The sequence below is a fragment of the Alteromonas sp. I10 genome (assembly GCF_003201515.1).
GTDB classification, from domain to species: domain Bacteria; phylum Pseudomonadota; class Gammaproteobacteria; order Enterobacterales; family Alteromonadaceae; genus Alteromonas; species Alteromonas macleodii.
Genome location: NZ_QJJN01000001.1, coordinates 46,772 through 104,442 on the forward strand (window position 1 = coordinate 46,772; position 57,671 = coordinate 104,442).

Annotated in this window: 41 protein-coding genes (1 of these 41 cut by a window edge); 33 read left to right on the plus strand and 8 right to left on the minus strand. The window is 45.9% G+C overall.

Annotated elements, in window-relative coordinates; all coding sequences use genetic code 11:
- The coding region (locus tag BZA03_RS00175) for an Ig-like domain-containing protein (RefSeq protein ID WP_110287669.1) at positions 1-15,306 on the minus strand (15,306 nt) is incomplete at its 3' end.
- Positions 15,307-15,553: 247 nt separating this feature from the next.
- On the opposite strand from BZA03_RS00175, the gene BZA03_RS00180 reads away from it, so the two are divergent.
- The 4 genes from BZA03_RS00180 (at position 15,554) to BZA03_RS00195 (ending at position 21,637) form a co-directional block, all read left to right on the plus strand.
- The gene (locus BZA03_RS00180) at positions 15,554-17,500 is read left to right on the plus strand and encodes a TolC family outer membrane protein (protein ID WP_075176121.1); all 1,947 of its coding nucleotides are present in this window, start codon (positions 15,554-15,556) and stop codon (positions 17,498-17,500) included.
- Positions 17,501-17,576: 76 nt separating this feature from the next.
- On the plus strand, positions 17,577-19,676 hold the full coding sequence (locus tag BZA03_RS00185) for a type I secretion system permease/ATPase (protein ID WP_110287670.1): 2,100 nt from the start codon (positions 17,577-17,579) through the stop codon (positions 19,674-19,676).
- Entirely contained in the window at positions 19,673-21,040 is a 1,368-nt protein-coding gene (locus BZA03_RS00190) for an HlyD family type I secretion periplasmic adaptor subunit (protein ID WP_039224798.1), read from the plus strand. Before BZA03_RS00185 ends, BZA03_RS00190 begins: the two co-directional genes overlap by 4 nt.
- Positions 21,041-21,637, plus strand: a complete 597-nt coding sequence (locus BZA03_RS00195; protein ID WP_110287671.1) for a response regulator transcription factor — start codon at positions 21,041-21,043, stop codon at positions 21,635-21,637. It begins immediately after the preceding gene.
- On the opposite strand, the gene BZA03_RS00200 is transcribed toward BZA03_RS00195, so the two are convergent.
- The 3 genes from BZA03_RS00200 to BZA03_RS00210 all read right to left on the minus strand — a co-directional run bounded on the left by BZA03_RS00200 (position 21,612) and on the right by BZA03_RS00210 (position 25,569).
- On the minus strand, positions 21,612-23,546 hold the full coding sequence (locus BZA03_RS00200; protein WP_110287672.1) for a LapD/MoxY N-terminal periplasmic domain-containing protein: 1,935 nt from the start codon (positions 23,544-23,546) through the stop codon (positions 21,612-21,614). The genes BZA03_RS00195 and BZA03_RS00200 overlap by 26 nt on opposite strands.
- A 6-nt stretch (positions 23,547-23,552) precedes the next feature.
- Positions 23,553-24,167 carry a transglutaminase-like cysteine peptidase gene (locus BZA03_RS00205; protein ID WP_258364559.1) on the minus strand — a complete coding sequence of 205 codons (615 nt, stop codon included), beginning with the start codon at positions 24,165-24,167 and terminating at the stop codon, positions 23,553-23,555.
- Between the two features lie 220 nt (positions 24,168-24,387).
- Entirely contained in the window at positions 24,388-25,569 is a 1,182-nt protein-coding gene (locus tag BZA03_RS00210) for a flagellar assembly protein T N-terminal domain-containing protein (RefSeq protein ID WP_110287674.1), read from the minus strand.
- Between the two features lie 300 nt (positions 25,570-25,869).
- Here BZA03_RS00210 and BZA03_RS00215 point away from each other — a divergent pair, with 300 nt between their 5' ends.
- The gene (locus BZA03_RS00215; RefSeq protein ID WP_014948587.1) at positions 25,870-26,355 is read left to right on the plus strand and encodes an LPP20 family lipoprotein; all 486 of its coding nucleotides are present in this window, start codon (positions 25,870-25,872) and stop codon (positions 26,353-26,355) included.
- 145 nt (positions 26,356-26,500) lie between these two features.
- Here BZA03_RS00215 and flgN read toward each other — a convergent pair whose 3' ends face one another.
- The 3 genes from flgN to flgA form a co-directional block, all read right to left on the minus strand.
- Complete coding sequence (gene flgN, locus BZA03_RS00220) at positions 26,501-26,932, minus strand: flagellar export chaperone FlgN (protein WP_110287675.1); 432 nt, start codon at positions 26,930-26,932, stop codon at positions 26,501-26,503.
- A 39-nt stretch (positions 26,933-26,971) separates the two neighbouring features.
- Complete coding sequence (gene flgM / locus BZA03_RS00225; protein ID WP_014948589.1) at positions 26,972-27,301, minus strand: flagellar biosynthesis anti-sigma factor FlgM; 330 nt, start codon at positions 27,299-27,301, stop codon at positions 26,972-26,974.
- Positions 27,302-27,403: 102 nt separating this feature from the next.
- Positions 27,404-28,120, minus strand: a complete 717-nt coding sequence (gene flgA / locus BZA03_RS00230) for a flagellar basal body P-ring formation chaperone FlgA (RefSeq protein WP_014948590.1) — start codon at positions 28,118-28,120, stop codon at positions 27,404-27,406.
- Positions 28,121-28,397: 277 nt separating this feature from the next.
- Between flgA and BZA03_RS00235 the strand changes: the two genes are divergently transcribed.
- The 13 genes from BZA03_RS00235 (at position 28,398) to flgL (ending at position 41,284) form a co-directional block, all read left to right on the plus strand.
- Positions 28,398-29,327, plus strand: a complete 930-nt coding sequence (locus BZA03_RS00235) for a chemotaxis protein CheV (RefSeq protein WP_014948591.1) — start codon at positions 28,398-28,400, stop codon at positions 29,325-29,327.
- Positions 29,328-29,342: 15 nt separating this feature from the next.
- Positions 29,343-30,173, plus strand: coding sequence for a protein-glutamate O-methyltransferase CheR (locus tag BZA03_RS00240; protein WP_014975874.1), 831 nt, complete (start codon positions 29,343-29,345; stop codon positions 30,171-30,173).
- Between the two features lie 202 nt (positions 30,174-30,375).
- Positions 30,376-30,810 (plus strand): flagellar basal body rod protein FlgB, encoded by a 435-nt coding sequence (gene flgB, locus BZA03_RS00245; RefSeq protein ID WP_014948594.1) that lies wholly within the window; start codon positions 30,376-30,378, stop codon positions 30,808-30,810.
- 2 nt (positions 30,811-30,812) lie between these two features.
- Positions 30,813-31,235 (plus strand): flagellar basal body rod protein FlgC, encoded by a 423-nt coding sequence (flgC, locus tag BZA03_RS00250; RefSeq protein WP_012517627.1) that lies wholly within the window; start codon positions 30,813-30,815, stop codon positions 31,233-31,235.
- 31 nt (positions 31,236-31,266) lie between these two features.
- Entirely contained in the window at positions 31,267-31,953 is a 687-nt protein-coding gene (gene flgD, locus BZA03_RS00255; RefSeq protein WP_012517628.1) for a flagellar hook assembly protein FlgD, read from the plus strand.
- Positions 31,954-31,967: 14 nt separating this feature from the next.
- Entirely contained in the window at positions 31,968-33,353 is a 1,386-nt protein-coding gene (flgE, locus tag BZA03_RS00260; RefSeq protein WP_110287676.1) for a flagellar hook protein FlgE, read from the plus strand.
- A 224-nt stretch (positions 33,354-33,577) separates the two neighbouring features.
- On the plus strand, positions 33,578-34,321 hold the full coding sequence (locus tag BZA03_RS00265; RefSeq protein ID WP_012517630.1) for a flagellar basal body rod protein FlgF: 744 nt from the start codon (positions 33,578-33,580) through the stop codon (positions 34,319-34,321).
- Positions 34,322-34,367: 46 nt separating this feature from the next.
- Entirely contained in the window at positions 34,368-35,156 is a 789-nt protein-coding gene (gene flgG, locus BZA03_RS00270; RefSeq protein ID WP_014948598.1) for a flagellar basal-body rod protein FlgG, read from the plus strand.
- A gap of 11 nt (positions 35,157-35,167) precedes the next feature.
- Positions 35,168-35,848, plus strand: a complete 681-nt coding sequence (gene flgH, locus BZA03_RS00275; protein ID WP_014948599.1) for a flagellar basal body L-ring protein FlgH — start codon at positions 35,168-35,170, stop codon at positions 35,846-35,848.
- A gap of 22 nt (positions 35,849-35,870) precedes the next feature.
- Positions 35,871-36,983 (plus strand): flagellar basal body P-ring protein FlgI, encoded by a 1,113-nt coding sequence (locus BZA03_RS00280; protein WP_110287677.1) that lies wholly within the window; start codon positions 35,871-35,873, stop codon positions 36,981-36,983.
- Between the two features lie 60 nt (positions 36,984-37,043).
- Positions 37,044-37,994 carry a flagellar assembly peptidoglycan hydrolase FlgJ gene (gene flgJ / locus BZA03_RS00285; protein ID WP_110287678.1) on the plus strand — a complete coding sequence of 317 codons (951 nt, stop codon included), beginning with the start codon at positions 37,044-37,046 and terminating at the stop codon, positions 37,992-37,994.
- 16 nt (positions 37,995-38,010) lie between these two features.
- Positions 38,011-40,053 (plus strand): flagellar hook-associated protein FlgK, encoded by a 2,043-nt coding sequence (gene flgK / locus BZA03_RS00290; protein ID WP_110287679.1) that lies wholly within the window; start codon positions 38,011-38,013, stop codon positions 40,051-40,053.
- 7 nt (positions 40,054-40,060) lie between these two features.
- Positions 40,061-41,284, plus strand: a complete 1,224-nt coding sequence (gene flgL, locus BZA03_RS00295) for a flagellar hook-associated protein FlgL (RefSeq protein WP_110287680.1) — start codon at positions 40,061-40,063, stop codon at positions 41,282-41,284.
- A gap of 6 nt (positions 41,285-41,290) precedes the next feature.
- Here flgL and BZA03_RS00300 read toward each other — a convergent pair whose 3' ends face one another.
- Positions 41,291-42,265 carry a hypothetical protein gene (locus BZA03_RS00300; protein WP_014975881.1) on the minus strand — a complete coding sequence of 325 codons (975 nt, stop codon included), beginning with the start codon at positions 42,263-42,265 and terminating at the stop codon, positions 41,291-41,293.
- Between the two features lie 239 nt (positions 42,266-42,504).
- On the opposite strand from BZA03_RS00300, the gene BZA03_RS00305 reads away from it, so the two are divergent.
- The 15 genes from BZA03_RS00305 to pseI all read left to right on the plus strand — a co-directional run.
- Positions 42,505-43,350: a flagellin gene (locus BZA03_RS00305; RefSeq protein WP_039224827.1), complete on the plus strand. Its 846-nt coding sequence runs from the start codon at positions 42,505-42,507 to the stop codon at positions 43,348-43,350.
- 706 nt (positions 43,351-44,056) lie between these two features.
- A complete protein-coding gene (locus BZA03_RS00310; RefSeq protein WP_014975883.1) occupies positions 44,057-44,905 on the plus strand; it encodes a flagellin in 849 nt (282 codons plus the stop codon).
- A 797-nt stretch (positions 44,906-45,702) separates the two neighbouring features.
- Complete coding sequence (locus BZA03_RS00315) at positions 45,703-46,542, plus strand: flagellin (protein ID WP_014975884.1); 840 nt, start codon at positions 45,703-45,705, stop codon at positions 46,540-46,542.
- 88 nt (positions 46,543-46,630) lie between these two features.
- Positions 46,631-47,131: a flagellar protein FlaG gene (locus tag BZA03_RS00320; protein ID WP_014975885.1), complete on the plus strand. Its 501-nt coding sequence runs from the start codon at positions 46,631-46,633 to the stop codon at positions 47,129-47,131.
- Between the two features lie 11 nt (positions 47,132-47,142).
- Entirely contained in the window at positions 47,143-48,573 is a 1,431-nt protein-coding gene (fliD, locus tag BZA03_RS00325) for a flagellar filament capping protein FliD (RefSeq protein ID WP_014975886.1), read from the plus strand.
- Positions 48,574-48,594: 21 nt separating this feature from the next.
- Positions 48,595-49,023 (plus strand): flagellar export chaperone FliS, encoded by a 429-nt coding sequence (fliS, locus tag BZA03_RS00330; protein WP_014975887.1) that lies wholly within the window; start codon positions 48,595-48,597, stop codon positions 49,021-49,023.
- Positions 49,020-49,337, plus strand: coding sequence for a hypothetical protein (locus tag BZA03_RS00335; protein WP_110287681.1), 318 nt, complete (start codon positions 49,020-49,022; stop codon positions 49,335-49,337). Before fliS ends, BZA03_RS00335 begins: the two co-directional genes overlap by 4 nt.
- Positions 49,337-52,699: a 6-hydroxymethylpterin diphosphokinase MptE-like protein gene (locus tag BZA03_RS00340; protein WP_110287682.1), complete on the plus strand. Its 3,363-nt coding sequence runs from the start codon at positions 49,337-49,339 to the stop codon at positions 52,697-52,699. The genes BZA03_RS00335 and BZA03_RS00340 overlap by 1 nt, the downstream gene beginning before the upstream one ends.
- 78 nt (positions 52,700-52,777) lie before the next feature.
- Positions 52,778-53,473, plus strand: coding sequence for a pseudaminic acid cytidylyltransferase (pseF, locus tag BZA03_RS00345; RefSeq protein ID WP_075176133.1), 696 nt, complete (start codon positions 52,778-52,780; stop codon positions 53,471-53,473).
- Between the two features lie 2 nt (positions 53,474-53,475).
- A complete protein-coding gene (gene pseG / locus BZA03_RS00350) occupies positions 53,476-54,597 on the plus strand; it encodes a UDP-2,4-diacetamido-2,4,6-trideoxy-beta-L-altropyranose hydrolase (protein ID WP_110287683.1) in 1,122 nt (373 codons plus the stop codon).
- A gap of 9 nt (positions 54,598-54,606) precedes the next feature.
- A complete protein-coding gene (locus BZA03_RS00355) occupies positions 54,607-55,251 on the plus strand; it encodes an acetyltransferase (RefSeq protein ID WP_039224837.1) in 645 nt (214 codons plus the stop codon).
- The gene (locus BZA03_RS00360; protein WP_014975893.1) at positions 55,251-55,841 is read left to right on the plus strand and encodes a hypothetical protein; all 591 of its coding nucleotides are present in this window, start codon (positions 55,251-55,253) and stop codon (positions 55,839-55,841) included. The genes BZA03_RS00355 and BZA03_RS00360 overlap by 1 nt, the downstream gene beginning before the upstream one ends.
- Before the next feature lies 1 nt (position 55,842).
- Positions 55,843-56,781, plus strand: coding sequence for a ketoacyl-ACP synthase III (locus BZA03_RS00365; RefSeq protein WP_014975894.1), 939 nt, complete (start codon positions 55,843-55,845; stop codon positions 56,779-56,781).
- Entirely contained in the window at positions 56,771-56,998 is a 228-nt protein-coding gene (locus BZA03_RS00370) for an acyl carrier protein (RefSeq protein WP_014975895.1), read from the plus strand. The genes BZA03_RS00365 and BZA03_RS00370 overlap by 11 nt, the downstream gene beginning before the upstream one ends.
- A gap of 3 nt (positions 56,999-57,001) precedes the next feature.
- A protein-coding gene (pseI, locus tag BZA03_RS00375; RefSeq protein WP_014975896.1) for a pseudaminic acid synthase crosses the window boundary here: on the plus strand, positions 57,002-57,671 show its 5' portion. The gene runs 356 nt beyond the window's last position; only the first 670 of its 1,026 coding nucleotides appear in the window; the start codon lies at positions 57,002-57,004; its stop codon lies off the right edge, out of view.

The following is a 57,671-nucleotide window of genomic DNA, read 5'->3' on the forward strand; positions in this document are numbered from 1 at the left end:
TGCTAGCACAGCAACTGCGTTGTCAGCCAGTGTCCAGGTGCCATCACCATTGTTGGTAGCGGTGTAATCATTGCCGTCAATGGTTACCACCACAACTGCATTCGGGTCGTTCACCGTACCGGTAAGCTCTGGCGTGGTGTCGTTGGTGGTTAGATCGTTAATCGCAACCGTAGGCGCGGTGACATCAATTATTACCGTACCTGTATTGGTAACAGTATTACCCGCGGCGTCTGTTGCGCTTACCGATGTTGGGTAGCTGCCTTCTGCTAGCGTAGCAACTGCGTTATCAGCCAGTGTCCATGTGCCGTCACCGTTATTGGTAGCGGTATAGTCGTTGCCGTCAATGGTCACCACCACAACCGCATTGGGGTCGTTCACCGTACCAGTTAGCTCAGGCGTGGTGTCGTTGGTGGTTAGATCGTTTATTGTAACGGTAGGTGCGGTTGTATCAATTATCACTGTACCTGTGTTGGTGACAGTATTACCCGCGGCGTCCGTTGCAGTAACAGATGTTGGGTAACTGCCTTCTGCTAGCGCAGCAACTGCATTGTCAGCCAATGTCCAGGTGCCATCACCATTGTTGGTAGCGGTGTAATCATTACCGTCAATGGTCACCACCACAACCGCATTCGGGTCGTTCACCGTACCGGTAAGCTCAGGCGTTGTGTCGTTGGTGGTCAGATCGTTTATTGCAACGGTAGGTGCGGTAGTATCAATTACCACTGTTCCTGTATTGGTGACAGTGTTGCCCGCGGCGTCTGTTGCGCTTACCGATGTTGGGTAGCTGCCTTCTGCTAGCGTAGCCACTACGTTATCAGCTAACGTCCAAGTGCCGTCACCATTGTTGGTAGCGGTGTAATCGTTGCCGTCAATGGTCACCACCACAACCGCATTGGTGTCGTTCACCGTACCAGTTAGCTCAGGCGTGGTGTCGTTGGTGGTTAGATCGTTTATTGCAACGGTAGGTGCGGTTGTATCAATTATCACTGTACCTGTGTTGGTGACAGTATTACCCGCGGCGTCCGTTGCAGTAACAGATGTTGGGTAACTGCCTTCTGCTAGCGTGGCGACTACGTCATCAGCCAGTGTCCAGGTGCCATCACCATTGTTGGTAGCGGTGTAATCATTACCGTCAATGGTCACCACCACAACCGCATTCGGGTCGTTCACCGTACCGGTAAGCTCAGGCGTTGTGTCGTTGGTGGTCAGATCGTTTATTGCAACGGTGGGTGCGGTAGTATCAATTACCACTGTACCTGTATTGGTGACAGTGTTGCCCGCGGCGTCTGTTGCAGTAACAGATGTTGGGTAACTGCCTTCTGCTAGCACAGCAACTGCGTTGTCAGCCAGTGTCCAGGTGCCATCACCATTGTTGGTAGCGCTGTAATCATTGCCGTCAATGGTTACCACCACAACTGCATTCGGATCGTTCACCGTACCGGTAAGCTCAGGCGTGGTGTCGTTGGTAGTAAGATCGTTTATTGCAACGGTAGGCGCGGTGGTATCAATTACTACAGTACCAGTGTCGGTATCGGTATTACCCGCATCGTCAGTTGCAGTAACAGATGTTGGGTAACTACCTTCAGCGAGTGTAGAGACTACGTCATCGGCCAGCGTCCACGTACCGTCACCGTTATTGGTAGCGGTGTAGTCGTTGCCGTCAATGGTGACTACTACAGTAGCCGTTGGGTCATCAACCGTACCCGTTAGCGCAGGCGTAGTGTCGTTGGTCGTTACATCATTGATGGTTACGACAGGTGCCACGGCATCTACCGTGTCAGATGCAGGCCCACTGGTGTTACCCGCTTCATCGGTAGCCGTTGCCGTTACTACAACTCCATCTGCTAATGGTGTATCTGGCGTTACGCTCCAATTGCCGTCACCATCAGCGATGACGGTGAAATCTGGCGTGCCGTCTCCGTCTACATCCACATTTACCGTAGCGCCCGCTTCGGCTGTGCCGGTAATTTCAGTGCCGTTGCCCGCTTCAACGGTAGGCGCAGTTGGTGCTGTGGTATCAATAACCACTGTACCAGTATTCGTACCCACATTACCTTCTGGGTCGGTTGCAGTAACCGTTGCGGTATAGCTACCTTCAGCAAGTGCCGCTACCGCATCGTCAGCCAGTGTCCAGGTGCCATCACCGTTATTGGTGGCGGTATAGTCGGCACCGTTGATGGTAACAACCACCGTGGCTGTTGGGTCGTCAACCGAACCAGTAAGTGCCGGCGTTGTATCGTTCGTTGTTAAATCGTTAAAGGCAACCACTGGCGCAGCCGCGTCAACCGTGTCTGAGGCTGGGTTGCTAATGTTACCCGCTGCGTCAGTTGCCGTTACGGTCACAATTACGCCATCGGCAAGCGGTGTATCAGGCGTAATGCTCCAATTACCGTCGCCATCAGCGATGACGGTGAAATCGGGCGTGCCGTCGCCATCCACGTCTACATTTACGGTTGCGCCTGCTTCAGCGGTACCGGTAATTTCAGTGCCGTTGCCCGCATCCACAGTAGGTATGGCAGGTGGTGTAGTATCAATCACTACGGTTCCTGAATTTGAACCCACATTGCCATCGGCATCCGTGGCAGTAACGGTAGCGGTATAGCTACCATCTGCAAGTGTAGCCACTGCATCGTCAGCCAGGGTCCAACTTCCATCGCCATTGTTAGTTGCGGTGTAGTCCACGCCATCAATGGTCACTACTACGATAGCGCTTGGATCGTCAACTGTACCGGTTAGCTCTGGTGTAGCGTCATTAGTGGTTAAGTCATTGATTGCAACGACTGGCGCAACAGCATCTACTGTATCTGACGCTGGTGCACTGACATTGCCAGCTTCATCAACCGCTGTTGCCGTAACGACCACGCCATCGGCCAGTGGTGTAGTGGGGGTTACTGACCAATTTCCATCGCCATCAGCGATGACGGTGAAGTCTGGCGTGCCGTCGCCATCCACGTCCACATTTACGGTTGCGCCTGCTTCGGCAGTACCCGTAATTTCAGTGCCGTTGCCTGCATCGACGGTAGGCGCTGCTGGAGCAGTGATATCAATCACCACAGTCCCAGAGTTAGTTCCAGTGTTACCGTCGGCATCAGTAGCAGTAACCGTAGCGGTATAGCTACCTTCAGCCAGCGCGGCAACGATATCGTCAGCCAGTGTCCAACTGCCATCACCATTGTTTATAGCGGTATAGTCTGTATCGTTAATGGTAATGACCACGATGGCGGTTGGATCGTCTACCGAACCGGTAAGTGCAGGCGTGGTGTCATTAGTCGTTAGGTCGTCAAAGGCAACGATTGGCGCAACAGCGTCTACGGTATCAGAAGCCGGGCTACTCGTATTGCCAGCTTCATCGGTTGCTGTTGCAGTGACAACCACGCCATCCGCTAGCGGTGTTGTGGGTGTTACTGACCAGTTACCATCGCCATCAGCAATCACTGTGAAATCAGGTGTGCCATCACCGTCAACGTCTACGTTTACGACAGCGCCTGCTTCGGCTGTGCCGGTAATTTCGGTACCGTTGCCTGCATCAACAGTAGGCGCAGCTGGCGCAGTAGTATCGATAACACCGCCATTTTCGTTTGCGGTTGCCGTATTACCCGCGCCATCTGTTGCACTTGCGGTGACCGAATAATTACCTTCAGATAAGGCCGCTGGCACATCTACAGAGAAGGTGCCATTAGCTTGAACAATGGCGCCAAATGTTTGGGTGTTTCCTGCACTATCGGTAACGCTGATGGATACGGTGCTGCCTGGCGCAATATCTGTAGTACCGGAAATGGTCGGTGTGGTGTCGTTTCCTGTACCAAGCGCGTCCAAGGTTAGGTTTGGCACGGCTGTATTGATATTTCCGCTGGTAGTATCAGACGCTGAATTTCCAGCAGCATCAGTGGCGGTAGCAGTAACATTGAAGTTTCCGTCTGCCATTGCATTGGGCACGTCGGCGCTGAAATTACCAAGGCTATCGACAATAGCCGTAAATGTCTGTTCAGCTCCCGCGCTGTCGGTGACGGTTATGGTCACTGAACTACCTGGGCTTAAATCGGTGCTACCCGTGATCGTTGGCGTGGTATCGTTACCTGTGCCTTGTGCATCTAAATTGATCGTCGGCGCGGTAGTGTCTACGCTACCGTTTGTTTCAGTGGCAGTTGTCTCATTACCTGCAGGGTCTTGGGCAACGGCGGTAACGGTATACCCTCCTTCAGCCATAGGGCTTGGCACATCGACCGAGAAACTGCCGTCTCCCTGAACGGTTGCATCGAAGGTTTGGCTTACACCTGCATTATCCGTCACAGTAATCGTTACCGTAGCACCTGCAGGCAGGTCAGTATTCCCTGATATTGTAGGCGTTGTGTCACTGTCTGGGGCTAGTGTATCTAACGATAGAGTAGGGGCTGTCGTATCAATAACGCCTGTATTGTCTACGACGGTAGTGCTATTACCCGCTTCATCACTTGCCGTGGCTTCAACACTGTATGCACCTTCTGCCAAAGGCGCAGGCACATCCACTGTAAAGTTTCCATTTACATCAACCGTAGCTGTGAGGGTTTGAACATTTCCGGCGCTGTCAGTTACCACAAGCGTAACTTCACTACCCTGCGCAAGGTTTGTGCTACCAGATAGGGTAGGCGTTGTGTCATTGCCTTCCTCAAGTGGCGTTAAGGTTAGTGATGGTGCTGTAGTATCTATACTTCCAGCATCACTGGCTGTTGCTGTATTACCTGCCTCATCACTGATGGTAGCGCTTACCGTGAAGTCGCCTTCAGCTAAATCCGTACCTGGGGAGATAGAGAAAGAACCATCGGCCTGTACCACTGCGCTTAAGGTCTGGGTCGCACCAGCGCTATCCGTTACCAAAATAGTGACCACAGCGCCCGCAGGTTCATCGGTTGTACCGGTAATGAGTGGCGTCGCGTCGTTAGTGGTATCGGCAACATCTATAGTAAGTGTAGGTACTAGAGTATCAACTACGCCTGCTTCGTTATCGGTTGTACTGTTGTTTGCTTCATCGGTGGCGGTTGCTGAAACAGTGAAGTTTCCTTCAGCCATCGCCGCTGGTACATCGGCAGAGAATACGCCGCCCGCGCCAACCAATGCAGAGAACACCTGTGTATTACCCGCACTATCAACAACCGTTATTTGCACTGTAGAACCTTGCGGTAAATCTACAGTACCGCTTATGGTTGGGGTTGAGTCGCTAACTGTACCTGGCTCGTCCAGCGTAATAACAGGTGAAATTGTGTCGATTAGGCCGGTTTCAGCGTCGGACGCTGTATTGCCAGCTTCATCAACGACCGTTGCCTGAACTGTGTAGCTACCCTCAGCCAAAGTGGTGGGTACGTCTACGCTAAAAGAGCCGTCGCTTTGTACGGTTGCTGATAAGGTTTGTATATTGCCAGCGTTATCGGTGACGGTAATTGAAACCGTGCTTCCGGCTGGCTGGTCTGTCGTTCCGCTAATGGTTGGTGTTGCATCATTGCCTACACCCGGATCTGCCACATCAATAGCCGGTGATGTGGTATCTACTACACCGCCAGTTTCAGAGTCAGAGCCTGTATTTCCGGCTCCGTCAGTCACCTCTGCGACAACTGTGTAGCTACCTTCGGCCAAATCTGACGGTACGCTTGCGCTGAAGGTGCCATCTCCTTGTACTGTTGCAGTAAAGGTTTGAACTGCTCCAGCACTATCTGTCACTGTTAAAGTGACGGTAGCACCAGCTGGCGCGTTAGTTGTACCTGAAATAAGAGGCGTAGCGTCGTTTGTCTGGCCAAGGGCATCTAGGGTAATGTCCGGGGCGCTTGCATTAATATTGCCGCTATCTGACACTGTCGTGCTATTGCCCGCAGCATCGCTTGCACTGGCTGTTACATCGTAATCGCCATCAACAAGCGCGCTGGGTACTTCAACTGAGAAAGTGCCATCCGCGTTTACCGTGGCGGTAAGGTTCTGTACATTACCGCCTGCATCGGTGACAACCAGTGTAATTGTTGCTCCCTCTGGCAAGTCGGTAGTACCGCTTAAAATTGGCGTTGCGTCATTGCCGCTGGCCACTGGATCTAAGTTGATAACAGGTGGGGTGGTGTCAACTGTACCGTTGTTATCAACCGCTGTGTTTTGATTACCTGCATCATCAGTCGCCGTCACTTCTACGGTGTAATCGCCTTCAGCAAGGTCAACCGGCACATCAGCGCTAAAGCTACCGTTCCCTTGAACGGTAGCAGTGAAAGTTTGCGTATTGCCCTGGCTGTCAGTCACGCTAATGCTTACAGTGTTGCCCGCAGCCAAGTCGGTGGTTCCCGATATAGTCGGTGTGGCATCGTTAGTTAGGCCTTGTGCATCTAACGCTACGGTGGGGGCTGCTGTATCTATGACGCCGTTATTATCTATTGCCGTTGCTGAATTACCCGCATCGTCAGTCGCAGTGACTGTCACGCTGAAACTGCCCTCGGCTAAATCGGCAGGAACATCAGCACTGTAAGTGCCATCGTTTTGAACGGTTGCTGTGAATGTTTGGGTATTTCCAGCGTTGTCTGTCACGCTTATGCTAACTGTGTCGCCAGCATTGAGGTCTGTGGTGCCAGAGATAGACGGCGTTGCATCATTGCCAAGCCCTTGTGAATCGATGGTTATCGATGGGGCTGTGGTATCGATGTTACCGCCATTTTCGGTTACCGATGCACTGTTGCCAGCGCCGTCTGTGGCGGTCGCAGTAACAGAATAGTCACCTTCAGGTAAGCTTGCAGGAACATCAGCCGTAAAGCTTCCATCACCTTGCACTATGGCACTGAAAGTCTGTGTGTTTCCAGCACTGTCAGTCACAGTTAGCGTTACAGTGCTACCTGGCGCTAAGTCGGTGTTACCTGAAATAGTCGGCGTCGTGTCGTTGCCCGACCCAAGAGGGTCGAGGGATAGGGTAGGCGCGGCAGAATTTATGTCGCCGCTCACTGTATCTGTAGCAGTATTGCCTGCAGCATCAGTCGCCGTTGCAGTAACGTCGAAGTTTCCGTCAGCCATAGGATTGGGCACATCTGCACTGAAGTCGCCGTTACCATCTACAGTTGCAGTAAACGTCTGCACAGTGCCAACACTGTCAGTTACTGTAATGGTTACTGTGCTTCCCGCGGCCAGGTCGGTACTTCCGCTAATAGTAGGCGTGTTATCGTTACCTGTACCAAGCGGATCCAAAGTGATAACAGGCGCTGTGGTATCTACGCTGCCACCCGTTTCAGAATCAAAACCTTGGTTACCTGCAGCGTCTTGAGCCGTTGCGGTAACCGTATAGTCACCTTCAGCTAGTGGTGAAGGTACGTTGGCGGCAAAACTGCCGTCGGTTTGTACCGTTGCGGCAAAGGTTTGCGTGTTACCCGCACTGTCGACCACCGTTAGTGTGACAATGGCGCCAGCTGGAAGGTTTGTGGTGCCAGAAATGGTTGGCGTAGCGTTATTCTCTGGCGTTAATTCGTCAAGATTTAGCTCAGGTGGCGTGATGTCGATAACGCCTGAATTATCAAGAACCGACGTGCTGTTGCCTGCTTCATCAGTGGCAGTAGCTTCAACACTGTAAGAGCCTTCAGCAAGGGCACTGGGCACATCAACCGTAAAGTTTCCTGCAGCATCAACTGTTGCTGTAACCGTTTGAATGTTGCCAGTACTGTCTGTAATAACCAAGGAAACCACGCTACCTTCGGCTAGGTCTGTACTTCCCGAAATGGTTGGGGTTGTGTCGTTGCCTAATCCTTGAGGATCTAAGGTTAGGGTAGGCGCGGTGGTGTCTATGGTGCCTGTTGCATTGGCTGACGCACTGTTGCCAGCATCGTCGGTGGCCGTTGCAGTAACCGTAAAGTCACCTTCGGCCAGTGCAGCTGGTACATCCACAGAAAAGTTGCCGTTTGCGTCAACCGTTGCGGTCACAGTTTGTGTATTGCCAGCGTTATCGGTGATCGACAGCGTTACACTCTCACCTGCTGCTAAGTCCGTAGTGCCTGAAATGGTAGGTGTAGTATCGTTATTTGAACCCAGCGCATCTAGTGAAATAACGGGGGCGACGGTATCGACGATCCCGTTATTGTCGGTGACAGAGGCACTATTTCCGTTGCTGTCAGTAGCGGTAGCGGTTACTGAGTAATCACCTTCGGCAAGAGGCGCGGGGACATCAGCACTAAAGTTACCGCTCGCATCAACAAGTGCAGTAAAGGTTTGGGTGTTGCCTGTACTGTCAGTGACAAAAAGCGTCACTGTTGAACCCGCGGGTAGGTCAGTCGTACCCGAAATGGTTGGTGAAGTATCGCTAACCGTAACTTGCGCATCTAGTGTCAGCGCGGGGGCACTGGTATCTAACGTACCGGTATCAGAAGTGGTGGTTGTATTACCTGCATCGTCTGAGGCACTTGCTGTTACCGTGTAGCTACCATCAGGTATAGCGTTTGGAACATCCGCGCTGAAGTCACCGTTTGCGTCCACAATGGCGTCAAAGGTTTGTGTATTGCCTGCGCTATCTGTGACGGTTAACGTTACCGTGCTTCCCGGTGCTAAATCAGTGCTGCCCGATATGTTAGGCGTTTCATCGTTGCCTGTGCCCTGCGGATTTAGCGTAAGTACAGGGGCGGTGGTGTCAATATTGCCACCGTCCTCAGTTGCGGTTGTTGAATTACCTGCATCATCTGTTGCAGTAACTTCGACGCTGTAATCTCCTTCAGGCAGTGGAGACAATACCTCTGTTGCAAAGTTGCCGTCAGCATCAACCAATGCGTTAATGGTTTGCGTGTCGCCATTGCTGTCAGTTACGGTGATCACAACAACAGCGCCTTCAGGTAAATCTGTATTACCTGAAATAACCGGCGTAGTGTCATTACCTGAATCTAACGGGTTAACGGTAACAATAGGCGCTTGTGTATCAACACTTCCATTTGTTTCGTTTGCCGTCGCGGTGTTGCCTTGTGCATCGCTTACTGTTGCCGTAACGGTAAAGTCGCCTTCAGCTAGGGCGCTAGGCACATCGGCACTGAATGTGCCGTCTGCTTGCACGGCTGCTTGGAAACTTTGAGAGTTACCATTGGCATCTACCACAGTAATGGTAACCAGTGTGCCAGGTGCCACGTCGGTAGTACCTGTGATAGTTGGGGTAACATCGCTGGTAGCGCCTTGTGTATCAAGGGTTAACAGTGGCGCTTCGCTATCTACATTACCTGTTGTATTGGCATTCGCGGTATTGCCTGCACTGTCGGTTGCAGTGGCAGTAACAGTAAAGTCGCCGTCAGCTAGTGCGTTTGGCACATCTACGCTAAAGTTACCATTTGCATCGACCAAGGCATTGATTGTTTGCGTGTTTCCAGCGCTATCTGTAACGACAAGCGTAACCGTGCTTCCTTCAGGAAGGTCAGTGGTGCCTGAAAGCGTAGGTGTGGTGTCACCCGTGCTGCCAGGGTTTTCTAGGGTAAGCGTAGGCGCGGTGGTATCTACAACGCCGCTATTGTCGGTTACTGTTGTCGTATTGCCATCGCCGTCAGTTGCGCTGGCGGTTACGGTGTAAGCGCCATCAGCGAGTGGAGTGGTAACATCTGCACTAAATGTTCCGCCTGTGCCTACAGTCGCGGTAATCGTTTGCGTGTTACCTGTGCTATCCGTCACGGTTAAAGTAACCGTGCTTCCTTCAGGCAAGTTGGTAGTGCCTGAAATAGCGGGCGTACTGTCATTCGTTTCGCCTTGTCCATCTAGCACTAACGTAGGAGCACTAGTATTAATGTTACCCGTTGCGTTGTCTGTAACTTCATTGCCTGCCTCGTCTTCTGCCGTGGCAGTAACAGTAAAGTCTCCATCAGCCAGTTCTTGGGGTACTTCGACAGAGAAATTACCGTTAGCATCGACTAAGGTGTTGATAGTTTGAATGTTACCTGCGCTATCTACGACCGTTAGCGAGACAACACTCCCTTCCGGCAGATCAGTGCTGCCCGATAAAGTTGGTGTGGGATCGTTGCCAGACCCCACTGAATTTAAAGATAGCGATGGTGCGGTTGTATCTACAATGCCGCCGTTTTCTGTCACACTAGCGGTATTACCATTTTCATCGACAGCGGTTGCTGTAACGGAGTAGTTACCTTCTGCTAATGCGCTAGGTACTTCAGCGCTAAAGCCTCCGTTTTCATCAACAACGGCTTCAATAGTTTGCTGGTTACCTAAGCTATCGGTGACCACCAGTGTTACCGTGCTACCTTGTGGTAAATCTGTTGTGCCACTAATAAGTGGCGTGGTGTCGTTGCCAATGTCTTGAGGGTCGAGCGAAAGCGTTGGTGCTGCGGTATCAATATTGCCCTGTGTCGATGCAGAGTCTTGATTACCCGCATCGTCAGTGACAGTGGCGGTAACGGTAAAGTTGCCGTCGGCAAGCTCTGCCGGCACGTCAACAGAGAAAGTGCCGTCATTTTGGACAAGAGCGTCAAAGGTTTGCGTATTTCCTGCACTGTCTGTAACAGTGATTGATACACTGCTACCCGGTGCCTGGTCTGTGTTACCTGAGATGGTTGGCGTAGTATCATTAGTACTGCCTTGAGCATCCAAGTTAACCAGCGGCGATGTAATATCGATATTACCGCCAGTTTCGGTTGCCGTTGCAGTATTGCCGTTGGCGTCGGTCGCTGTAGCCGTTACGCTATATTCACCTTCAGCTAATGGGTTGGGCACATCGGCACTGAAATTACCAGAACCATCTACCGTTGCCGTAAATGTTTGCGTATTGCCAAGCGCATCGGTAACAGACAGTGTAACAGTGCTGCCAGCGGGTAAATCGGTAGTACCTGAGATAGTAGGCGTGGTGTCGTTGTCATCACCCAGTGGGTCAAGGGTTAAGCTTGGCGCATTGCTGTCCACTGTGCCAGTTTGTGACGTTGAAGCACTATTTCCCGCAGCATCGGTGGCTGTTGCTTCAACAGTGTAGTCGCCGTCAGCGAGTTCAGCGGGCACGTCTGCGCTAAATTCGCCGTTCGCGTCTACTGTGGCAGTAAAGGTTTGACTGTTTCCAGCACTATCGGTAACGGTAAGTGTAACCGTGCTGCCTGCTTCCAAGTTCGTAGAACCGCTAATTGAAGGTGTCGTGTCGTTACCTGTGCCAAGTGGCTCTAGTGAAATGGTGGGGGCTTGCGTATCAATGTTGCCGCCATTTTCAGTGACAGTCGTTGTATTGCCTGCCTCGTCTGTTGCACTGGCCTCTACGGTATATTCACCCTCAGTAAGCGGCGTTTGCACGTCGACGCTAAAGTCACCGTTTTCATCAACGATGGCATCGATAGTCTGCGTGTTGCCCGCACTGTCGGTCACTACAATGGTTACTGTTGAACCAGGTGGTAAATCGGTAGAGCCAGAAATTGTTGGCGTGGTGTCGCTGCCGTCAGTTTGCGGGTCTAAAGAAAGCGCTGGTGCGGTAGTGTCTATGTTGCCACTGTTGTCGACAGCGGTAGTTGTATTACCCGCTACATCAGTTGCTTCGACAGAAACCTCATAATTGCCTTCTGCTAGCGCGTCTTCGAGATCGGCGCTGAAATTACCATTTTCATCAACAATGGCAGTAACAGTTTGCGTATTACCCTGACTATCGGTGACGGTAATAACGACCTCGCTGCCCGCTGGTAAATCTGTATTACCTGAGATAGTCGGTGTTGTGTCGTTAGTATCCGTTTGCGGGTCGATGTTCACAATCGGTGGGGTGGTATCAAGTACAGTAGTGGCCGTGGCGGTAGAGCTATTGCCATTTTCGTCTGTCACCGTCACTTCAATCTCGTATTCGCCCTCTTCAGAGCCAGGAGGGAATGCAACATTGAAGTTGCCATTCTCATCGGTTGCCCCCGTTATTGTCTGGCTGTTGCCGTCGCTATCGGTGATAACAACCACAACCTCTGAATTAGGGGCGTCTGACGATCCCCCTATGCCTTCACTACCGTTGGTAGGAGAGCCGGTTTCAATGACAACATTAGGGCCTTGGGTATTAATAACTGCATCGATAGAGGTTGAAGCGGTATTGCCCGCCACATCAGACACAGTAGCGGTTACCGTGAAGTCGCCATTTGCGAGTGCTTGTGGCACTTCAGCGCTGAAGTTACCGTCTTCTTGCACTGTTGCAGTAATGGTTTGCGTAGTGCCATCTGAATGCACGATATCTAGTGTTACTATCGCACCCGGTTCTGCGTCGGTGTCGCCATTTATCACTGGCGTGTCATCATTGGTTGAGCCAATAGGATCAAGGCTGATTATTGGCGCCGTGGTGTCAATTTCGCCTGTTACTGTAGTAGTCGAGCTGTTACCTGCTGGTGTCGTCACAGTAACATCTACCGTGTACTCACCTTCGCTAAGTTCCGCTGGCACATCTTCGTTGAACGTGCCGTCAGCGCCCACTGTAGTGACGATTGTTTGCTCGTTACCCTCGCTATCTGTAACAACGATGACCACTTCACTGCCTGGAGGGGCATCGGTTTCACCAGAAACGTTGGGCGTAGTATCGTTCGTTGGCGCAGGTTGATTTACGATCGTCGAAGGACTTGTAGAATCATAATCGCCACTTGCTGTTGCTTGTGCGGTGTTACCCGCACCATCTGTCACCTCGGCAGTTACGCTGTATGTACCCTCAGCCACCGCATTTGGAACTTCAACGGTAAAGGTACCATCGGCAAGCACAGTGGTGGTAAAGGTTTGAGTAACGCCAGCACTATCGGTAACGGTAAGGGTTATCGTGCTTCCGGGCACGGCATCCGTTAACCCCGAAAGTGTGGGTGTAGCATCGCCATTTATTCCTGGGTCGTTTAATGAGATGGTTGGCGCCGTCACGTCGATAGCACCCTGAGCGTCAGCATTGGCCGTATTGCCTGCTTCATCAGTCACGCTGGCGTTAACCGTAAATTCGCCTTCAGCTAGTTCAGCCGGTACGTCAGCGCTGTAAGTGCCGTCAGCCTGCACAATGGCGGTCACGGTTTGAGTAACGCCTGCGCTATCGGTAATGGTTAACGTAACTGTGCTGCCAGGCCCGGCATCGGTAGTACCTGAAAGGGTCGGCGTGGTGTCGTTACCAGCCGCTATGGTGTCGATAGTGATCGAAGGTGCTGTAGTATCAATCTCGCCGGCAGTATCTGTGGTTGCTGTGTTGCCCGCTTCGTCGGTCACGCTGGCGTTAACGGTAAATTCACCTTCAGCTAATTCAGCAGGTACATCAACGCTATAGGTGCCGTCTGCTTGCACAGTGGCAGTTACAGTTTGAGTAACGCCCGCGCTATCGGTGATAGTTAATGTAACTGTACTACCCGGTGTAGCATCAGTGGTACCTGAAAGGGTCGGCGTGGTGTCGTTACCTGTCGCTATGGTGTCGATAGTTATCGACGGTGCAGTGGTATCAATTACGCCCGTGGTGTCTGTAGTTGCTGTATTGTCAGCCTCATCCGTCACGCTGGCGTTAACCGTAAATTCACCTTCGGCCAATTCAGCGGGCACATCAACGCTATACGTGCCGTCTGCTTGTACAGTAGCAGTCACGGTTTGCGTGTTGCCCGCGCTATCGGTGATAGTTAATGTTACTGTGCTACCCGGTGTAGCATCAGTGGTACCTGACAAGGTTGGCGTAGTGTCGTTACCTGTCGCTATGGTGTCGATAGTGATCGACGGTGCCGTAGTATCAATTACACCCGTGGTGTCTGTGGTTGCTGTATTGCCAGCCTCATCCGTCACGCTGGCGTTAACCGTAAATTCACCTTCGGCCAATTCAGCGGGCACATCAACGCTATACGTGCCGTCTGCTTGCACAATAGCTGTCACGGTTTGCGTATTGCCCGCACTATCGGTAATGGTTAACGTAACTGTGCTACCCGGTGTGGCATCAGTGGTACCTGACAGGGTAGGCGTGGTGTCGTTATCTGAACCCGGCGCATTAATGGTAATGGTTGGGGCGGTGGTATCAATTTCCCCTGTGGTATCAGCGGTTGCTGTATTGCCAGCCTCATCGGTCACACTGGCGTTAACAGTAAATTCACCTTCAGCTAATTCTGCAGGTACATCAACGCTATACGTGCCGTCAGCCTGCACAATGGCGGTCACGGTTTGCGTGTTACCTGCGCTATCGGTAATGGTTAATGTAACCGTGCTTCCTGGTGTGGCATCAGTGGTACCTGAAAGGGTTGGTGTGGTGTCGTTATCAGAACCTGGCGCATTGATGGTAATGGTTGGGGCGGTGGTATCAATTTCCCCTGTGGTATCAGCAGTTGCTGTATTGCCTGCCTCATCAGTAACACTGGCGTTAACGGTAAATTCGCCTTCAGCTAATTCAGCAGGTACATCAACGCTATAGGTGCCGTCTGCTTGCACAATGGCAGTTACGGTTTGAGTATTGCCTGCACTGTCGGTAATGGTTAGCGTAACTGTGCTGCCAGGAGTGGCATCAGTGGTACCTGAAAGGGTAGGCGTGGTGTCGTTATCAGAACCCGGCGCATTAATAGTAATGGTTGGGGCGGTAGCGTCAATTTCACCGGTGGTAGAACTATCTGCAGTATTACCTGTAGGTTCTAACACGGTAGCGTCTACCGTGAACTCACCATCAGCCAGTGCATTTGGTACGTCTACACTGAACGTACCGTCGTCTTGTACTATGGCGGTAACAACCTGAGTGTTTCCCTCACTATCGGTAACGGTTAGAGTGACTGTACTGCCTGGAATTGCTGAAGTAATCCCTGAAAGTGTTGGCGTAGTATCGCTTGTTAAGCCAATCGCATCTAGGGTAAGAGAGATGTCTTGTGCTTGCTCGCCTGTTCCAGAAAACTCAACTGGCGTAACATCGTCGTTGCCATTTGCACTTTGATCGAACTGGAAACCCACAGGATCGACTTCTTCATTTATTCGATCAACGCGCACAAAATTACTACCGCCGTCAGTACCAGCACCGCCATCTAGACCCGCCGCGGTTGCTTCTAACGATTCTAAAATGTCTCCATCACCTGCAAGCACATCAAGAAAGTCAGCGTCACCTTCTTGGTTGTTATCATCAACGCCGTCAACACCGTCAAGTAATGCTGTTAGCTCATCCACACTTTCATCAAAAACAGCAAATTCATCGTCAGAATTGTTTTCGGTGAAATCTAATTGCAGCGGGAAAGTAACACTTTGTCCGGCTGGAAGTGTGCGAAGTTCTCCATCTACACTTACGGTAACAAATCCATCAGGTGATATGTTTAATACGTCGCCTTCAGCCACCGTCATACCGACAGTAACATTGACCTGTTCACCTGTTTCACCACGTACTAAAGAAGCCTCGCCGTTTACTTCTGCAATGATTACTTCAGCCATAATTCCCTCTCAATCGATAAATTTTCACGCTATACAAAAAGCGTAGCAGAGCTTTTTTATCTCGTTACCGGACCGTGGTACGGGGGGCTCATATCCTTTGGTATAAGTTGTAGGGAATTCCCCCTAATTTATTCATTTTTAGATTAAAAAGTGTGGCAGCAGTTTGCAGAAAATTTATTAGCGTCTACTTTTTAAAAGTAAGAAACGACACAAATGTCGCTTAGTATTTATATAGTGAGATGCATATATGAAGTTGATAAATTCAGTGCTTTCCAAGGTTGTTATTGGAGCAACTGGCGCTGTGCTAGCTCATGCGGCCATTGCTCAAAGTAGTGGTGTTGGTAACTCTCCAGTCAGTTTGGAAGACTACGTTCGCAAGGTAGTAAACGAAAACCCTGAAGTGCAAGCCAGCTGGCGTCAACTTCAAGTGGCTATGTCAGACGTTGATATTGCTCGTGGCGGCTTTCGCCCTCAGGTCGATGTGTTGGCATCAAGTGCTTATACCGATAGAAACTACGGGCTAGATCGGGAGTACATGGGACATACCGCGCAAATCGCCTTAACTCAGATGCTGTACGACGGTTTCTTAACAAGCAGTGAAGTTAAACGTTTTAAACAAGCGCAAGTGGTACGCTTTTTCGAACTAATGGGTGAAGTAGAGCAGAAATCTCTGGATACGGCTCTCGCCTACATGGATGTAAAGATGTTTCGTGAGCTCTTAAAACTCGCTGAAGAAAACTTAATTACTCATGTGGACGTGTTTAAACAAATTGAGGAGAGTGTAGAAGCTGGTGTAGGTCGTCGTGCCGATTTGGAACAAATTAGCGGCCGTTTGTCTCTGGCTGAGTCTAATGTGCTTACCGAGCTGTCTAATTTGCACGATGTTACCGCGCGGTTTTTACGGTTGGTGGGCGAGAAGCCAGCGAATAACTTGCAGCCGGTAACGTTAAACTCTGCGTATGTTGATGCCAGTGTAACAGACATTCAAACCTTACTCACTAACGCCTATGGCACCAATCCACAATTCAATGCCGCTATTTACAACATTGATGCCCAGCGTTACGCCGTGGACAGTGCAAAAAGTCTTTATCATCCGCAAGTCAATTTAACCGCAAGTTATGGTGCACAAACGCGAGACCAAGCTGCGCTGAATAACACCATTACTGAAGCCAGTGTTGGCGTCAACTTTTCTTACAACTTATATAATGGTGGTTCGGACCGCGCAGCGATTCGACAAGCTTTATCGCAGGTAGATTTAGCAAAAGACTTGCGGGATAAAGCCTGTATCGATATGAGACAAACGGTACAAATTGCTTATAACGATATTATCAATATTACTGAGCAGCTACCCTCACTGAATGCCCACCGCCTGTCTTCAGACAGAGTAAAGTCTGCATACATGGATCAGTTTACCATTGGCGAACGTTCTCTATTGGATTTGCTCGATTCCGAAAACGAGTACTACGAATCTAGTCGCGCATATTTAGAAGCACAATACACCTTAGAAAAGGCGCGCGTAAGACTGCTTGCGGCTTCGGGTAGCTTGGCACAAACGTTAGGAATTACAAAAGATGGCGTGCCTGATGTACTGAACAAAGCTGAAGAGAGAATAAGCTACGACCCTAACTACGTTTGTCCGGCCGTTCGTACAAACTTTGAAGATGAACTTAATATTCTTAAGCGCGACACAGATGGCGACGGCATTGTTGATTTGTGGGACGACTGCGTCGATTCTACACCAGGTGCCATGGTCGATGATTTTGGTTGTGAAGCCAAAGAGCCTGATATGGCCCCAGAACCAAGTGCTGCAGATTTTACGTTAGATAATGCGAAGATAATCAATTCATTCAACGTCAATATCGAATTTGCGTCTAATTCTACCGAGGTTTTGCCTGAATATGAGAACTCGCTTCAGGATGTCATTGAAGCCTTAAACAATGACCCAAATTCAGGGGTGATTATTCACGGTCACGCCTCTCTAGATGGGGATGCAGCCTACAACCAGCGGTTGTCTGAACGCAGAGCTAAGGCGGTTGCGTCGCTGCTTATGAATAAAGCGAACATAGAAGCTAGAAGAATTACTGCGGTTGGTTACGGAGAGAGTCGTCCGCTGGTTGATGAAGAATCAGACGCGGCGAACGCCCGTAATCGCAGAATTGAAGCGGCTATTATCCAGCTTCCTTCTAACGAATAGCAATGTGTAGGCCTATATGAAGGAAAAGAAGGTCGTAGACGACATATCCTATTTGGAACAGCAAGGAGGCGTATTGATGGATTGTTTGATTACGATCTGTCATGCGCACCATCTGGATGTATCTCGAGTCAGCCTGCTCAGTGGGCTTCCCTTAGATAGCGGCGAATTATCGCCCACAGGATTTGAGCGTGCAGCTAAACGGGCGGGACTCGCCAGCAGAACGGTTAAGCGCGATTTAGACCACATTAATACTGCGCTTTTGCCCGCTGTATTAGTCCTAAATGAAAAGCAAGCCTGTGTACTACATGGCTTAGAGCCTACCCATGCAAGAGTTTCGTATCCAGAACTAGATGACGCCGTGGTTGAAGTTCCCAGAGATGAACTTGCTGCCCGTTATACTGGGTACATAATATTTGCTCGTCCAGAGATGCATGCGCAAGAAACAAATGCGCAAATTGACAAGTCCTCGGTAGGGCACTGGTTGTGGTCATCTATCAAATCTGCAAAAGGGCTGTATAGGGATGTACTACTAGCCTCTGTTTTTATTAGCCTGCTTTCCATTGCCCTGCCTCTTTTTGTAATGAATGTATACGATAGGGTGGTGCCAAATGCGGCACTGGAAACCTTGTGGGCGCTGGCGATCGGCGTGCTTTTAGTTCTCGCGGCAGATTTCCTGTTACGCATGCTTCGGCAGTACTTTGTAGAACTGGCGGCAAGTCGGCTAGATGTCACGCTTTCTGCAAAAATTATGGAAAAAGTACTGTCTATAAATTTGGCCAGTAGGCCAGCAAAAAGCGGTTCCTTTATAAACAGCTTGCAATCTTTTGAGAGTATTCGGCAGTTTTTTGGTTCTGTAACGCTGGTGGCATTGGTTGATTTGCCATTCGGGCTCCTGTTTGTCGTTATCATAGCCATGATCGATTTTTATTTGATCATTCCTATTCTTATTGGCGCTACCGCGCTTTTCCTATACGCCATGAAAGCGCAACGCGTAATGCGTTCTCTTTCAGAAGAGTCGATGGAGATTAGCTCTCGAAAAAGCTCCCTCGTTACCGAAAGCGTGACTTCTTTAGAGGACATTAAGGCTTTTGGTTACCAGAGCCGAAACCAAAGTGCGTGGGAAAAACAGACGATATTTCTAGCCAAAGTTAACGCCAAGCTGCGTTTGGTTTCGATGTCGGTAAATAATGCTGCACTTTGGGTTCAGCAGTCAGTCGGCGTTGTAATCATTTTAACTGGTGTATATCTGATCATTGAAGGTGTAATCACCCAAGGTGGATTGATTGCTGCCTACCTATTGTCTAGCCGAGCCATGGGGCCGGTCTCCCAGGCTGCGGCTTTATTGGCGCAATACCATCACGCTGAGACGGCGAAGAATGCCCTTGACGATATTATGTCTTTACCGAGTGAGTCAGGCAGTAATAAGCAGATAAAAAGTAATATTGTGCTTAAGGGGAATATTGATGCAAGCCAGCTATGCTTTAAATATCCGGATGAAACCGTACTTGCACTCAAAGACATAAACTTCTCAATTAAACAAGGTGAGCACGTAGCGATTTTGGGCAAAAACGGATGCGGAAAATCTACCTTGAACAAACTGCTTATGGCCTTTTACCGCCCTGAGTCTGGGCAGTTACTCGTGGATGGCATTGACCTTCAGCAATACGACGCGACACTACTTCGCAAACAGATAGGTTACGTGCCACAAGACGTCAGCCTTTTCTACGGTTCATTGAAAGACAATATTATGTCTGAAGATTTACATATCGATGAAAGTGACTTTTGGGAGGTACTGACTCAGTGTGGTTTGGCTAAACTTGTTAATGGTAATGCCAACGGGATAGAGCAAAATGTAGGTGAGCGAGGTAGCTTACTTTCTGGTGGTCAGCGACAAGCAGTAGCGATGGCTAGAGCCATAGTGCGAAACCCTGCGATATATATCATGGATGAGCCTACCTCAGCCATGGACTCAACAAACGAAGCGCAGATGAAGGAAACCATAAAAGCAGCGACATCCGGCAAAACACTCATCATCAATACTCATCGTACTACGTTGCTTGACCTTGTTGAGCGCGTGATTGTTGTCGAGAACGGAAAAGTTATTGCTGACGGTAAGAAGGAAGATGTACTTGTTCAGTTTAAACAGCCAAGTCAAATACTTAAGAGGGCGCCATGATTTTAAACAGTGGTGGTGAGAAAAAAGACTGGTTGCAGCGATTAATGCGAGGTTGGCTAGCGCCACCTCCAGGTCAGGACTGGGTATTGGAAGCCGAGTGGTCACGTATAATGCAAACGCCGGTGAAAGCCCGTGGGCTTTTGTATTTGGTATCACTAGTTTTATTTCTTTTGGTGGTGTGGTCGTATTTTGCAGAGATTGATGAAGTTGCCAAAGGCGATGGTAAAGTCATACCGTCACAGCAACTACAGGTTCTCCAATCCTACGACGGAGGAATTGTACAGGATATATTAGTACGAGAAGGGCAAACGGTTGAAGCTGGGCAAGTGTTATTAAAGGTTGATCCTACCCGTTTTTTGTCAAGCCTTGAAGAAAACACAACCCAGTTTGCGGCGCTGGCGGCGAAAGTGCAGCGCTTATCTGCGCTTACCCAAGGTGACGTGTTGCGGTTTAATCGAGAGCTTCGCGAACAGGCTCCAACGATCGTTGATAACGAACGCAAGCTCTACAATTCCAACTTGGCGGAGCTTGATGAAGTTGCAGCAGGATCGGATTCTCGTATTATGCAACGCCGTCAAGACGTGGAAGAAGAGCGAGCGAATCTTTCCCAGTATCAAAACGTTTTGTCCCTCTCAAAGAAAGAGCTCTCTGTGACCAAGCCATTACTTGCATCAGGTGCTGTGTCGGAGATTGAAATCCTTCGATTGGAACGTCAGATAGTAGAGCTAGAAGGAAACATCACCAAGTCCAAGGTAGCGATTGAGCGTGGGTTAAACGCCATCGAAGAAGAAATCATAAAGAAGGAAGAAGCGCGTCTTAAACTGGTTAATCGATGGAACCAAGAATTGACCGAAGCCACCGCCGAAATGGCGACATTGCAGCAGTCTCAAACCAGTTTAGAAGATGTGGTGTCACAAGCAGCGCTGAGATCGCCAATCAATGGTACGGTGCAGCGCTTGCTCATCAATACCATTGGTGGGGTCATTACTCCAGGCAGCGCGGTAGTGGAACTCGTTCCTCAAGATGATCAACTTATTGTTGAGGCAAAGGTCTCGCCTAAAGACATTGCGTTTATTCGAGAAGGGCAGCAGGCCATCTTAAAATTCAGTGCTTATGACTTCACTATTTATGGCGGTATGTCCGCTGAAGTCCGACATATCAGTGCAGACGCCATTACCAACGAGAAAGATGAAACCTACTATTTAGTCAGGCTTGAAACGAAGAAAAGCATTGCTGATGAAGCGTTAGATATTTTACCTGGAATGATCGTACAGGTAGACATATTGACGGGAAAGAAAACTGTCCTTAACTATATATTATCCCCTCTGTTCAATGTTACAGCCTCTGCGCTGCGGGAGCGTTAAATGAGACATTTCATTGCCGAGAAAAATTTGCAAGGGGCGCTAACCCAGTATTCGTGGATCAGCTATAGTCGGGTTGATCAACTAACATGTGATCAAACTGATTGTATATGGATATTGGCAAGCGATGAGAACTGGCGGCAACAGCTAATTGAAGCCAAGCAAAAAGTAACGCAAGTGGTATTACTAACCTACAAATATGACCGTTTAGAGATGCAAACAGCGCTGATGCTAGGCGCTAGGGCGTATTGTCACGCATTAGGAACCCAGTCTCTTTTATCTTCGGTAGCGAGGGTGATAGAAGCCGGAGGCATGTGGTTACCTAATGAGTTACTTTTAGTGACAACATCTAATGTGGCGGTCAATCTGCAGTCTAAACGCGTGTTACCTGCTTTAAGTGGCTTAACGAACCGCGAAAAGGACGTATTGAGCGGCATTTTAGATGGGTTAAGCAATAAAGAAATTGCAAGAGAGCACGGTATTACTGAGCGTACCGTTAAAGAATATGTGGGTACGCTCTTACACAAATTTGAGGCAAAGGACCGAATCAGTCTATTACTTCGACTTGGTGAATTTAGTCATCTAAAAGATGCTCTATAACTTCCATGTGTGATACAACGCCGTCAATACCAAGTTCTATAAAGAGCGCTTGATGGTCAGAGCGTTTAACGCCGTCGGCGTATACTTTAATACCGAAAGTATGCGCCAGTGAGCAGAAGCCTCGAAGGAAAGCGTGATTAGCAGGGTTGAAGTCTATGTCGGCCATAAATGCGGAATCAATTTTCACATAGTCTAGCCCCATCTCTTGCACATCTAACAGTTGCGAGAACGATTCGCCTACACGTTTAAGGCCTATTTCGCATTCTTTAGCTTTAAGCGTAGTGCAAAAGTCGCTAAATTCGTCAGGGAAACGTGTTGCTGTAGATTCCCTTACTTCGAAGCACAGCTGTTTAGCTGCTTTTGAGTTGGTACCTATTTGATAATAAAGCTGTGCAAGGGTTTCAGGGTCTAGCATGAACTGTTCAGAGCAAAGAAAAGCAAACTTCGATTCTGTGCCAGAACGGTTAATGTAATCAATAAGGTGAATAATGGTTGTCAGTTCTAACTGTGGCAACAAACCTAAGTAACGTGCCCAGTGGGTATAGAAGCCGCTCTTTCTAAGCTCGCCGTCTATGTTCACCCCAGCCCAGCTTTGGTAATGAACCAAATTTCTGTCTATATCGAGCACTGGGAAATTAAATGTTTCTACATCGCGCTCATCGATAGCACGTTTGAGCTCTTGCTCCCATCGCTTCTCTTCCACAAGTGAAATGAATTCTCTTAGCGGGGCCTCGACAAACGGTTCATCCATTTCATCCGCTTCGGCTTCATCTATCATTGCATCAGCGCGCATAAGTGCGTTTGAAAAGCTGTCATCTGGTCGTAATTTCACAACCGACTGAAAGACTTGAGGGTCGCCATCGCGGCTAAATGCACTTAAACACGCACCGTGTAATGCTTCAGATATAGTAACGGCATCGTGTGTTTCGGTGAGGAGAATAGCAAATTCATTCTTTTGCATTCTAGCAATACGACTGTCGGTGAAAAGGTGATGATGCATAGAAAGGCAATCATTAATTTCTTCAACGAAGTCGCGAATACGATTTTTACGTATATTGGCCGGGGAGCGCAAGAAACCTTCGCCCTCAGTAAATCTCACAAAAAAGACGCAGTTGACGCCTTCTGTATCGCGAAAGGCAAGTTGGCCTTTTAAAATCGATATAAAATAGTCCCTGTTGGCGACACCTGATTCGTCGTCGAATTGGGTTTTATAGCGCATGAGATCAAGGCGGGTATTCTCCTCCTCCATGATCTTCTTGGACGTTCTTGCTAAGAAATTCATCGCGCGAACTACACGTTTGAGTTCTAGCGTGCGAGGTTCGGGCAGTTGAACAAATTTCATTTCACCAAAAGACTCGGCTTGATTAACAACGCCATCCAGAGGTCGAATAATAAAACGAAGTGCCCACGCGCCTATTATTCCTGAGAAGATACCTACAAGGGACAGGCCAAAAATGAGCCGTTGAGTAGCGCGCCACATAGATGCAACGGCGAAGCTGGTGTCGGTTTCAACATATATCGTACCGTACTGACCCCACCCCTCGCTAACCTGAGCAATACCTGGATTGACATTCGGTGAGAAATTGTCTGCAAACCATCTGGGCGTGTCTTCATCTAATTGCACTTCGTGGGTGTGGGCAGACACAATTTCGCCGTCCGCTTTTTGAAGTACAATTGTTGCGTAGTGTCCTATATCGAATTGGGACATGATGAAAAGGTCTAAAGATACGGGGTCTTTTTCTAATCCACTTAGCGTTAACGCCATCATACTTGCGTTATCTAAGTTTTTTGAGTAAAGCTGTTCTTCTACGTATTGCTTCGTAGTAATTCCATGAATTGTCACGCTACCTGCAATTGCAACAAGGACAACGACTACAATGGCTAGCCATAATTCTCTTGTTATTGACATAAACTCCTAGGACCTTCTGCTAATCCCCTCTTGCTTCATGCGCTCAATAACGTCACGCCACCTAGATAGTCTACTGGTAGACGAAGAAACCTGTGCCGTTTTGCCTGGTTGCCAAATACCTGAGTCGTTAAAACTAAAAACAGGTATCAGGTCTGTGCGCTGTGAGCCGGGTAATACATTAGACACTAAGCTGTCTAGCACAAGGGGATCCGATGAAGGGGAGTCATAGTATCCTAAAACCATATGTGCTTGTGTTACTCGACTTCTACCAATCTTCGCTTTTACATAAATTAGGCGAAGTTTAGAACTATCGATACCTAAGTGTAGCAGAGCTACGTATTTTGCAATGGCATAATCCTCACAATCTCCGCGAGAATGGCCAAAAAGTTCAGAAGGGGTTGCCCAGTAGTCTTTTTCTTTAAACACAATATCGTCAGTAGCATACTGAATATGCTCATCAAAGAAAGCGTTTACACCAAGCAATTGATCTTTGACACCCTTACTTTCAAGAGCGTGTAGGGCAACTTCTAGCGCTGCAACGTGTGATGCTTTATCAGCTCCAAATTTATTTTTTACTTCCTGTTCAAGCTTTGGAAACTCGATTACATACTGATCCTTCATTTGCTGTCCAGCCAGTAGCAGGGCCACTAATGCTAAGCAGTGCGACGCAAATAGAGAAAGGGTCATAACTTCATTATTTTAGTTATACTAAAGTATAGGCGAGCGTAACCTTCTTCACCTAAAGTTTAAGTATAATTTGCTATACGTAGTTATAGGTATAACATGGCTGTGCTGATAAACCAACCATGATTTCGAATGCTAAAGTGGAAATCGAGAAAGACTATTTTTTTACTACAAAATCGTGTTCTTGAATGTTTGCGATAATTCCTGCACCTTCGTTTACTACTAGAGACGAATTACCGTAGGCACTACTCACTACAAATTTGCCAGGATATAGCGAGTACTGTAAGTATTTACGGCCACGGTTATCGACAATCTCTTTAGCTTGATAAAGGTATAGTTCATCTTTTTCAGAAATGCCATTATCTCTGCCTAACGATACAGAAATTTTATCGCCGGCAACATTAATCACTCTACCTGTCATTGGCTGGCATGCAGTGGCTTCTTTTATGTCTTCAATCGCTTCTGCTATTGTCGCGTTGACAGTTTGCCCATAAAGCGACTGCCAAAACTTCGTCGAAAATTCATCTACATCTTCGAATCTGTCGAATGTCCATTCTCCTTGATTCTGATAAGACTTAGTCAACAACAGGCCTCCATTAATGCCGTCATAGACTTGAATGGTCATAGCAAAGGAGCGTCGAGAAGTACCCTCACGCCACGGTGTAAAAACCGAAGCCTCTTCCCGTGTCATGCTTAAATCATCTATCATGCCCACCAGCACAAATTGAGTATTACTTTGCGCTGAAAGCGTGCGTACATTTTGGTCAGTATATCGACTGTCAAATTTTGCAGTATGTGGCGCGATATAGATAATATCTAGGTTTTCAGTTTTATTTCGCATGGCCTGCGCTAACTGCTGGGTGAATGAAGCATCGAAATTGGGAATATTACCCTGTGTTAGCTGCGCTCTGTTACGTACCCTGAAATGTGTAGTAGCGAAATGTTTTTGGTCATTTTGTGCGGCACACACTTTTCCTCTTGGAAAAATGTCAGCGCGAATACTTACCGTAATCACATCGCCGCTATAAACTTCATCAACTAGTTCCAATTGTTCAACTTCGCCGGTAGAGCGAATGGTCATCTCTTCATTTTTAAGAAGACCATTTGTAAGCTTGGCGACACTATGAACTGACGCGCCTGCAAAAAGCATGGCTTGCTTAAGTGCCTCTTGGGTAGCCGCATGTCTGGCAGTTTCCTTATCACCATTTCGCACCACAGCCTGTCCTGTAGCCTCGTACCACACGGCATTTGCTTGCCCAACCAAAAATGCAAACAGGCAAATTACCGCCACGACTGCATTTAAAATAGTTACCAGCTTTGTTTTGCTAATATGTCGCACCGCACACCTCTGGAGGTTTTTATCTAACTGCGCTATGCAAAGCGCCCGGTTTATGAAGCGAAGTATGCGAAAAGAGTGCCAGTTGATGTGGTTTCGTCGCCATTAAATCAATCGGGCGCATATCTTGCACATATCTTGCAACGCGTATCTTGCTAAAGGTTTGTAAAAAGCGTCAGTTTAGATATGTCAAAATCTGCTACCGCGAGTATGGCAGTATCTCGTAGTTACAAGGCTGCCACCGACGAGAGCAGCGTAACTACACATTTGATTTTATTAATAATGTAATTTGGAAATGAAACTATGTGCTTGAAAAAAATACATAAATCAAAATCGCTGCTGCTGTCTTGCTTTCTTGGTTTAGCAATAAGCACTGGTGGATGCGGCATTATTGATAAACACGTTGAGTGGGAAACAATAGAACCAGAAAGCTATCCCGTGCTCAAGGCGGTAGGCTATGCGCCGATTTCTTCTCAGCATGGCGAAAGCGACAGCATGAAGCTTATAATGGCGATGAAAGCGTCAAAATTAGATGCATACCGAGAGCTCACTGAACAAGTCTATGGTCAAAAAATTGAAGGCAATCAGTCTCTGTCTCACTTGGTTATAGATAGCGAAACATTGCGAGCATCTGTAGAGGGGGTCATTAGAGGCGCTGAAGTCGTAAAAGCCTATCCGGTAGGTGAAGATACATACGTCACCGAACTCGCTTTAGATATGCAGCAGGTTTACGATATATATCTGTCGACCGCAAAACCGCGCCGAGTAAAGGATGTTAAGTATTATTAAACGTTAGCGAAAGGGGGGGGGGCGCAAGTGGCTGTATCGTGAAGTCTTAAAACATGCGCAAATTCACAGAGATATAATTTACTTTTACCGGTTAAGGCTTAATGGTTAAAGCTCGCTGAGTGGGGTTTACTGAAATCGCAAAAAATTAGGCGCTCACTCCCGACCCTAAAGTCCCGCCTTTCGGCTTTCCTTTTTTGTCATAGGTGAGCGATTCTTTGGCACGCACTTCCATCATCAAGTTACGTAAGTGTGTGAGGCGTAGCTGTCCTTGCTCTACGGCTTTTTGATTGACCTGCGTGCGGTATTTGCAATCGTCCAGAAGTTTCTTTGCATTAGCCATTAATGCTTCATCTTCTTCTGACATTGAGCCTTGATCGTTAATTGTGCGCTCAATGCTTCCATCGAGAGCCTGAATAGACGTTAACAGTGCTATCTTTTCGTCTAATAAGTTCATTAAAGATTCTGCGTCTCGCGAACTGATAAGTTGCAATTCTTTTTCAAGCAATACTGCAAGTGAAGACAGTTGCTCCACTTGCTTTGTTAGTGCTTGTGTCAATTGGCTTGCTTGTTCAGTCACGTTAGCTCTCTTCTGGTTAGTTACGAGTTTTGTCGCTCACTATTTAGCGCCAAAAATCTCACCTTCTAGTTTTGCAATCTTGTTGGCAAGCACTTCAGGATTAACTTTATACTCGCCACTTTGAATCGCTCGCTTAAGGCGATCGACTTTATCTTGGTTCACAGGCGCTTCCGAACCTTTCTTCTGAACCTGGTTGAGCTGCTGAGCAGATTGCGTCAACGATACAGAATCCTGACGCGGAACTGATGCGGTTTGCGCAGCCTGTGTTGATGCCTGCTGTGGAGATTGCTGCGTTTGGTTTTGCTGTGCAACCTTTCCATTATCAACGGGTGTTTTCGGTAACCCATTGTTTATATTGTTAATTGCCATAATTAGTCCTCACTACTTTTTCGCCTCTGTAAAGTGTATCGGCCTTTTGGCTAATTTCTTTAGCTAAATTGTGAACAAAAAAGTAGATATTCGCTGCCTCGTTTATAAGTGTATCACGACTTCTTCAGGGCTTGCGACTCTTGCTATCACCGCCTTTTGGCTACTGGCATTAATTACCTTAATATTGTCACCAACAACACCGTCTTGCTGAGCGATTCCGGCTGTTTTCACTTCCATACCTGCTACCTCAGCAGTTATGGTAATTCTGTCGCCTTTGCACACAAAGCATAGCATATTTGACTGTATAGCTTGTCCGTCAGTCACTCGGCGTTTTATTCTAGCCCCAATAAGTGCTTCTAGCTCAGTAAATGCGGTATGGCGCAATCGTCTTACATCAACTTTTGCCAGAGAGAGATTCGATGATGTTAGTACGGTTCCTGGACTTATTGCGCCTTGAGTGACAACAATTTCTTTGGTACGCGTTACTTGCCCGCTGGTAAAAAGGTACCATTCATTATTTCTACAGCTCACTCTAACTGATATATACGATTGGCTCAGCGCTTCTTGCGACGCATTGTATTCGAACCCAGTTGGGCAGTCAGGAATATTTATCCTATCGTCTATCTTCACAATAGACACATCAATGCTAGTATCCTGCGTATTATCAGCAAGTTGAGTTATTAGGTATTGTTTTGCGCCTTCTTCAACCTGTTTGTGATTGGTTTGTGTCGCCAAGCAGTTCATAGAAAGCACACTGAAAACGGTCAATGACAGTAATCGTGTGAATGTAAGGCGCGTTTTGGCGTTCATATTTTTCATCATGACTTTTCGTGTTCAGTTTACAAGTTATTGACTATGCTTAATACGGCCGGTTTGCTTAGTGCAAATAAATAACAGCCAAAGTAAATCCATAAGGTTTACAAGCACGAGCGTCAACGCAGGATCATTGACTAAGTTAAGGTATAAACCCTACTAAAGACTGAAAAATGCTATTTAGTGTCATTTTTCTGTCGTTTGACCTGCAAAAATTTAGTGATATTGTCTATCTTTATCATAAGAGGCAATGATCATGCCCAGTATTACTTAGAGGTGACCTATGTCGGGGATTTTAGATTCAGTAAACCAGCGCACGCAGCTTGTTGGGCAGAATCGCTTAGAGTTGCTGCTGTTTAGACTGAACGGCCGCCAACGCTTTGGAATTAACGTTTTTAAAGTGCGGGAAGTGCTTCAGTGTCCTCCGCTAACAGCAATGCCGAAATTAAACCCGTTGGTTCGTGGTGTGGCGCACATCCGTGGTCAAACCATATCGGTCATTGATTTAAGTATGGCAACACGCGGCCGTAAAATTGAAGATCTCTCTAATGCCTTTATTGTTATTGCGGAATATAACCGTTCAGTTCAGGGCTTTTTGGTGGGTGCCGTAGAGCGTATCATCAACACCAATTGGGATGCGATCATGCCGCCACCTCAAGGTACTGGCAGAGCAAGCTATTTAACGGCGGTGACTGAAGTTGAAAATGAACTTATTGAAATTCTAGACGTTGAGAAAATTTTAAATGAAATTTCTCCGTTGAATGCCGAAGTAAGTTCAGAGGTGGCAGAAGGTCTGACAACCGAAGGCCAAGAGAACAAAATTATCTTTATTGCAGATGACTCTGCGGTAGCGAGAAACCAAGTTAAAAAGGCCCTAACTTCACTAGGCTTAGAAATTGAGCTAGCTAAAAACGGTCTTGAAGCATTAAACAGGCTTAAAGAAATTGCGGAAGAGTATGGCGATGTAACGAACCGTGTAGGCGTGCTGGTCTCAGATATCGAGATGCCAGAAATGGACGGCTATACACTAACCGCCGAAATTAAGAATACGCCTGAACTTCAAAAGCTTCATGTTGTATTGCATACGTCGCTCAGTGGTGTCTTCAACCAAGCTATGGTGCAGAAAGTAGGGGCTGATGACTTTATCGCGAAATTCCACCCCGATGAACTTGCTACCGCGGTACAAAAGTGGCTAATGACTGAGTGCGAATAACGGAGCAAGATAGGATTGGCTAATAAAGACGTTTCGCCAGCAAGTTACCTTAAGTTTAGAGAGTTTTTGGAAAAGCAATGCGGCATAGTATTAGGTGATAATAAACAATACCTGGTGCGCAGCCGTTTAGCTTCATTACTCTATAAGCATAAGTATGAGTCTGCTGACGAACTGATTGACGTGGTTGTGAAAGGGTTCGACAGAACTTTACTACAGAACGTTATTGACGCAATGACTACAAACGAAACGTTGTGGTTTCGAGACAACTATCCCTTCGATTTACTTGTAAAAGAGTTACTACCAACACTATCGGCAAAAAATCAGAAGCTTCGCATATGGAGTGCCGCTTGTTCGTCTGGACAAGAGCCTTATTCTATTGCGATGTCTGTACTTGAATATCAGCGCCAAAGGCCAGGTGCATTAAGAGCGGGTGTTGAAATTGTTGCTACAGATTTATCGTCAGAAATGCTGCAAAAGTGTGAGTTAGGTATTTATGACGAACTGTCCCTTGCAAGGGGATTGTCCCCGCAAAGGAGACAGGCCTTTTTCCAGCAAAATGATAGCGGGCTTATGCAGGTAAAACCCGACGTTCGTCGGATGGTAAGCTTTAGAAGTCTAAATTTACTTTCGAGCTATGCAGCACTTGGCCGCTTTGATATCGTTTTTTGCCGTAATGTTTTAATTTATTTCTCGGCCGAAGTAAAACAACGCATCCTGCAACAAATTGCCGGACAGCTGCAGCCTCAGGGTGTGCTTTTCCTTGGCGCCTCTGAATCAATCAGCGCTGCAAGTGATACCTACAGTATGGTTAAGTGCCACCCTGGCCTTTACTATCAAAAAAAATGATCTAACTTATCGGCCTGATAACTAATACTTTTTTTACGATCAGGTCGACATTTTTGACTTACACCCTCCGTCAAAATCTCATTATGGCATTTGCCTTGCTAACTATTTCTACAAACGACAGTAAAACGGCAAGATTCGATATTTAATTGTCCGCTTACATTGTCACCACGAAACAAATTTTTAGTATGTCAGAGGTCATGTTATGGCTATTAACCTAGATAAGCTGGTTGGCTTTCATGAGTCAGCACTCACTATACGCACAGAGCGTATGGAAGTGATTTCTGGAAATCTAGCGAACGCAAACACGCCTGGTTATAAAGCGCGGGACATTGATTTTAATAAAGCAATGCAGTCGGCTATGCGAGAAGCATCTGGTGGTACAGCCAATCACGCTTCTTCAGGAATGGTGCGGACAAATGATCGCCACTTAAGCGGCAATTCTACGTCAGTAGCGGCAAACTTTGACATGCAATACCGCATCCCAACACAACCAGACACTGGCGACGGTAATACGGTTGAAGTTCAAGCGGAAAGAAATCGGTTTTTAGACAATGGATTGCGCTACCAAGCCAGCCTAGAATTTTTGAACGGAAAAATTAAAGGCATGAAAAAAGCGCTTAGCTCAGGAGGTCAGTAGTCATGAGTTTATTTAATGTAATGCAAATTTCGAGTACGGGTATGGAGGCGGAGAATGTACGTCTTAATACTACGGCAAGTAATATTGCCAACGCTAACTCGGTTAGCAGCAGCTATGACGAAACATACCGAGCTCGCCATCCAGTTTTCGCTACGGCGTTGCAAGATGCAATGCGCGACCAGTCGAAAGGTGCAGGTGTTCAAGTAAAGGGTATTGTAGAAAGTGATGCTCCTTTGCAAGTGGAGTATTCACCTAACAACCCGATGGCAGATGAAAACGGCTACATCTATAAACCCAACGTGAACATTGTAGAAGAGATGGCGAATATGATGTCAGCGTCTAAAGCGTATGAAACTAACGTGCAGGTTGCGGACACCACAAAGCGTATTTTCCGTCGCGTACTGCAGCTAGGTCAAGGGCAGTAACTTGCCGCTTGAATAATGTGAGGATTACTCAGTGAATACCATAAACAATACTGGCTTAAATACTGATCTGTATTGGCAAGAGGAAACCGTCAAAATAGCTGACGGCACCGAGCAGCAGTTAACCCAGGAAGATTTCTTCTCAATGTTAACTGAGCAGTTAGCCAATCAGGATCCCACTGCACCCGTTGATAACGATCAAATGGTAGCGCAGATGACATCATTTACGATGGCCGACGGTATTTCCCAGCTTAACGAAAAGTTTGAGTCGTTTGCAGCTTCAATGACATCGAATCAAGCGTTACAAGCTTCTAGTCTTATCGGGCAAAACGTTCTGGTTCAAGGTAACGTGGGTTATATGGCCAATGAAGGCGATGGCATTTCGGGTGTCATCGTGAATGAAAAAACAGTTCAGAATATGACGATCACTATTGAGAACCAGTTTGGTGAAGTCATAAAAACCATTGATGCAGGCACACAAAGCGCTGGCAACATTGAGTTTGAATGGGATGGCAAAGATAAGCATGGCAACCAGATGGCACCGGGTGAATATGTTATCAGTGCCACTGGCGAATTAAATGGAGAGGGTGTTCAGCTGAATACCGCCGTTAATCGCCATGTTGGAAGTGTAAGCTTGGCTGGTAGTGGTCAAGGCGTAATTTTGAATTTGGATGGTGATGTCAGTATCAATCTTGATGACGTCATTCAAATCGGCAGTTAGTAGGAGAATCAATAATGTCTTTTAATATTGCACTGAGTGGCGTATCAGCCGCACAAAAAGATTTGGATGTAACCGCCAACAACATCGCAAACGTAAATACAGTTGGCTTTAAAGAATCTCGCGCTGAATTTGGCGATGTTTATGCGGCATCACTGCTTTCAGGTGGTAAAACTAAAGTAGGTGACGGTGTACTCACTCAAGAAGTTGCTCAGCAATTTTCTCAAGGTAGCCTTCAGTTTACCAATACCTCGCTTGATTTGGCGATCACGGGTAATGGTTTCTTTGCGACAGTACCTGAAATTACGTCTCGCGACTTCTCGTTCACACGTGCGGGTCAGTTCAAGTTAGATAGCGACAATTTCGTGGTTAATAGTAACGGCGATAACTTATTGGGTTTCCCCGTTAACTCTGATGGTACAAGTGCCTCGGTAGCACTTAGTACTACTGAGCCAGTGCGTATTCCAGACTCTTCGGGTTCTCCCGCACAAACCACAGAAGTTGACATTCGAATGAACTTGCCTGCTGGTGATGCAGCCCTAGATCCACAAGATTTTGACCCTGAAGATCCGCTTACCTACAACGCAGCAACATCGGTAACCGTTTACGATTCGTTAGGTGATAGCCACGTAATGACCTATTACTTCATAAAGGATGCGACACCAGGTGTTGATAATGAGTGGTATGTTGCTACTGCAGTAGATGACACGCTAGTTGATATGACAGATTCAGCGGGTAATGACACAGACCCAGCAACAGCAGTAAATAGTGTCGGTGGTAACACTGGTAACGCCGTAACAGCATCTAAACTCATCTTCTCTCAAGGCGGTGATTTCGCTGGTATGGAAACGCCTGATGGCCTACCTACACTTGATTTCAAAATGGAAACAGAAGCGCTAGGCGCAGGTATTCTTGCTAATGGCTCAGATCCTACGCAGCAAATAAGTATAGATTTCAACCTCGATGTTAATAGCGCTACGCCTAATGAGCCGACTCAGTTCGCCTCTGCGTTCGAGGTTACATCATTAGAACAGGATGGTTTGCCTGTAGGTCGATTGACGGGTATCGATATCGGTCCTGACGGCCTGGTTCGTGCAACGTTCTCTAATGGTACGTCTGAACCTATTGTTCGTGTCGCTTTGGTTCGCTTTTCTAATGAACAAGGCCTAACTCAAGAGAGCAGTACTCAGTGGAAGGAAAGTATTCTTTCTGGTGAGGCACTAGCGGGTGAAGCAACAACTGGTACTTTCGGCGAAATTAACTCTTCGGCGCTAGAACAAGCTAACGTTAACCTTACCACTGAGCTCATCGATATGATTATCGCTCAGCGTAACTTCCAGGCAAACTCGCGTGCGCTTGAAGTGAACAACTCGCTAAACCAGACTATCCTTAACATTCGATAGTTTGCAGTAAGCTACATTAGCAGATTGCTAAGCGGCAAATTTTAGGCGCGGAAAACCGTACCTATTTGACCCGATTTAGAAAGGTCGCAACAATGCGACCTTTTTATTTTTCTATATATATCAATTCAATACCGCCCTTATTTTTCAATTGCACTAAATATCCACAGATTGGCACTGCCTTTGCAAAATCTTGTTTAAGGTTTAATCAGAGTCAAAAGTCAGTCATGGACAAACTTCTCTATATTTCAGCAAGTGGCGCCTCCCAAGACCTACTAGGAACAGGGATTAGGGCCAATAACTTGGCTAATGCACAGACAACGGGATTCAGAGCGCAGTTAGAGCAGGCAAGGTCAATGCCGGCCTACGGCGAAGGTTTGCCGACCCGCGTGTTTTCCATGACAGAAAGCCCGTCGAATAATTACGAGTCGGGCCCAATGATTAAAACAGACCGCGATTTAGATGTAGCCATTCAAGGTGATGGTTGGTTCGCTGTACAAGATCAAAATGGTCAAGAAGCTTACTCGCGTGATGGAAATTTCAAGTTGGGCGATGACGGAATTTTGACAGATATCCACGATCGCGTCGTGCTTGGTGACAATGGGCCAATATTCCTTCCCGTTCCTTTAGATAATCTCAATATTGCGGCCGATGGCACGTTGTCAATGAGACAGTTAGGTGCCCCTGCTAATGTTATTGAAGAAGTGGGGCGACTTAAATTAGTTAGCCCAAACTATGCAGACATGGAACGTGGGAACGACGGCTTATTTAGAATGGAAGATGGCTCAATAGCGCCAGCCAATGCCAACGTAAAAGTAATGTCGGGCATGCTTGAAGGTTCCAACGTCAATGCGGTTGACGAAATGGTAGACATGATAAGTCTGCAGCGTCACTACGAGCTTCAAGTCAAAATGATGAAGCAAGCAGAGAAACTAGATCAAAGTGGCAATGCGTTATTACGCATTCTGTAAACGAATTTTTATCATCGTTGCCCCATGAGCAACGTCGGAGGTTAACATGCATCCAGCACTATGGATAAGTAAAACCGGACTAGACGCCGCACAGACTGATGTGGCAGTGGTATCTAACAACCTAGCCAATGCGTCAACAGTGGGCTTTAAAAAAGACCGCGCGGTGTTTGAAGATTTGCTTTATCAGAATATCAATCAGCCAGGCGGTCGTTCGTCTGCTGACACAGAGCTACCTTCTGGGCTTATGCTTGGTTCAGGCTCGAAGGTCGTTGCTACTCAAAAAGCACATACGCAAGGTAACCTGTTAACCACTGAAAACGCGCTTGATATGTCAATTCAAGGCCGTGGTTACTTTGAAATATTGCAGCCAGACGGCACCATTGCATATTCGAGAAATGGTCAGTTTTCACTGAACGACCAAGGCCAAATTGTTACATCTGGCGCGGGCTTTTTGCTTCAGCCTGAAGTGGCTATTCCCGAAGATGCGCAACAAATCACAATATCTCAAGATGGTGAAATTAGCGTGAGCATACGGGGCCAAGCTGAACCGCAGGTACTCGGTCAGCTTAATATTTCTGACTTTGTTAACCCAACCGGATTACAACCAACCGGACAAAACCTTTATGTAGAGACAGCGTCAAGCGGTGCGCCTATTCAGGGGATCCCTGGTCTGCAAGGATTGGGGTACATCTCACAAGGCACGTTGGAAACCTCTAACGTGAACGTGACTGAAGAGTTAGTAAACCTTATCGAAAGCCAGCGCTTGTATGAGATGAACTCAAAGGTTATCTCATCGGTCGACCAAATGCTTGGTCAGGTTATTCAGCAACTTTAGTAGGTAGCATCATGCGTATTTTAGGTTTATCTGCTGCACTTCTGATACTTGGCGGTTGCGCCAGTACAAACGAGCCTCCTGTTCAGGCAAACGACCCGTCGTTTGCACCGGTAGTGCCAGATTACCCGCGTGAAACGGTAGTAGAGGATGGCTCGCTTTTTCGTTCGCAGCTTGCTAACAACTTATATTCTGACGTTACCGCAAGAAGAGTCGGTGACATCATCACTGTAACGTTAAGCGAGAATACCCAAGCGAGCAAATCAGCCGACACTAGCACAGCGAAAGATTCAAACGTCAATCTTAACCCTATTACCGGGCTTGCTGGGCAAGCGATAAACATTGGCGGAGAGTCCGTACAATTAGGAATAAGTTCATCCCGAGATTTCTCCGGTGATGCCACTGCTAACCAAAGCAACAGCTTAAACGGCGCTATCTCCGTTACTGTGGTCGACGTACTTCCTAACAGCAACCTTGTTATTCGTGGCGAAAAGTGGCTAACCCTGAATCAGGGCGATGAATATATCCGTCTTACCGGCATCATTCGTCCGGCAGACATTAGTCCCGAGAATGAAATCGTGTCCACTAAGGTTGCAAATGCGCGTATCCAATATTCGGGTACGGGAAGTTTTGCGCGAGCACAAGAAAAGGGTTGGTTAACCAAGTTCTTTGATTCTGCTTGGTGGCCTCTTTAGGTTTTAGGATAGGAGAGTGAACATGCGTTTGTTTTCAGTAGTATTAGCCGTTTTCACAATGCTTTTATCTTCACAGGCAGGTGCGCAGCGCATTAAAGATGTAGCGAGTATTCAAGGCGTACGTAGTAACCAGTTAGTGGGATATGGTCTTGTTGTAGGTTTGCCTGGAACGGGTGAACAAAGCCCGTTTACCGAACAAAGTTTCAGAACCATGCTGCGTAACTTTGGTATCAGTCTTGACGCTAACACTAAGCCCAAAATACGAAACGTGGCCGCAGTGGCGGTGCACGCCGACCTGCCTGCTTTTGCAAAACCCGGACAAACCATTGATATTACGGTTTCTTCAGTTGGCGAAGCGGCCAGTCTTCAAGGCGGAACACTGCTCCAGACGTTTCTTCGCGGTGTTGACGGTAAAGTCTACGCTGTAGCGCAAGGCAGCTTAGTCGTGAGCGGGTTTGGCGCACAAGGCGGTGATGGCTCTCGTATTGTCGTTAATACGCCAACGGTAGGCAGAATTCCAAACGGTGCGATGGTAGAGCAATCTGTACCAACAGGCTTTGCCAATGGCGACACGTTAACGCTTAACCTCCATTATCCAGATTTCTCAACAGCCAAGTCGCTTGCAGATACGATCAACGAGCGCTTAGGTGCACAGCCGGAAAATGGCTATGTTATTGCTAAGCCCATTGATGCAGCGTCTGTTCGAGTGTCGGCCCCGCGAGATGTCGGTCAGCGCGTGGGCTTTTTGGCTACCTTAGAAAACTTCGAATTTACACCAGCTGATGCGCCAGCGCGTGTGGTAATAAACAGCCGCACAGGAACCATTGTTATTGGCAGTGACGTTCGCTTGTTACCAGCAGCAATTACTCACGGCGGGCTAACGGTGACCATCTCTGAAAATCAGCAAGTTTCTCAACCTAACGCGTTTGGTGAAGGGCAGACTGCTGTTACCACTCAGTCGATTGTTGATGTCGATTTGGCAGATAGCCGCATGTTTAAGTTTGAGCCAGGCGTTACTCTGGACCAGCTTGTGCGCGCGGTCAATGAGGTGGGCGCTGCGCCGGGCGATTTAATGGCAATTTTGGAAGCATTACGTCAAGCAGGCGCATTGCGTGGAGAGCTCGTTATTATTTAAAACGAGCAAAGAGCATTTACGAGACGTTAGTAAAAATAAGGTCACAGCGGAATAAGCACGATGGAATCACTTAGCACAAAAAGTCAGCTTGATATGGCTCGCAATGTCCACGATATGGGCAGCATAAACAAAATGCGTAAAGCCATTGCGTCGGGCGACGAGACGGTATTGCAAGAAGCTGCCCAGCAGTTTGAAGCGATATTTGTGCAAATGATGTTGAAATCAATGCGTAAAGCGCAAGATGCCCTTGCTGACGAAAATAGCCCATTTAATTCGCAGCAAGTTAAATTTTATCGTGATATGCACGACCAACAGCTAGCGACAGACCTCACTTCCGGTGGTGGCTTAGGTCTCGCTGATGTCATTGTTAAACAGTTAGGTCAAACTGAGGATAGCTATACGCCTGCCAGTGTAATCAGAAGTGACGGTGACTTATCATCACTTAACAGAAACCGTGTGTACAACGTAGCTGAGGCGCAGGATATTGCCCTTTCTTCACAGTCTATTCGTAGCCAGTCAGCACAAAAAGATGCCATGTTCGAAAGTCCCGAGCAGTTTGTAGAGAGCCTAATGCCAATAGCTGAGAAAGTGGCAGAAAAATACGGAATGGATCCTAAAGCAATAATTTCCCAAGCCGCAGTTGAAACCGGGTGGGGGAAATTTGTTATCCATAAAGCGGATGGGGAAAGCTCGCACAACTTATTTGGCATCAAAGCAAATAAGGGATGGCAAGGAGAGCAGGCTGTAGTCGACACGTTGGAATTTAACAATGGACTACCGCAAAAACAAAAGGCTGCTTTTAGGTCCTACTCGTCAGTAGAAGACGCAATGGAAGACTATGGACGCTTTATCACATCACAGCCTCGCTACAGTCATGCTGTCGAGAATGCTTCTGACGCAGCGCGCTATACCCATGCGCTTCAAGAAGCGGGCTACGCTACCGACCCTGAATACGCGCGCAAGATAATGGCAGTGTATAACAGCGATCGTCTCAGCACGTTAATGCCATAGCATTGGAGATTACATTGTGAGTTCTGTCGATTTATTCTCATTAGCGACCAGTGGTGTTAACGCCAGTAGTAAGCTATTACAAACGACCAGTAACAATATTGCCAACGTCAACACGCCAGGCTATGTTCGCGAGCGCACTGAGCTTCAAAACAGCCAAGTCTTCGGTGTAGAGATCGGCAATACCGAACGTATCATCAACGTATTTGCTCAAAATCAATTGCGCAGGGACATTACTTCTGTCGGCGAGCTTGAGGCATTCTCTAGTAAAACAGCGGCCATTGACAATCTATTAGCGAGTGAGGCTAACTCCATCTCCCAAGGATTGAGCGAGTACTTCGCCGCGTTGCAAACAGCTGCTGACGATCCTACTAACCTGGCGTCTCGCGACCAAGTGTTAGGGAAATCTGAGTCTTTGTACCAACGAATGAAGACACTGTCTGATTATATGTTGGAGAAAGAAGAAGAATTAAACCTAGAGTTCACGTCGATGGTGAATCGAGCGAACACCTTGATTGGCAATATTGGCGATCTAAATCGCAATATTGTTATTGCCAATGGTAACAATACCAGCGACCAGCCTAGCGCATTGCTTAATGAGAGAGATCAAGCGATAGACGAGCTCGCTTCAATCATGGGAATAACAGTTAAAGAAAGCACCACGCAAAATGGAGCGGTAACAATTAACCTGACTTCTGGTGAGTCATTGGTATTAGAAAATGGCGCATTTAATTTATTTGAACTGAATACCAATGCTGACTTAACGTTCAAGCAGCTTAAACTAGAAACAAACTTTGGCTCACAGACAAAAGCTGATGCCTCAATACGTATCGTAGAAGATGATTTAGGTGGCGCACTTGGCGGTTTATTCGAGTACAGAAACGAAATTTTAGGCCCTGCAATGCGGGATGTTGGTCAGCTATCAGTAGCATTCGCCGATGCAATGAATACGCAAAATAAATTGGGGATGGACTTAGACGGCCAACTTGGTAGCAATATTTTCGATATACCTTCGTTTCGCGGATTAGCATATAGCGATACCAATGGTGACTATGTTGTAACTGCACAAATTACCGAAGGTAAAGGTGCAGAGCTAACGGATGCTGACTACAAAATTGAGGTGACGGCAGTAACTGCGGGCGTGCCTAGCCAAATAGAAATTACGCTATTAAATGCAGATGGCACACCGAAAAAAGACGCTTCTGGCAATGATATTATCTATTCCAATTACGCGGTTACAGCTGGGTTTAATGAATTGCCCGGTGGTATTGAAGTTGATTTCTCAGGAACCGATCCCTATACCGTGGGTAATGAGTTTCTCATTCAGCCAACTAAAGATATCGCGTCTAAGATTACACTAGAGACAAATCGCCCTGAAGATTTAGCGTTTGCAAGCCCGGTGAGAGCAGGAGCAAATAATACAAATTTGGGAAGCGCAAATGTCATTGACGTTACGGTATCTAACACAGAAGTCGGCGCTTCTGCTTTTGACGGAGCGGGTGGGTTGTTAAATTCAGCGCCAGCTCAAATTAACTTTACGGCCGCAGGTACATACGACGTTGTAGATGGAAGCGGTAATGTTTTAGCTACAGTAACTGGCACAACTGATTTAACTAACCTCATTAGTCAAGCGGGAATAAGCCCAGATCCAGGCTTTGATTTGAGCTTGGATGGCGTGCCAAAAGCTGGGGATAGTTTCTCGATCAGCTATAATACAGATGGCTTTAACGATAACAGTAATGCGCTTAATTTAGCGGCTATTCAAAACGAAAATACGGTGCAAGTGAGCAGTGAGGCAACGAATACACCACGTACCTTCCAAGATGCTTATGCATCTATGGTTGGCCGAATTGGTGAAGATGCCTCGATGGCAAAAGTAACACTTGCTTCAGCGGAAGCCATGAAGGTTCAATCGCAGAATTGGTTTGAGTCTGTCTCTGGCGTTAGCTTAGACGAAGAAGCCGCAAATTTAATAAAGTATCAACAAAGCTATGCTGCCGCAGCGCGAATTTTGTCTACGGCGCAAGAATTGTTTAATACCATTTTGCAGTCAGCAAGGTAGGTGAGTTATGCGTATATCAACGAATCAAATTTATGATCAAAACATGCGCTCGATTATGCAAAATCAGGGCGATTTGGCAAAGACTCAAGAGCAGCTAGCTTCTGGAAAACGCATTATCACTCCGAGTGACGACCCTGTTGGTGCGGCAAAAGTATTACGTTTAACCGAAGAAATCGATGAGCTAACCCAATTTCAGCGCAACAATGATCTAGTAACAGGTTCGCTCGAACAGCAGGAAGCGGTATTGACGAATATTACCAATTCGGTTAACCGTGCTAGAACATTAATCGTTCAGGCGGGAAATGGTATTTTGGATGATCCTGACAAACGAGCTATCGGGTCAGAGTTAGAGCAAATTAAGCTCGAAATATTTGATTTGATGAACACGCAGGATGCAGATGGTAATTACCTGTACGCAGGTTATCAATCTGGCAATCAAGCATTTACTTTTAACCCGGCTTCGGGAGGTAATGCAATATCCTTTTCGGGCGATGCCGGCGTAAACTTCATTCAGCTTTCAAATAGCTCGAAGATTCAGTCTACCAGTAACGGGTATGAAGTTTTTGAGAACGTACTATCTCGTTTCAACTTTTCAGTAACAGCGAATACGGTAACCTCGTTAGAGGGAGCGACAATTATGGAGCAAGGTACTTTCGATACCTTTTTTAATAATAATTATGATAATGCTAACCTAACAAACAACGACTTTAGGGTAGATTTTCTCGGAACAGGTCAGGCTCAGCTTGTTAATCAAAACAGTGGTGCAGTTATTGAAACGGTAGGCTACACCTCAGGAGAGCCCTTTACGCTGAAAGGTATGCAATTTGAAGCTGTTGCGTCACCAGGCGACTCGATCAGTTTTTCTCTAGATCAACCTGAGAAAAAAAGCATGGCACAAACAATCCATGAAGTGCAGTCTTTACTATCAGACACTTCAATTAATCATGGAGCGCTACAGGATGCTATCGCCGATGCATTGGTAGGTCTGGATAACGGCCTAGAGAAAATATCTCTAGAGCGCGCTTCCTTGGGAAGTCGCTTGAATATCGCTGAAAGTACTTATGAAAGTAACCTAGACATGGAAATTGCAGCGAAAGCCCAGCGCTCTTCAATTCAAGATGTTGACTACGCTGAAGCATCGACTGAATTTGCGAAACAGGAAACCGCGTTAAGTGCGGCACTGGCAACATTTCCGCAAATTTCCAACCTTTCCTTATTTAACTACATTTAGTCGGGGTTAAAATAACGACTTAACCCCATCAATTTTGGCTACATAGACCCTCGCCTGATTATCTATATGGCTTGAATAGTAAGACATGTAAAGTAGATCATTATCTAATATCAGGCCAGGATAACTCGTATCACCGCTACTGGGCATTGTTAGTATTTCGGTTAGTGTTTTATTTGTCTTATCGAAATGCCAAAGTCGTGTCGAAAACTCTCTGGTTTCCCAGTTCACATGCCGACCAGCAACAAGGAATGTTGTTTTAGTGAGCGCTATGGCACAAGGCCCACCAATATAAATTCCCAAGTCATGCCAGAACCACTTTGTATAGGGAGGCGTAGATGTGCCAAATTGAGCAGAAAATGTATCGGCATCTCGTCTTAAAAATACTGTTGCTTCACCGTCGTGGTCAAACAAGAGGGCGCTTTCATTTGGGAATCCCTTGTTATTTTTAGCAAGACCGAAAACGTTTGGTTTGTGGACGCGCATTGCGCGGGTGGGGTCGCCTTCGTAAAGCGAAATGTAATCAGCGGGGCGGTGATAAGCAAAGCCGAATGCCTTATTGTTTATCCATTGCGGTTTCCATATCCACCAGCCATCATCGCCGAACCAGTGTTTGCTAGACCAAGATTGTCCAGTTGTGGAGAAAACACTTAGCATCTTAGTATGTGCTTGTTCATTTTCATCAATTGTCTTAGCGAAGGCCGTTACTATTGCTCTTTGACCGTCGTACATCAATTTAGGATCTCTTAAATCGGTACCGAGCTCTTTAATCAACACTTTGTTGATCACTTCTAACGTTTCTTTACGCAAAGTAAGGATAACAATAGCGCCATCTCTGCTCACATGATCTGTTGCTTGGCGATAGCAGCACAACAGTGAACTGCTACTTTTGTCGAAGGGATTCTCCATCAAATCAGTAAAGGCTGCATGAACTGCAGGTGGTGATACACGACTAATTTCAACTATTTGAAGTTTTTGTTTCAATTGAAATCTCCTTTAAAAATCTGATGGTTACTGAAAGTTCTTGTCTCGTCGAGCGGCAACATATTACCGCTAATCGGCAAATATCGTAATTTTTTCTAAAGAGAATTTATATGTTGTCGATACAGTTTCTGAGAGAGCCAGTTCATCAATTACCCCTCAGGTCTTGATGACTACTAAAACAAAACGTCGGAAATCCCGACAGCCAGCGCACGCTGGACTGAGAGTGTAGGAGAGACTTTATGTCAATGTTCGTTAATACCAATGTATCCTCATTGAATGCCCAGCGTCAGCTTTTTGATGTAAGCAATTCATTGAGTACTTCATTTGAACGTTTATCTTCAGGCTTCCGTATCAACAGCGCTGCTGATGATGCTGCAGGTCTTCAGATTACCGATCGTATGACCTCACAAATTGAAGGTCTAAACCAAGCCGTTCGTAATGCTAACGATGCGATTTCATTGTCGCAAACTGCTGAAGGCGCGTTGTCTGAGACAACAACAGCACTTCAACGTATTCGTACTCTAGCTATTCAATCACAAAACGGTATCAACAGTTCTGCAGACCGCGCAGCGCTTCAAAAAGAAGTATCTGCACTACGTACAGAAATTTCACGTATAGCTACAACCACTGAATTTGCTGGTGTAAGTATCCTTTCAGGTGCGTTCTCTGCTTCGTTCCTAGTAGGTGCAAACTCGGGTCAGACAATTTCTGTTAACTTGTCTTCACCTACGCTTACTGCTGCGGGTGTTTCAGGTTTTGGCCCATCGGGTCTTGGTATTGGCACTGGTGATGTTCTTTCAGCAGAAAATGCTTCTACAATTCTTGATAATGTGGACAGCGCAATTTCTGCTATTGGTAGCTTACGAGCTGATTTGGGTGCTTTGCAAAACCGCTTCCAATCAACTATTCGTAACCTAAGCAATATCTCTGAAAACGTGTCGGCTGCACGTTCACAGATTAAAGATACAGATTTTGCTACGGAAACCGCTAACTTGACGCGTAACCAGATCATTCAGCAGGCAAGTACTACTGTATTATCTCAGGCTAACCAGCGTCCTCAGGCTGCTTTACAGCTTCTAGGCTAATCGCCATTAACGTGAAGCCAGGAGGTAGTGCTCTAGTTCACGTGCGTTCAAAGCTGGTCTTTTGAAGACCAGCTTTTCTATATACCGACCTTTCAAACGCGTCATTCCCCTCATTTATACTATTCGTGCACGTAAAATTACCCTCTAACACTCTGGAATATATAGATTTTTAATTTATATCCGCCGTTTTTCTAAAAATTAGCAAAAAATACCTAAAGTAAAATTCGAACTTTGACGATAACTATTACAAAGGGGAGATAAACCATGTTTCTTTTCTCTATGCTTCTAAAGCTAATGTTTAAGAGCGTAAAAAGCACAGTTTGAATACAAGTTTTTTTAAATTAACTGTATTTAAAAGTTAGGAAAAACAGTGCTTTAAATCGAATAAAATTATTTGAAAAAATTACTAAAGTAAATGCAAGTAAAGGTCGATAAAAAATGGAGTTTGCTGATGAATGGTTAGAGCTGCTGACCGGCGAGATTAGAGCCAGGAGGTAGTGAGAGGTTTGAGGTTCTGGAACACCAAACCCACCGACCAGCAAAGAGAAGTAACTTCTCTACTTAGCAAGTTCCATTGGTAGTGTGCCAATGAAACGTCAGATTAAACTGACATGTAATTCAAAGCACAGGCTATGCCAAATATTTAAACTAATCGCGCAAATAATAAAACCAATAGCGCAACACTCGAAACTGTTAGGAGAGACCCATGAGTCTATTTGTTAATACCAACGTGTCATCTTTGAATGCACAACGTCAATTGTTCACTACCGGTAATAACTTGAGCACCGCGTTTGAACGTCTTTCATCTGGTTTTAGAATTAACAGTGCTGCAGACGATGCCGCGGGACTGCAAATTACTGACCGTATGACCTCGCAAATTCAAGGTTTGGATCAAGCGGTACGAAATGCTAACGACGGTATTTCACTAGCACAAACTGCTGAAGGTGCGATGGCTGAAACTACCACTGCTCTACAACGTATTCGTACGTTGGCGATTCAATCGCAGAACGGTATTAATAGCTCAGCTGACCGAGCGGCGCTGCAAAAAGAAGTTTCTGCATTGAGAACTGAAATTTCACGTATCGCAACAACAACTGAGTTTGCTGGTGTTAGTATTCTTTCAGGTGTGTTCTCTGCTAGCTTTTTGGTAGGCGCAAACTCTGGACAAACAATTTCAGTGAACCTATCGACTCAAGCATTAACCGCAGCAGGTGTTAACGGCTTCAGTGCTACAGGGCTTGGAATTATATCTGCCGACGTTTTGACCGCAGCGGGTGCGTCTGCTCTTCTTGACGATGTAGATGCAGCAATCTCTGCAATTGGTGGCCTTCGCGCAGATTTGGGTGCTATTCAAAACAGATTCCAATCTACGATTAGAAACCTGAGCAATATCTCAGAGAACGTATCAGCGGCAAGATCGCGAATCAAAGATGCAGACTTTGCCACCGAAACGGCAGAACTAAGCCGCAACCAGATTTTACAGCAAGCTAGTACTACTATCCTGGCACAGGCTAACCAGCGTCCACAGGCTGCACTTTCACTACTAGGTGGTTAATTAAAAGACGCTTGAATTTGGGAAGGAGTTGAGAGGCCATCCCCTGAAAAAGGATAGCGGCCGTAAGGCCGCCCCTTTGAGAAAGCGTCGACTAACAGGACTGAGAGTGTAGAAGTGTTGGTTGAGAGGCCAGTTTATCCTACTAAATACCTGCCAGCCGACAGAAACTGAATTTGCTCAATCTCCTAACGTGAGCAAATTGGCCGAGATTAAATAGTCTCGGCCTTTTTTTTAGTAATACCGAAACATCCCGCCAATTTCAAACAAATTGCAGAGCACGACAATTTGTTCAAAATATACCTTGCAGCATCAATGCCAACTTTAAATTTAGAGTAAAAGATTTCGCCTGTCTTATTGATAAGACATGCAGTGGTACTCTCATTCCAATTCTTTTTCCAATTCTCATTCCAATTCTTTGCCGTTCAATTAACAAGCCGATTCTGTCTTGCGTATGAGAAGTAGGTACTGCCGCTTTGTTGCGAAAAAGACAAACCTTCTTGAACGCTTTAACTCGTTTTAATCATTGCTTGATAAATCAACCGAATAAACGTGATCTTTTTAAATTTTTATGAATTTATTTGTCAACTAATTCAGTGGCTTACCTTTTTATTTCGAAAAAAGATAAAAAAAACGAAAAAAAAACTAAAGAACCTAAAGGGTTGGCCGATACCAATAGTTGAGGGGTAATTTACTTTACTTTTAAAAGAGGCGTTAGCTCGGAGTAGTGACCAAGCTAATTTGAACTGGAAGGATTTGATCGTACCACATTGGTCGACGAGTCCCTAGGAGGTATTCCAATGAGTTTATTCGTTAACACAAATGTGTCTTCGATCAACGCACAACGTCAGCTTTTTGACGTAAATGATCGTCTTAACACGTCGTTCGAAAGATTGTCTTCAGGTTTTAGAATCAACAGTGCCGCAGATGATGCTGCAGGTCTTCAAATTTCTGACAGACTTACGTCGCAAGTTGAAGGCTTGAACCAAGCAGTACGCAACGCGAACGATGCTATTTCTTTAGCACAAACAGCTGAAGGTGCGATCAGTGAGATTACTACGAGTCTACAGCGTATTCGCCAGCTATCAATTCAATCGCAAAACGGCATCAACTCTTCTGCTGACCGTTTGGCGCTTCAAAAAGAAGTATCAGCGCTACGAACTGAAATTTCACGTATCGCAACGGATACTCAGTTTGGTAACGTTAACATCTTAGATGGTAACTTTTCTGCTTCATTCCTAGTGGGTGCTAACGCAGGTCAAACGATTTCAGTAAACCTTTCAACCGGTAACCTAGGATCAATTACTGGCTTTAGTACAGCCGGTCTTGGTATTGATGGTGATAGTGTTGAAACTGCTTCAGGTGCTGCTGCGCTATTAAGTGCGGTCGATGCTGCAATATCTGGTGTTGGGGGCGTTCGTGCTGATTTAGGTGCGCTTCAAAACAGATTCCAGTCGACTATTCGTAACCTGAGTAACATCAGTGAGAACTTGTCTGCGGCACGCTCTCAAATCAGAGATACAGATTTTGCTGCGGAAACGGCTGAACTAACGCGTAACCAGATTATTCAGCAAGCATCTGTTTCAGTTCTGAGCCAGGCCAACCAGCGTCCACAAACTGCGCTATCGTTGCTTGGATAAGCTATAATACAATTAGCCTTAGTTGAGATGTAACGGGTGCTTGCTTAGGCAGGTTCCCGTTTTGTCGTTTCAGAAGGGGGGTAGAAACGTGGAAATACCGAATATTCAAAATGGTCAGCCTTTTGCATCAAGTACAGCGATAGGTACTTCAACAGGTACAGCACCAAATACAGCATCGTCGGTAAGAGACAGTTTAAGTTCACCTAAAGAAGTTAACAGTGACGCAAATCGTATAGATGAGCTTGCTAAGTCTTCTTCATCTCAAAGCAACAGCGTTGAGGTGGAAGATGAAAATTTATCTCAAGGTTTATCTGGAGAAGTCGATAACCAAGGTGGAGAGAGGAATGTTGCTGACCTTGAAGAGGCGGTGGCAAAAGTTGAGTCATTTCTAACTGTTCAAAACAGGGATTTAACTTTTTCAATCGACGAAAATACCAATCGTTCGGTTGTGACAGTTAAAGATAGTCAATCTGGAGACGTTATTCGGCAGATTCCTTCCGAGGAGCTTTTAAAGCTTGCTGAAAGAATTCAGGAATTACAGCAGGATGTAGGGAATAGCGTAGGGGTGTTTATCAACAATCAGGTTTAATGAGGTAGGTTATGACTATTCAGTCGCTAGGTGTAGGTTCAGGTTTAGCTCTTGATGATCTTGTCCAGCAGCTTTTAGATGCTGAGAGATTGCCTAAAGAGGAAAGGCTCAACACAAAAGAAGAAAAGATCGAAGCAGAAATCTCTGGTCTTGGACAGATAAAGTCTAAGTTGTCAGATTTTAAAGATGCTGTCGATGACTTACGTAGCGATACTGATATTAACGGTCGAGAGCCTACAATCGTTAATCCTTCAGAAGATGACGACGTTTTATCTGCTGATGCGTCGAGCTCAGCATTACGCGGAAGTTACGATATTACCGTGCAACAACTTGCATCGGGAAGTCGCATAACTACAGACGCGGGTGCTTTCACTTCAAGTTCAGATCCTGTTTTAAGTTCTGGAACGGGTTCTTTGACCTTTAGCATTCCTGGTGGTGATTCATTTACTATCAACGTTGATTCTGGCACATCTCTTGTAGACCTCAGAGAAGCGATCAACAGCGCAGACGATAATTTCGGTGTAACCGCAAATATTATTGATACAGGTACTGCCGAAGGGCCTCGCCTGGTGTTTCTGTCTGAAGAGACCGGTGATGGCAATGATCTAGTTATCAACAATGATACAGGCGCTGCAGAACTAGACAGACTTTCAACTGCGGGTGGAACTAATAACATTAGCGCTGCCAACATTGAATCTGCCAAAAACGCAATTGCATTTGTTGACGGAATTGAAGTTCAAAGCCAGTCAAATAAGTTCGAAAACACTATTCAAAACGTCACTTTTGATGTTAACGAGATCTCACCCAAAGATAATGCGGGCAACTTTTTGTCGACGACGCTGAAAATCGGTTTTGACAAAGAAGGTCTGGAACAGAAAATTAGGGATTTTGTAGATAACTATAATGCGATTATTGACGAAATTGGAACGTTGACGCGCTATGGTGAATCTGAGTTGGAAGAAGATGGTGCGCTTGCTGGAGACTCATTGCTAAGAGGAATCCAGTCTGGACTATCATCTATTATTGGCGATAACGTGTCTACTTCACAGCTTGGTGGGTTATTCAGACTTGGTATAGAGCTAGACGAAGATGGAAAGTTAGAAATTAGTTCGTCAGACTTTGGAATTGGGTCTGGGGAAGACAGATTAAAAGATGCGTTGGAAGACAATTTCGACGATATCGCTACATTGTTTACAGACGAAAATGAAGGTATAGCGGTTCGCTTATACGATTTCGTTGATGAGTTTACGTCATCTGGAGGCCTTATTTCTCTGCGCGAAAAAACGGCGAAAGAGAATAGAGAGGGTGTTTATTCTGAAAGGGAAACTTTGGAGCTTCGTATGTTCAACTATGAGCAAATCTTACGAAGCAAGTACCTTAACTTAGACCAGACTGTGGCACAGTTGAATCAGACAAGCTCGGCATTATTAGCCGCACTATAACGTACGAGTTTCGGAGAAAGTATGTCTCTTAAAGGTATTAATGCCTACAAAAAAGGTAATTTAAAGCAAGATGTTGCCAATGCAGATCCTCACAAGTTGACCTTGATGCTGCTTCAAGGCGCGTTAGACAGGATTGCATATGCGAAAGGTGCAATGGAACGAAAAGAGTTGCAAGAGAAGGCGACATTTATTTCGAAAGCAACGGCCATTATTATTCACCTGCGCGATACGTTAGATGTAAAAGTGGGCGGCGAAGTTGCTGAAAACATGTTTGCCCTCTATGAATTTATGATCGAGAAACTGAACGAGGCTCATGTTAACAATGATATTAAGTTGTTAGATGAGGTATCTTCACTGTTATCGCCGATTAGAGATGCTTGGGTGCAAATTCCCCAAGAAGCAAAAGAAGAGGCGTTTCGAGCGCAACGAGAAAGTAAGCAAGCGATTTGAACGTCGATAAGTTAAACCATTCATCTACACCTCTTTTCCTAAGCAAAGTCAACGCAGCAATTGCGGTTTGCGTGGCAGCAGAGCCTGCCGCGCTTTCAACTGAAACTTTCCGTCATCTAATCAGCCTGCGACATTCGTTGGTTCTTCGCGAGTTAAGCAGACTCTCTGGAAATGAACGCACTACCTTCGCTGAAAATGAACTAATTATTAATCAAGAATTAGAAGAACTTGGGCTTAAGTTGAAGTTAGCTGCAAAAGAGGAGATAGTTGGCTTTTCAAGAGCGCAAAAAGCGGCAAAGAGATATAAAAAATAATGCTTAAAGCTATTAAATTCTACCTTTTAGATGATGAAGATAAACAAACATCGCTAGAAGTTGAATCTGCGTACGCGATTAAAAAGAACAAAGAAAAAAGCTTAATAGCTTTCAAGCGCGTAATGCCGGCTATCTTTACTCAGCTCATTCGGGCGAGAAGCACATCCACCTCAGTTTTCGTTAACAAAGATAAAGAACTCGATATTGTCGACTTTAATAGCGGCAAGGTCTTTTACGGGGAACAGGTAACCGCAAGTATTCACCAACATGTGGACTCGTTTATAAGTTCTCCTTGGGTATTGGACAAAAACGGGTTTTCTCGGCAATCCAAGCCCATCGAAGACGATGCAGAAGTGTTAGTTGTACTGGGGTTGGCTCTTGGAATTCACCTACTTAAATTGGTAAATGAAACTAATTTCAAAAGTATCGTCCTTTACGAGCCTAATTTTGAATTCACACATTGCTCTATGCTCACCGGTGTTTGGCCAGAAATTTTCAAAGTTGCTGCAGAGAAGGGAACGGCAATTTATTTTCAAAGCCAGTTAGACGGTAGTTCTGTATTAGAAGATTTAAGTGAATTAAAGCAGGTAAGTCCTTTTGCTTCAGTTCATTTTTATCAGCATTATCATAGTGCGAGCTTTGACTCAGTACTTAAAAGTCTATCTGGGCTAACAATTAAAGACGTGCAAAAGCGGCTATTTTCATTTTCTTCCTCGCAGCCATTTGACGACTATATAGTTCCTTGGAGTCCGGTGGTTACATCCAATGATTGGGCGACCAGTAACCTTAGTAAAGTCGTTTTTGATAATAACATTGAAGCGTTTGCGAAGTATTACCCTGATATAGCTAAAGAATTCAGCGACTACAAGCCGGTCAAGTGGGAGCCAAAAGCTAATCAATCAGGTGAAGTAAACCTCTTCCATATAGAGACCTGCACACCGCTTTACGGTGACAGCCCAAAACGCGAGTCTGAACTAGCTTATGAAGCATTTGTGAAGCAGCCCAACCGCGATAACCTAATATTAGGCTACGCAGGGGGGAAACTCATTCATTATTCGCATCATAAAATGGTAAGGAAAATCCAAGAACATTTGGCGGGAATGGAAGAGGAAGAAAGTAAGCTACCGGAAACCGTTAAATCGATGCTCCTTTTTGGCATGGGAGCAGGATATCAGTTAGAAGCGCTCAGTGACTCGCGAGATATAGAAAAACTCTTTGTTTGCGAACCCAACCGAGACTACTTTTTTGCTTCTCTGTTTGCGATAGATTGGGCGGCAATTCTGAACAAAGTTGAAGAAAAACGGCACCGTATTTACCTTAACATCGGGGATGACGGAACTAACCTCGTTCGGGACCTTTTAAGTCAATTCCACTCTATCGGAACACATATCATTGCCAATACCTACTTAACACTCGGCTATGATAACGAAGTGCTTCTTCCTGCGGTTGATAAGCTAAGAGAAGACCTGCGCTTAATTGTCGCCATGGGGGAATACTTCGAGCATTCTCGCTTTGGCACGACGCATACGAAATGGGCGGTAGAAAATAATATAGGCTTTTATCGCAAATCTGGTGTGCCGGAGCTCAGTAGAAATTTAAGTGAGGTAGCGGTATTTATCGTCGGAAATGGCCCCTCTCTTGATAATTTACTGCCCCTTTTGAAGGAAGAAAGGGAGCGAGCTATAGTCATATCTTGCGGCACAGCCTTACAGGCAATGCACAGTAATGGTATTGTTCCTGACTTTCACGCAGAAGTAGAGTCGAACCGAGCGTCTTTCGATTGGGCATCGCGTATAGGCGATAAAGACTATTTAAAGCAGATCAATTTTATCAGCTGTAATGGTGTTCACCCTGATACGGTAAAGCTCTATAAAGACACCTTTCTCGCTTTCAAAGAAGGTGAGTCGTCAACGGTTTTTATGAAGGAACTCTTTCCTGAGTTAGAATTGCCATTCCTTCATTTTTCCTATCCTACCGTATCGAATTTTGTCATTAACTACGTGTTAGAACTGGGCTTTAAACAAGTTTATCTATTCGGCGTTGACTTGGGGATGGTTGATGTTAATCACCATCACTCTAAATCCTCAGGCTATTATAAAAAAGATGGCGGCGAACTGTTTAATCACGCAGAGCGCATAGACACTTCATTGGTAGTGCGAGGGAACTTTAGACCCTATGTAAATACCAAGTTTGAATTCAACATGTCAAAGTCGGTGATTGAGAAAACCTTATCTGCTTTCAGTGATGCTGACGTTTATAATTTAAACGATGGCGCAAAAATCGTTGGAAGTCCTCCATTAGAGCAAGACGCGTTAATTATTACTAATTCATTGGAAGACAAACAGGCTGCGATGAGTTGGATTCAAACTCAGGCTCATGTTCCTATTCCGGTAGCTGAATTCCAACAACGTTTTGCTAAACGGTTTAATCATGATGCGCTAATAGAGGACATCACCAATTTTAAAGCGTTATCTGACAAAGAATTTAATGGGCGCGAAGATATCGATAAACTGGTGTTCGATCAGCGCAAGTTCTTAGTCGAGGCGTATTTGCGTAAAAGCTCCATTTTATTTTTTTACTTCAATGGTACTTCGAATTACATAAACAGCATTTTCAGTAAATTAACGCATTTCAAAAATGACGAACTAGTGATGGAGAAATTCGAAGCTATTAGATCGTGTTGGCACAACTTTCTTGATGACGCGTTAACGAGTGTTTCGATGTATCCTGATGCTTTTGACTCTGTTTCAAGTTTCACAAAAGAAAGACAAGAGATCACCTTATCAGAATACGTAAAGAGTGAGAACGTAGGTTTTATTAGTGATTCTGCTAGCCATATTATTGAGACTCTTGGCCTAAACGAAAATATTGATAACAGTCAACATCGCTATCAACTTGAATTTATCTCAAGTGCTGCTGATTTGAAAAAGCGCAAGCCTGAAGTTAGCCGAGCGGCATTCATAACAAACGAACCTGAACTCTTGCTAGAATTACATGAAGGTTTCAACACAGCGGAAACCGACGTTTTGGTATTCAGTCCCTTTAACAATTCGGATAAAAAAGGCGTGGAAAAATCCGTGTTTACTGCGGTACTCGCGCTAGTTTCGAGCAATAAACTGAAATTGGTGTTTCCTAAGCTTGAGAAAGAGGATTGGGGGAGTTTTTTCGATGATTACTTCCACAAGTTGTCAAATAGTATGACGTCTTTTGAAACGTACAGCATGTTTGCTTTAGCTTCTGAGCCTCTTGCCGATAAAGAGATGACCAATGAAGCCGGTGATAGATTTTGGTTATGTCCAAGACCGTTAGAAGCATCACTTTGTAAAACAAAGATCATTTTTAATAAAAAGAAGTCGTCTTAGCGTGAGCAAATTACTCAATCACCGTGCCACTAGCGTCAGAAGTAGCTAAACCGATATACGCTAACAGCAGAGACACTTATGAATGTAGCAATAATCCCAGCGCGAGGTGGTAGCAAACGCATTTTGCGAAAAAACCTCCGCCTTTTTTGCAATAAACCTATTATTGCCTGGTCTATAGAAGCTGCTCTAGCCTCAAAGGAATTTGATAAGGTTATTGTAAGTACTGACGATGACGAAATTGCGCAGTTTGCTATTGAAAAAGGGGCTTTCGTTCCGTTTGTTCGTCCAGCTGAATTGTCTGATGACCATGCGGTAACTCGCGATGTTGTTAATCACGCGTTGACATGGCTGGCCGACAACGAAAAACCAGCAAATTACTGTTGTGTGCTTTACGCTACCGCACCTTTTGTTACATCGGAAGACTTAGTGAATGCGTTTGCAAAATTAAAAAGTTCGAAGAAGGACTTCTGTTTCTCTGCAACAAGCTTTCCTTTTCCTATTCAACGTGCTTTCCATTTTACGCCGCAAGGTGATATTGAAATGTTTGATAAACAGCACATGAAAACACGCTCTCAGGATCTGCTGGAAGCCTACCATGACGCAGGGCAATTCTACTGGGGCAAGGCTGACGCTTTTCTAAAGAATTTGCCAATGTATTCTCATCACGCCACCGCGTTTCTGATGCCAAGATACCGCGTGCAAGATATCGATACCGAAGAAGATTGGGAAACCGCAGAGCTTCTATTCAGAGCGATCCAGTCTCGAGGGCTGTGAAAATGAACAACTCGATTACAGCGTTGGTGCGCGTAGACAGTGGTGAACACATAGGAACTGGCCATGTTATGCGCTGCCTTACACTGGCAAAGCTATTAAGAGCGCGCGGTATTTCAATATACTTTATTTCAAAGCCTCACAAGGGGCATTGTTTAGATGAAATCAGACGCGCAGATTTTAAGGTAATCGAGTTACCGACTTCCAACGCTCAAGAATACGCAGGAAACTGGTGTCCTCACGCTCATTGGTTAGGTGGAACAGAATCCAATGATGCGCGTGAGTCATTAGCGGCATTGCACCATACAACATTAAACGAGCGCGTTATTGTTGTTGTAGATCATTTTTCTTTGACTTCACAGTGGCACATTGCGTTAAAAGAAGCCCTAAATGCAAAAGTTGTCGTTATTGATGGGCTGGCCGACCGAACACTAAAATGTGATGTATTGATTGACCCTAATTTAGTACTTGATGCTCAGAAAAAATGGGATGGAAAAATTCAAAATAATACTAAGCTCATGATCGGTCCCCAGTATTTTCCGTTGCGAGAAGAGTTTGCATTTTCCCCCCCTACATTGCCTCAAGCACTAAAGCGCATTTTTGTATGCTTTGGAGGAATGGATAAAGACAATGCCACTCTATTTATCTGCGAGCTGCTCGCAAAGTGGTGCACAAGCTTAAATGAACCCGTTAGCGTTGACGTCATCATTGGAGAGCATCACCCATTTAAGCCGCTAATATACGCATTTTGTACTCAGCACGGCTTTAAATTACATGTGCAAGCTTCGAATGTTTCATTATTAATGGCGCAGGCTGACCTGGCAATTGGTGGTGGTGGCACCATGTCCTGGGAGCGTTGTAAAATGGCGCTACCGACCCTTGTCCTCGCTATTGCACAAAATCAAGTTGCGCAAGCGATCGCATTAGAAGAAAAGGGGGCCGCGGTCTATGTTGGGGACTACAGCACAGAGTCGAAGCGCTTAGAAAAAATTCAACAACGCGTTGTCAATGTGCTTGAGAATTTGCGATGCTCTCCAGATACATTGAAAACAATGTCACAAAGCGCGTTATCGATTATGGAAGCATACAACCACAATCAACCGTGGGTAGATGAAATTATCAAATAAAGGCAGGATGTGTTGAAAAAGGTAGTGATTATAGGTGGTGGCGGTAACGGCTTGGTTGTCGCACAAATCGTGCTTGATCTAATAAAGATTGGCGAGCCTTTAGAGCTAGTCGGCTTTTTGAATGACAATATTCCTGCAGGTGAATATATAGAGCGATGGCCAGTTTTGGGCGCGCCCCATGAATGGGAAAGTTTAGACGAAGATACGTTATTCGTTTATGCACTGTTGTCCGTGGGAAAAATGAAAGCCCGTGCAGAAAAGTTTAAGCGTCTCAACATTCCACAGCACCGGTTAGCTACGCTGGTACATCCGTCAGCGAACATCGGTTTTAACGTTAAACTCGGTTGCGGTGTTGTCATTGCAGCAAATACTGTGCTTCAGCCCGGTACAAGAGTGGGTGACAACTGCTTTATTCGCGCTAATGCTAATTTAGGGCATGATGTTGCGGTTGATGATTTAGTCGATATAGGCCCTAATTCAACACTGTGTGGCTATGCACACATTGAGGAAGGTGTACAAATAGCGCCAAATTCCGTTGTGAGAGACAGCGTGCGTGTTGGGATGTACAGCACAGTGGCAGCAGGAGCAGCAATTTTTAAGGACGTTGCCCCTGAGTCTACCATGTTGGGAAATCCGGCTAAGAGGATTCGATAATGAAAACACAGCTCAAATTTAAAGGCTCGAGAAACTACCTCCATAGTACCGACTTTTATACGTGGTTTAGCACTGCAGTGTGTGAAGAAAATCAAATCGTAACCAAACTCGTGTTTAAACAATTGATTCATCGGCAGTGTGAGGTTTTGTTTGGGCAGCTCGAAGATGATGTTGAAAAAAACATTGTTGGTACAGTTGAGCTTCTTGATAAGAACACACAAGAAAGAACGCGAGGCGTGATTGTTGAGACAGAAGGGCAAGTACAGGAATCCTACCCATTTGACGAAGATATACTAGTACAACGTGCTGATGTCATGTCTGATGAGCAGCAGGCGACTTCTTTTTTTCGTAACGACTGCACAACTGTAGAACTAGTGGTTGCCTTGACGAAAAAACTCCATAACACACTCTTTAGTCTAAAGACGGGCAAGTGGTTAGTGGGGCAGCTTAACTTTTTTGATGAACTGCCGATAGGTTATGAAAGTCTTTCAATTAAAACCACGCGGATAATGCAAAACAAGTTTTCAATTAACGACGTTGTTATCGATGGAAAACGTTTTGGAACCGTACAGTTCATTGTTGGAGAATAGCATGATAGGCATTAAAGCTATTTCAAGTTACATACCGAAAGAAGGTGTCGATAACTTCAAACAAGCAGAGACCTTCGAGGAGTCGGCATCATTTGTTGAGACTAAGCTTGGCGCGCGCTTTTTGCCAAGGTTAGAACAAGGTGATGACACCTCTGATATAGCGGTAAAAGCGGTTGATGCGTTGCTGTGTGAGTCTGATCTTGCCAAAGAAGACATCGATGCCCTTATTGTTGTAACACAAAACCCCGACGGGCAAGGCTTGCCTCACTGTGCGGCATTAGTTCATAAAAAGTTAGCACTACCTACTCATGTTGCGGCGTTTGACGTTTCACTTGGGTGCTCAGGGTATGTATATGGGTTATCGATTTTACAAGGCTTCTTAGCGGCTTCTGGCAAAAAGAATGGTGTATTGGTAACCGCTGATCCGTATTCAAAAGTAATTACAACGCCTAATAGAACAACCTCTATGCTGTTCGGCGACGCCGCTACTGCCACATGGATGGGTGAAAATCCACAGCTTGTGGTGTCAGACTGCTCATTTGGTACTGATGGAAAAGGCGCTGAACATTTAAAGGTTGAACAAGGCGAGCTTTATATGAATGGTAGGCAAGTTTTTAACTTTGCCTCGTTGAACGTTGCTCCTGCAATAAAAACGTTATTAGAAAAGAACGATTGGCCCGAAGAGAGTGTGGACGCGTTTATTTTACACCAAGGAAGCTTAGCTATTGTTGACGCCATAGCAAGACGCTTCAAAGGTAGTGAAGCTAAGTTTATTAAAGCACTGGAAAATACGGGTAACACCGTTTCTTCGTCTATCCCCCTAATATTGAAAAACTATTTGTCTAACGATAACTCAGCGCGACTCGTTTTAAGCGGGTTTGGGGTCGGGTTTTCGTGGGCCACATGCCTATTAAAGAGGAATGAAGAATATGTTAACTGAAGCAGATGTAAAACAAGCAATGACTGACTCTGGTGTGACTACTGATGTAAGCAACCTAGGCAGCGAACAAGCATTTTCTGAGTATGGGTTAGATAGCTTAGATCTATTCAATCTATTTGTTGAACTTGAAGGTAAGACTGGCGTTACTGTCCCAGATGAAGATCTCGATAAGTTAACGTCTATTAACGACGTGCTTGTATATTTTAATAAGTCTTAGCAGATGTATCCATTTAACGACCAAGTCTTCATCATTGCCGAGCTGTCTGCCAATCACAATAACGATTTTGATTTGGCCGTCGATACGATAAAGGCGATGGCGAAAGCAGGTGCCAATGCGGTTAAAGTACAAACATACACCGCAGATTCGCTAGCTATCAATGTTGATAATGACATTTTTGGAAAGCGCAAAGAAGGGCTGTGGAAAGGGCGTACTTTGTGGGATTTATACAAAGAAGCGTCTATGCCTTACGAATGGCACGAGCCACTGCAGAAAGTGGCTCAAGAGCTAGGCTTGGTGTTTTTTTCTAGTCCATTTGATGTAGATGGCGTGGCATTTCTAGAGCAACTGAACGTTCCCCTATACAAAATAGCCTCCTTTGAAATCACAGATATTCCTTTAATCAGGGCGGTAGCAAAAACGGGGAAACCCATAATTATTTCTACGGGAGTTGCTCAAGAGGCGGATATTTCCTTAGCATTGGAAACCTGTCATAGGGAAAACAACCATCAGGTAACACTACTAAAATGCACCTCGAATTATCCCTCCACTCTTGCTGATGCTAATCTGAAAACCATGGCCGATATGCGCGCTAGATTTGATGTGACTGTAGGTGTTTCTGACCATACCATGGGCTCTATTGTACCCATAACAGCTACCGCATTGGGAGCGA

Excerpts from the sequence above, each read along its gene's own strand:
- BZA03_RS00235 (WP_014948591.1), top strand. The coding sequence starts at position 28,398 with ATGTCGGGGATTTTAGATTCAGTAAACCAGCGCACGCAGCTTGTTGGG.
- flgG (WP_014948598.1), top strand. The coding sequence starts at position 34,368 with ATGCATCCAGCACTATGGATAAGTAAAACCGGACTAGACGCCGCACAG.
- BZA03_RS00215 (WP_014948587.1), top strand. The coding sequence starts at position 25,870 with ATGTGCTTGAAAAAAATACATAAATCAAAATCGCTGCTGCTGTCTTGC.
- BZA03_RS00190 (WP_039224798.1), top strand. The coding sequence starts at position 19,673 with ATGATTTTAAACAGTGGTGGTGAGAAAAAAGACTGGTTGCAGCGATTA.
- BZA03_RS00265 (WP_012517630.1), top strand. The coding sequence starts at position 33,578 with ATGGACAAACTTCTCTATATTTCAGCAAGTGGCGCCTCCCAAGACCTA.
- pseG (WP_110287683.1), top strand. The coding sequence starts at position 53,476 with ATGAACAACTCGATTACAGCGTTGGTGCGCGTAGACAGTGGTGAACAC.
- fliS (WP_014975887.1), top strand. The coding sequence starts at position 48,595 with ATGTCTCTTAAAGGTATTAATGCCTACAAAAAAGGTAATTTAAAGCAA.
- BZA03_RS00365 (WP_014975894.1), top strand. The coding sequence starts at position 55,843 with ATGATAGGCATTAAAGCTATTTCAAGTTACATACCGAAAGAAGGTGTC.
- BZA03_RS00340 (WP_110287682.1), top strand. The coding sequence starts at position 49,337 with ATGCTTAAAGCTATTAAATTCTACCTTTTAGATGATGAAGATAAACAA.
- flgA (WP_014948590.1), bottom strand. The coding sequence starts at position 28,120 with ATGAAAAATATGAACGCCAAAACGCGCCTTACATTCACACGATTACTG.
- BZA03_RS00370 (WP_014975895.1), top strand. The coding sequence starts at position 56,771 with ATGTTAACTGAAGCAGATGTAAAACAAGCAATGACTGACTCTGGTGTG.
- flgM (WP_014948589.1), bottom strand. The coding sequence starts at position 27,301 with ATGGCAATTAACAATATAAACAATGGGTTACCGAAAACACCCGTTGAT.
- flgB (WP_014948594.1), top strand. The coding sequence starts at position 30,376 with ATGGCTATTAACCTAGATAAGCTGGTTGGCTTTCATGAGTCAGCACTC.
- BZA03_RS00315 (WP_014975884.1), top strand. The coding sequence starts at position 45,703 with ATGAGTTTATTCGTTAACACAAATGTGTCTTCGATCAACGCACAACGT.
- flgL (WP_110287680.1), top strand. The coding sequence starts at position 40,061 with ATGCGTATATCAACGAATCAAATTTATGATCAAAACATGCGCTCGATT.
- pseF (WP_075176133.1), top strand. The coding sequence starts at position 52,778 with ATGAATGTAGCAATAATCCCAGCGCGAGGTGGTAGCAAACGCATTTTG.
- BZA03_RS00180 (WP_075176121.1), top strand. The coding sequence starts at position 15,554 with ATGAAGTTGATAAATTCAGTGCTTTCCAAGGTTGTTATTGGAGCAACT.
- flgH (WP_014948599.1), top strand. The coding sequence starts at position 35,168 with ATGCGTATTTTAGGTTTATCTGCTGCACTTCTGATACTTGGCGGTTGC.
- BZA03_RS00185 (WP_110287670.1), top strand. The coding sequence starts at position 17,577 with ATGGATTGTTTGATTACGATCTGTCATGCGCACCATCTGGATGTATCT.
- BZA03_RS00205 (WP_258364559.1), bottom strand. The coding sequence starts at position 24,167 with ATGAAGGATCAGTATGTAATCGAGTTTCCAAAGCTTGAACAGGAAGTA.
- flgC (WP_012517627.1), top strand. The coding sequence starts at position 30,813 with ATGAGTTTATTTAATGTAATGCAAATTTCGAGTACGGGTATGGAGGCG.
- BZA03_RS00305 (WP_039224827.1), top strand. The coding sequence starts at position 42,505 with ATGTCAATGTTCGTTAATACCAATGTATCCTCATTGAATGCCCAGCGT.
- BZA03_RS00310 (WP_014975883.1), top strand. The coding sequence starts at position 44,057 with ATGAGTCTATTTGTTAATACCAACGTGTCATCTTTGAATGCACAACGT.
- BZA03_RS00360 (WP_014975893.1), top strand. The coding sequence starts at position 55,251 with ATGAAAACACAGCTCAAATTTAAAGGCTCGAGAAACTACCTCCATAGT.
- BZA03_RS00280 (WP_110287677.1), top strand. The coding sequence starts at position 35,871 with ATGCGTTTGTTTTCAGTAGTATTAGCCGTTTTCACAATGCTTTTATCT.
- fliD (WP_014975886.1), top strand. The coding sequence starts at position 47,143 with ATGACTATTCAGTCGCTAGGTGTAGGTTCAGGTTTAGCTCTTGATGAT.
- flgE (WP_110287676.1), top strand. The coding sequence starts at position 31,968 with ATGTCTTTTAATATTGCACTGAGTGGCGTATCAGCCGCACAAAAAGAT.
- BZA03_RS00195 (WP_110287671.1), top strand. The coding sequence starts at position 21,041 with ATGAGACATTTCATTGCCGAGAAAAATTTGCAAGGGGCGCTAACCCAG.
- BZA03_RS00200 (WP_110287672.1), bottom strand. The coding sequence starts at position 23,546 with ATGTCAATAACAAGAGAATTATGGCTAGCCATTGTAGTCGTTGTCCTT.
- flgJ (WP_110287678.1), top strand. The coding sequence starts at position 37,044 with ATGGAATCACTTAGCACAAAAAGTCAGCTTGATATGGCTCGCAATGTC.